This window comes from Teichococcus globiformis, from assembly GCF_042646265.1.
Taxonomy (GTDB): domain Bacteria; phylum Pseudomonadota; class Alphaproteobacteria; order Acetobacterales; family Acetobacteraceae; genus Pseudoroseomonas; species Pseudoroseomonas globiformis.
Genome location: NZ_JBHRTN010000007.1, coordinates 350,586 through 408,011 on the forward strand (window position 1 = coordinate 350,586; position 57,426 = coordinate 408,011).

Sequence of the window (57,426 nt, forward strand, 5' to 3'; positions counted from 1 at the left end):
AACGACCATTGCACTTGTCGACGGCATTGTCGACAATCTCGTTGACACCTTCCGTGCGTCCTGATCCATTGACACATATCAGAAGAGCATGAGGGAGCCGGTTCGATGCGGAAGAGCCTGAAGGAACTGCGCCTGGGGCGGCGAGCCTGGGCGGGCACTCTGCTGAGCCTGACCCCGATGGCAGCGGTATCCAAGCCCGCAAAAGCGTCCGACTACCCTAGCTCCACCATCACCGTTACTGTTCCCTTTGCACCCGCAGGCGCCACTGATCTGGCAGGAAGGCTGCTAGCCGAAAAAATGGGTCCAGCCCTTGGGCCCCGTGCTCGGCTTGTAGTGGAGAACAAGCCAGGTGCAGGCAGCGCACTCGGAGCTGAATATGTGCGCCGTGCGCGGCCAGACGGCTATACCTTGCTTGTTGGCTCTGCTTCGACCCTCGGCGTAGCGCCGGCGGCTCAACCTAAAATTGCACCATACGATCCGGCTGAGGATTTCACACCGGTTGCCGTGATCGGGACCAGCGCACTTGGCCTGGTTGTGCCAACCGCGTCCGGCATCAACACGGTGCAGGAATTGGTGGCTCGGCTCCGGAAGGGTGAAGGCCGTGACGGCTACGCCAGCTCAGGTGTCGGAGGCATAGGCCATCTCGCGGCCTCCCTGTTCAGCAAGCTTGCCGATGCACCGGCCACACACATCCCCTACAGGGGAGGTGGATCAGTCCCAGAGGCGTTGCTCAAGCAGGAGGTTCTGTTCACCATCGATCAGATCGCCTCGGTTGTTGGGCAAATCCGTGACGGAGCGTTGAAGCTTCTGGCGGTGACCACTACGAGCCGTGAACGCTCCTTTCCGGACGTGCCCACTCTGCAGGAAGCCGGCGTGGAGGGTTATGAGCTGTCCACCTGGACTGTCATGGTCGGTCCAAAGGGTATGCCAGAGGAGATCGCGCAAGCACTCAATCGTGCGGCCAACCTCGCGCTCGCCGACCCGGTGGTGAACCGACGCCTTACGGAAAGTGGCACCGATCCTCGCCAGGACAGCACACCGGAGTCCACCCGGGAATTTCTCCGGGAGGAATTCGCACGGTTCCGCCGTGTGGTCGAGACGACGGGTATGCGAATGGACTGAACCGCACCTGCCCAACGCGCCCATGGCCGAAGCCTTATGCAGCTCTCCGCATTCCTGTCCCCAGCCGCCGCAGCTGGGGGAGGAGTAACGCCCTATCGCGGAAGCAACCCACTGGGCCTGGCCGGCAGACGGCGGATCAACCCGCGGATTGCGACACTGGTACCATCTCGTTTTCCGCAACTTCGTCGGTCCGCCCTGTCACCAGCCAGCTGAAGCGGATCCCGGGCTGCCAGAAGCGAACCTCGTCGTGAAATCCGAGGCGGTGGCGGTCACTTCCCGGCCTTATGGATCCAGTCTGTTCAGCTTCGGTGCACGCCCCAGAAGTAGGCGGCGCCTTCAGGGAAGCCACTGAGATCGGCTCTTGCTGCCTGCAGTCGCCGGTACTCGCCCAGCGGGATGTAAGGAACGTCTTGCATCGCCTGGAGCTGGATCTCTCGACCGATCCGCTGTTGCTCCTCCACCATGTCGGCCATGAACCAGTCCTGGCGGAGTGCCTCCAGCCTCGGGCTGTCCGGCCAGCCGAACCAGGCACGTGCACCATTGGCCCTGAGGCCCAAATGCCCGGAAGGATCGAGCGAGTAGCTGAGACCAGTGCAGAAGGCGCTCCATCCTCCCCGTTCCAGGCCTTCACGATTGGCGCGGCGAGTGCTGACCGTGCCCCAGTCGCCTGTATGGCTTTCAACGTTCATGCCGCATTCCCGCATCACATGGGCGGACACTTCGGCCAGGGCACGCAGGGTTGGATAGTCTTCGGCCTGAAGCATGGCAACCGTTTCGCCCTTGTAGCCCGCGGCAGCGAGTGCCTGCCGGACCTTGCCGTAATCCCGTTTCCCGGCGAGCGGCTCCAGACCGGCCTTGCTGGCCATAGGGCTGTCCGAGGTGAAGACGCCGATCCCCGCGTTCCAGCCTCTGGGATCGGTGCCATAGGCGGCCTGCAGCATTTCCTCCTGGTTGATCGCGCCCAGGAGCGCCCGGCGGACCCCAGCATTGTTGAAGGGGGCATGCAGATGGTTGAAGCGTAGGATCACCTGGTAGAGGTCATCGCTGTAGGCGACTTTCACATCGCGCGAACGCTGCAGCATCGGGGCGATGTCGCTGCTGGTGCTTTCAACCCAGTCCACCTCGCCCGACATCAAGGCGCCGGCGGCGGTTGCCTGGTCGGGAATGATGAGCCACTCGACCCGATCGAAATGAGCCAGCTTGGGGCCTGCGGTTCGGCTGGGCGCACCATCCGGCGCAGGCACATAATCCGTGAAGCGGGCGTAGGCCGCGCGAGCGCCGGCCATGCGCTCATCGGCGAGAAACCGGTAAGGCCCCGAGCCAACCATGTCCGTGACCTGCGTGGTGGCGGCCGTTCTGGCAAGCCTCTCCGGCATGATCACTGGAACGTTGGAAGATGATTTGCCAAGGGCCATGGCAAGCCTTGGAAAGGGCTGCTTCAGGCGGAATTGAAGGGTTCTGTCATCGCGAGCGATAATTTCTTCCGACCGCGCGATAACCTCTTGGCCGAACATGTCCCGCGCGCCCCAGCGCAGGATGCTGGCGACGCAGTCCCGTGCCAGTACCTTCTCCCCATCATGGAAGCGGAGACCGTCACGCAGCTTGATGATCCAGGTCAGCCCGTCATCCTCGATAAGGTGGCCGGCTGCCATCTGGGGCCGCGGACGATAATCCTTGTCCCAGCCATAGAGCGTGTCGAAGACCATGAAGGCATGGTTGGCCGTCACTGAGGCCGTGGTGAAAACCGGGTCCAGCACGGCAAGGTCCGCCTGAGGCACGAAGCGCAGCACGCGCGAGCGGCCGCTCTGCGCAGAGACCAGACCGGGTGCTCCCAGCAGGGTGCTGCCCGTACCAAGCAGAGCGCGGCGGGACAGTCGGAGCGGAGTGAAAGGCATAGGCTTCCTCCATCGCTGATAAGGGCGAGCGGTGCTTCCGGCTTTCTCCTCTGCCGTCGACATGGCGCGGCCTGTCAGCTGCCGTCAAGCGTTGCCACGATCATGGAACCAGACGAGCAACGTCGCGGCTCAGCTCCAGTCGCGTACCGAATGGCTCGGACAGGCTGGCGAAACGGGTCAGGATGCTCTCTGCTTCCGCTCCTTGGGCCAGCTTCGGCCTGCCCCGACGATGAGCAGCCTGTCCAAGGCCGAGCGTCACGGGGCGGATCTGCATTTCCACGAGCCGGCCCTCGGCAAAGCGACAGAATGGCACAACCGTTTCCCAGAACCTTCGATCGGCGGGAAAGCCCTTGGTGTCGTCTGCTGTCCGGACCTTGTAGACCATGCCCGGCGTCAACTCAGGCTCGGCGCGGAACCGCTCGTAGGAGTCGGCCGGGATCCTCGGTACCAGTTCGTTCTGCCCGATGAAGTTGCCGAGGCTGTAGAAGATCGGCTTGCCGCGATAAAGCTCGAGACCACGCAGAAGGTGAGGGCCGTGGCCAACGATCAGGTCAGCCCCTTCATCGATCATCCGGCGGGCAAAGGCCGGAATGAACTCGGCCGGCACTTCCTTGTCATGGCCCTGCTCATGCGCATGCAGGCTGACCACCACCAGATCCGAGGACAAGCGCGCCTCCCGCACCCAGCGGGCCATGGCATCCATGTCTTTCTGGCGCGGCGTCAGACGCAGTGCCGCCTTCGACGCGGCGCGGAAGTTCATCTTGCCGAATGGTAGAACACCTTCGGTGGGAGGGTGGCCAAAGCCGAGCTTCAGGATTTGCTGCCGCTGCGCTTCCAAACCTAGGTCGACGGCGATCTGCCGTAGCGCTTCCAGCTGATCGGGGGTTACCTCGTGCATCGCATCGTAGTGTAGGGGGTTCAGCCCGGGGCGGCCCTGCATATCGGGCGTCTGTGAGCCTGCTTCGTTTCCCGCCTGGAAACTGGAGCTGCAGGACAGAAGCGCCACGGTGCCATGAGGATGAGTGAAGTATGCCGGTCGCCGGGCCGCTTCCAGGTTGGGCCCAATGCCCGCATAGCACAGGCCGCGCTCCTCCAATGCCTCGATCGTATGCAGCAATCCTGAGATCGAGTAGTCCAGGCAGTGATTGGTGGCGGCGGCAAAAAGATCGAAGCCTGCCTCCCGGAGTTCATCCAGCACCCAGGCCGGCGCGCCGAAATGCGAGCCGCCACATTCTTGGGAGGGATCTCCCCGGAAATCGTTGGCGAGAACCTCCAAATTCGTGAACGCCAGGTCGGCGGACCGGATTTGATCAAAGAGCGGCCGCAACTCCGGATCATCCGTGGAACGAAGACGGCGCTGCAAGATGCTGTCGCCGGTCAGCGCAAGGGTGATGCCCCTTGTCATGATTGATGCACCTGGCTGTCGCGGGCCAGAAAATGCTCCACCAGAGAAGCAAAGAAGCTTGCCCCAACCGGCAGCAACGCGTCGTTGAAATCATATTTTGGGTGGTGCAGACCGGGATCTGCAGCTCCACGGCCGGCGCCAAGAAAGAGATAGGCGCCCTGCTTGGCGTTCAGCATGAAGGCGAAGTCCTCGCCTCCCATTGTAGGCCTTTCGAGCTCCAGAACGTTGTCCGACCCGACAACGGTTGCAGCGGCGCGGATGGCCTCACGATTTGCAGCCCGATCGTTCAGCGTTGCAGGGTACATGCGCGTGAACCGCACCGCGGCCTGTGCTCCGAAGGCTGTGGCAATGCCGGTAGCCAGTTCCACCACCTTCTTCTCCAGCATGTCACCCACTTCGGCGCGGAACCAGCGGGCAGTTCCACGCAGGTGCACCGTTTCGGGTATGACGTTGAAGGCGTGGCCGCCCTCAATGCGGCCAATGGTGACGACGCCTGCCTCCACCGGTTCAACATTTCGCGCAACAATCGACTGCAGGGCGGTCACGAGGGTAGCCGCGATAACGACCGGATCGTTGCCCTGGTGCGGCATGGCACCATGTGCGCCCTGTCCCGTAATGGTGATGTCGAGGTCGGCCACGGCGGCCATCAGGGGACCGTCACGCCAGAAGAACTGCCCGGCTGGCAAGGCAGGCCAGTTATGGATGCCGAAAACACGGTCCATGGCGAACCGGTCGAACAGTCCCTCGTTGACCATGACCTCTGCGCCGCCGCCCATTTCCTCCGCGGGCTGGAAGATGACGTGGGCAGTGCCGGCAAAGTTCCTGGTTTCAGCGAGATATCGTGCTGCCCCAAGCAGCATCGTCGTATGGCCATCATGTCCGCACGCATGCATTTTGCCTGGAACCGTGGATGCATGCTCAAGGCCCGTCTCCTCCTGGATGGGCAACGCATCCATGTCTGCCCGCAGGCCAATGGATCGGCCTTGAGCACCACCTCTGATGACACCGACAACGCCTGTTCCGGCAACGCCCGTGATCACCTCGTCTACACCGAACTCGCGCAGCTTTTCGGTCACCAGATTGCTGGTTCTCACCTCCTCAAAGGCGAGCTCCGGATGGCGATGGAGATCGTGCCGCCAGGCGGTCATCTCGGCGTGAAAGGCGGCGATGCGGTTCAGTACGGGCATGTGATCTGGGAAGTCCTTGGCAGAATTGGCTCAACTGTGCGGGTGCCAGGGAGGCACGGCAAGAGCGTTGATGCCTGCTGAAGCGGCGCCATCTGATCGGCATGCTCCATCGCTGGATCGCCTCGCTCGTCGCTGTGTTCCTCCTGATCACTGGTGGGCTTCACTTCACCGGTGTCTGGCGACTGCCCACCCGGTGGGATCCGGCCGCGCCGCTTGATTTCCGCGCGGAGCCTAATCTGCTCACCGGCTGGAAGCTCGCCCGCATGGAGCGCCAGCCGGAGCTATGCTTTGCTGCCTTTGAGGCCTCGGAAAGCACCTTGGCACGTCTGCCTGACCGTCCGTCGGATGTCGGCTGTCCCCTGAAGGATGTTGTGCGGCTGGAGGGAAGCAGCCTTACCCTGCGGCCGGCCCGACCCGTGGCAACGTGTCCCTTGGCTGCGGCATGGATGTTGTTCGAGCGCCATGCGCTGCAGCCGGCCGCCAAAAAGCATTTTGGTGCTCCGGTCGTGGAGGTGCGCCATCTGGGCAGTTATGTTTGCCGAAACGTATATTGGCGCTCCAGTGGCCGCAGGTCCGAGCACGCCACCGCCAATGCGCTTGACATCGTAAGCTTTCGGATCAGCGGCGGGCGCGAGATCCAGCTTCAGCGAGACTGGGGCAAGGGTGTTGAAGGGGCGTTCCTCAATGACGTGCAGCAAGGCGCCTGTCGCTTCTTCCGAGCTGTGCTAGGGCCAGAATACAATGCGGCACATCATGACCATTTTCACATGGATCGCGGGCGCTGGAGCCGCTGCAGCTGAGTTGGCGCTTCTGCCTGGACCGAGCAAGGATGCGTCATTCTGCACCCTAGTGCTGACCATGATCTTCGTAGTCGGCAGTACCTCTAAGCCTGCACAATGGGCGTAATCGATGTGGAAGAGACTTGCCCAGGGACGATGGCCTACCCTGTCTCACATTCCACCTATCGCACTTTGGGGCATTCTGCTGGTTCTGACGGCAGCTGTCGTGCTGGTGCTGGACCATGTGGGGCTGCCCGCGCCTGTTCTGCTGGGCGCCATGGCTGCGGCCATCCTTTTGGCCGTTGCGGACGCACGTGGGCGCATTCCCCCAGGGTTGTTCGCGGCGGCTCAGGGTGTCGTGGGAGTCATGATCGCCCAGTCGCTGCGCATGGATGTCGCGACTGAGCTACTGTCGGATTGGCCGATCTTTCTGGCCGGAGTGATTTCCGTGATGGTGGCCAGCAGCCTGCTGGGTTGGTGGCTGGCGCGAAGACAGGTCCTGCCAGGAACCACGGCGATCTGGGGGTCATCGCCCGGCGCGGCCTCCGCCATGATGCTGATGGCTGAAGCACAAGGCGCCGATATCCGGCTCGTCGCCGTCATGCTGTATTTGCGCGTCGTCATGGTGGCAGCCATTGCCTCCTTGGTGGCCAGCTACGTGGCGGATGGCGCTGGTGTCGCGGCCAGCATCGCGCCTCCATGGTACGATGTCTGGTTCCCGGCCACTGCGTGGTCAGATCTTTTCCTGACGATCGCTGCCGCCTTGGGTCTTTCCACAATGGCCGTAAGGCTTGGCATTCCGGCAGGTCCCGTACTCGCCCCCATGGTGGTGGCTGCCGTGCTACAGGAAATGGGATGGCTCAGGATCGAGTTGCCGCCAGTTCTTCTGGCTGCAAGCTATGCCGTGATCGGATGGAGCATCGGGCTCCGCTTCACGCGTCCCATTCTTGCGCATGCCGCCCGTGCCCTTCCAAGCCTCGTCGCCTCCACGTTGATGCTCATCGCGATCTGTGGCGCTATCGCAATGCTTCTGCACTTCACTGTCGGCATCGACCTGCTCACCGCCTATTTGGCGACGAGCCCGGGCGGGGTGGATTCGGTCGCCATTATTGCAGCATCCAGCGAAGTGGATCTGGCCTTCATCATGGCTATGCAGATGGCCCGTTTCCTTCTTGTGCTGGTCGCGGGGCCCGCCATCGCTCGCTTCTTTGCTCGGAAGCTACGGCTGGCGGATGCCGGCAGATAAGGGCGTGGTGAGATACGGTATCACAATACCACACGTTTCTTGCTTGACCTTGCGAGGTGCGCCGGTCATAAGCGGCCCTCAATTCGAACGTCAGATTCAGGATCAGAACGTGCTGCAGACGCAGACCCGCTCGCTGAAGCCGGCGGAGGTCAAGAAGGGTTGGGTGCTGATCGATGCGGAGGGCCTCGTGCTCGGCCGCCTCGCCGTCATCATCGCCAACCGCCTCCGTGGCAAGAACAAGCCGCAGTTCACGCCCCATGTGGATTGTGGAGACCATGTTGTCATCATCAACGCCGACAAGGTGCAGTTGACCGGCAACAAGGCGGACCAGTCCGTCTTCTACTGGCATACCGGCTATCCGGGCGGCATCAAGGGCCGCACGGTCAAGGAGCGGCTTGAGGGCCGGTTCCCTGAGCGGGTTGTCGAGAAGGCCGTGGAGCGCATGATCACTCGTGGTCCGCTCGGTCGTCGTCAGATGAAGAATCTGCACGTTTATGCCGGTCCGACCCACCCGCATGCGGGCGCGCAGCCGGAGACGCTGGACGTCGCCGCTCTGAACCGCAAGAACAAGGTGGCCTGAGCATCATGAGTGAACAGACGACCGCCACGTCCCTGGCGGACCTGAAGACGCTGGTCGCCGGCACCCCGGCTGGGGTCGAGATCGCGGCCCCTCGCGAGCCGAAGAAGGATCAGTTCGGCCGCTCCTATGCCACTGGCCGCCGCAAGGATGCAGTGGCCCGCGTATGGGTCAAGCCGGGCAGTGGCACTGTTGAAATCAACGGCAAGCCCGCTTCGAAGTACTTTGCGCGTCCTGTGCTGCGCATGCTGATCGCTCAGCCTTTCCTGGTGGCCGATCGTTATCAGCAGTTCGACGTGTACTGCACGGTGTCCGGTGGCGGCTTGTCCGGTCAGGCCGGCGCGGTACGGCACGGCATCAGCCGCGCGTTGACCAACTTTGAGCCGAACTTGCGCCCGATCCTGAAGAAGGCCGGCTTCCTGACCCGCGATCCGCGCGTGGTGGAGCGGAAGAAGTACGGCAAGGCCAAGGCTCGACGTTCCTTCCAGTTCAGCAAGCGCTGACGCTGGGCGGGCCAGCGCTTGCGCTGGTCCGAATGCCGGATCGACTGATGGAAAGGGCGGACCCGCGAAGGGTCCGCCCTTTCTGCATTTATGCTACGACTCGACCCCTGATCAGGAGAGGCAGATGGCCAAGGGCAAGGTTCCGACGATTTTCATCGATGGCGAAGCCGGTACCACCGGGCTCGGCATTCGCCAGCGTCTTGAAGCTATGCCGGAGGTTGCACTCCGCTCCATCGATCCAGCACACCGCAAGGAGCCAGAGGCCAAGCGGGCTTTGATGGCTGAGGTTGATCTGGTGGTTCTTTGCCTGCCCGACGCGGCTTCCAAGGAAAGCGCCGCTATGGCGGCAAGCTTGGGAGCCGATGCGCCAAAGCTTCTCGATGCCTCGACGGCGCACCGCGTCGATCCGGCCTGGGTCTATGGCGTGCCGGAGCTTGCACCGGAACAGGGCCAAGCTATTGCCGGCGCGCCTCGGGTAGCAAATCCTGGCTGCTATCCGACAGGAGGTATCCTGCTTCTCCGCCCCTTGGTGGAAGCCGGTCTGCTTCCGGCCGACTACCCCATTACCGTCAATGCTGTGTCTGGTTATTCGGGTGGCGGCAAATCGATGATCGAGGCTTACGAAGGGGACGGTCATCCAGCCTATGAGCTCTACGGCTTGGGCCTTGAGCACAAACATGTGCCTGAGCTTCAGACCTACTCCAAGCTGTCTCGTCGGCCCATCTTTGTTCCCAGCGTCGGTAATTTCCGGCAGGGCATGCTGGTGTCGGTGCCTCTTCATCTCGATCTTCTTCACGGCAGCCCGACGCCGTTCAGTCTCGAGCAGGCCCTCAGCACGTATTACGCCAATTCGGACTGGGTGAAGGTCGTACCGGCAGGCGTTGATGGCAAACTTGAGCCGGAAGCACTAAATGGCACCAACGTTCTGGAACTGCGGGTTTTTGGCAATGCGTCGCGTGGCCAGGCTGTGCTGGTGGCGCGACTGGACAACTTGGGCAAGGGTGCCTCAGGCGCGGCTGTTCAGAACATCGGCCTGATGCTTGGTTTGCAGGATGCAGCCAGAGCTGCAGCATGATCGTCTCGCCTGTCCCCGGCAGGGCAGGCGATACTTCTGATGCAATGGAATGAAGGACGGTCACACCACCATGAGCAACATGCTGCCGTTTGAAGGACGGCTCCCGGCCGTAGACCCGACCGCCTTTGTGGCTCCAACAGCTACAGTTATTGGCGATGTGGAGTTGGGACCCGATTCTAGCATCTGGTATCATTGCGTCCTACGTGGCGACACCAACTTCATCCGGGTCGGCGCCCGCAGCAACGTGCAGGACGGTACCATCGTTCATGTGGCGAGAGGGACGCTTCCTGCCTTGATCGGCAACGATGTCACGGTGGGACATGCCTGCATCATTCATGCCTGCACGCTTCATGACCGTGCCTTTGTCGGCATGGGGGCCACAGTGCTGGATGGCGCCGTCATCGAGGAGGGAGGCATGCTGGGAGCAGGCAGCCTCCTGCCACCGGGCAAAAGGATCGGCCGCAACGAGTTGTGGGTCGGTTCTCCTGCCCGTCTGGTTCGGATCCTGAGCCCGGAGGAGCTAGCGCAGTGGCAGCAGACAACCGCTCACTATGTGGAGTTGGGCAAGAGGCACCGTACGTCCCTGGCTGGGCACGATACCGCTTCGCCGTAGCAGGAATGGTGGTACTGCTGGGCTCTGGTTGTGCCGTTGCACCGCCAGCCCGGCTTCCACCGTCGGCTATGACCTTGTCCGCCGACCCCCTGGAAGCTGCGATCCGCGGAGCGGCCGACTTCTTCGAAACCAGTTACCAGGGTGACCCAGCGTGGGCGGCCAGGGCAGTCGCGCAGCTAGAGTACTTGGCGGTCGAGATTCCGGCCGGCCGCAGCAGCCGGGATCTTGGCGCCATGGTCGGACCGGCGCTGCTGTCCGCCCGTCATGTCCTTCGCAGCACGCTCGGAATTCCTCAGCAAGACCCTCCACAGGCCGTTATCGACCGGATGGAAGCGATCGCCCTCAACCGGGCGAGTAATCCGGATCTGGCTCAGAGGCTCATGGCGCTGCCCAGGCTGCCGCAGGTGAACAGCGCCACACAGATGACGCTGCGCGATTGGGAGTTTGGCCCGCCGCAGGAACTGATCGACGTTGCGGAGGTCAGGCGCTCCTAGCGCTTTGCCGTGTCGCCACGCCATGCGGCATTCTGCCTGAAGAGGATTAAGGAAATCTGGATGCGCCGATTCGCCTGCTGCGCTGTTCTTTTGCTTGTGGGTGCCGCCCTGCCGAGCTGTGCGGAGCTCCGGGCTCCATCTTCACAAATGCAGGTGCCCATGGCTTTGATGCCGAAGGGAGGGGATCCGTTCCGCGGCATCGCCAGAGCGGCGGCGGCTGAGTTTGCGGATCAGGGTGCAGGCCTGCAGAACCGGCCGGCGGCCATGGCCCGTGCGGCGGCACGGCTCGAGTTCCTGATGCAGTCGATTACCCAGGATCCGCGCTACGCGGCTCTGCCAGCCAGCAATGCCTTGGCTATGGGTGGGGCAGTACGCGAGGTGCGGCAAGCTCTCGGCATAGCGCCTTCGGCCTTGCCGGAGCAGGTCATCGGCTTTCTGACCGATGCCGCCAACGCAATGGAGGCGGGGAGGGAACCCGCGTGGCCGATGGCGATCTTTCCTGGCGGTCCTGTTCTCACGCGGCAGCGCCTTGCCGCGCCAGGACCTCTGGCGGAAGCCGCCATCGCGACGGGCCGGCTGGATGAGGCCATTGCCGCGTTGGATGCGGCATCGGCATGGGGTGGAGTCGCTTCCACCCCGGCGCCGGGCGGCTGATCCGCACGGAAGCGCCTGGTCCCGGTCCAAGCGAACCACTGACTGCCGCGCGGGACAGGCCGCCGGTGCTGGAATGGAGCAAGACAAATGGAGCGACGTAGCTTTCTCGGTCTGGGTGGAGCAGTGCTTGCCGCGGGAGGCCTGAAGCGTCCTGCCCTGGCACAACGAAATTCACCTCAGGTATTGCGCTTCATTCCGCAGGCCGATGTCTCCATTCTTGATCCTCTCAACACGACCGCCTACCCGACCCGCAACCATGCCCATCTGTGTTGGGACACGCTGTATGGCCTTGATCTCGATGGCCAGGCGCATCCGCAGCTTGCCGAGCGGCATGACCTGACCGATGACGGTCGTCGCTGGACCTTCACCTTGCGAGACGGGCCAACCTTTCATGATGGCGAGAAGGTGCGGGCCAAGGATGCGGTAGCGTCAATACGGCGCTGGATGCTGCGGGATTCGCACGGGCAAAGCCTTTTCTCACGGCTCGACGAGATGCGCGTGGTGGATGACCGACGCTTCGAGATGCGCCTGAAGCAACCGTTCGGGCCGATGCTGCAGGCGCTGGCCAAGGCCTCATCCTACCCCTGTTTTGTCTTCCCCGAACGCTTTGCGCAGCAGGATCCCGGCAGGGCCCTGACCGAGGTTGTCGGCTCTGGCCCCTATCGCTTTGTTGCCTCCGAGCGTGTTTCCGGAAGCCAGCTGGTCTATCAGCGTTTTGTGGATTATCAGCCGACGCCGGTCGGCCCTGTGAGCCTCACTGCCGGTCCGAAGCTGGCTCAATTCGAGCGGCTGGAATGGCGCATCATTCCTGATCCTGCGACTGCCGCGGGTGCCCTGCAATCCGGCGAAGTGGATTGGTGGGAGCAGGTCGCGCCAGATCTGCGGCCGCTACTGAAAGGAAGTCGCGGCCTCACTGTGGAGCAATTGGATACAGGTGGAACACTGGCGATGCTTCGGCCTAACCACCTGCACCCGCCTTTCAACAACCCTGAGATCCGGCGTGCCATCCTGCCTGCACTGCGGCAGATCGACTTCATGACCGCTATCATGGGAGACAATCGCGACCTGTGGCGCGAAGATGTTGGCTGCTTTCCCGAGGATAGCCCTCTGGCATCGGATGCTGGGCTTGCGGCCCTTACTGGCCCCAGGGACCTCGACGCGGCAAGACAGGCCTTGAAGGCTGCTGGCTACGCCGGCGAGCCGGTCGTCATGCTGCATCCCACTGATGTGGTGAACAACAACAACCTCACCGCTGTTGCAACCGACCTCTTGCAGCGCATCGGCTTCAAGGTTGAAAGCGCCACCTCTGATTGGGGAACGTTGCTCGCACGGCGCAGCAATCGGAACCCTCCGACACAGGGCGGATGGAATATGCTTGTGGCGCTATTTGGCGGCATGGACCTCGCCAATCCGGGTGGCCATCCCCTGTTGCGTGGGAACGGGGAAGCCGCCTGGTTTGGCTGGCCGTCTGCGCCGCGTCTTGAGCAACTGCGTAACCAATGGTTCGACGCGGCGAACCTTAATGCCCAGAAACTTATCGGACGACAGATCCAGGAGCAGTTCTTCGTTGATGTGCCTTATTACCCGCTGGGCCAGTACTTGATCGATAGCGCATGGCGCACGGATCTCTCGGGTTTCCGTAAAGGCATGGCATTGCCGCTAAACGTGAGGCGCGGCTGAGGATCAGCAAGGCTCCGGATCGAACACGTGGCTCGGGACGACGAACTCGTCCTGGGCCGCCACGGTCAGGATCTCGCGGGATCCCGCTTCGCAGGTGCGCCGCAGGATCCCGTAGATCGAGGAAGCAGCCCGGGAAAGGGCCGTGGCCGTGGAAAGGCTGCGAAGCCGATGGAACAGGAAAAGTGCGGCGATCGCGTCGCCGGCTCCGTTAACCGACAAAGGAAGCCGCGGTGTCCGGATGCGAAAATAGCCGTCCGGCCCCGCAGCAAGCATCTCGATGCAATCGCCTGGCGTCTCGCCCAGTTCCAGCGAAGTCACAAGAACGACGCGCGGTCCGTCTGCGGCCATCGCCGCTCGCAATGTTTCGACCGCCGTTTTTGCATCATCCAAGGTCTGGATCTTACGACCAGTCATCCACTCCAGTTCGAACTGATTTGGGGTCAGGATGTCGGACAAAGGAACAGCCTGATCCCGGATGAATTCTGGAATACCGGCTCGCACGAAGATGCCCCGGCCCTTGTCGCCGATGACTGGATCGCAGCAATAGATCGCCTGCGCATTGGCTGCCTTGACCCTTGTCGTGGCCGACAGAATGGCGTCGCCGATTGTTGCGTCACCCATGTAGCCGGACAGAACAGCGTCGCAGCGATCCAGAACGCCCCGATCGGCAACCCCTTGCACCAAGTCATGAACGAGATCCGCGCCGAAGACCTGCCCCCGCCAGGAGCCGTAGCCTGTATGATTGGAGAACTGGACGGTGTTGATGGCCCAAACTTCGGCACCGAGCCGTTGCAGCGGAAACACGGCCGAAGAGTTCCCTACATGGCCGTATGCGACCCAGGACTGGATGGAGAGAATGTTCATCGCGACCCCTCAACACTTATGGGTGACATTAGGCTGGGGCGTAGCTTGTCGCCAATCCTGCGAAGCCGACGATTCATGAGGGATTTGGGGGACAAAGCGATGGAGTAGTGGCGCTTCACGCATGCGCCGCACGCGCTGGATGAAAAAGCTGATATCGTATAGTGGATCGCGGGCAGCCCGAAGGATCAACCCCATGAGCAGAAGAAACTCGGCTCCGTATTCAACTAAGCAGGGAAGCTCTCTTTTGCCTCACTCAGACGCCTCCCGGCCAGAGCGTCAGCATTATCTGGATTATCTCCGCGCGTTACTGATGTTTATGGGGATCCCGTATCATGTGGCCCTTGCTTATTCGACCCAGCAGGCCTGGATCGTACAGAGTGAGGAGCGTTCGGCTCTTCTCAGTTGGGCAGCGCAGTTCAGCCATACCTTCCGGATGCCGGTCTTCTTTCTGATTGCGGGGCTCTTTGCGCTGATGCTGTGCCAGCGCAATCCTGGTGAGTGGTGGCGTAGCCGCCTTGTGCGACTCGGTGTGCCTTTGATCGCCGCGGCACTCCTGATCAATCCGCTCACCATGCTAAGTTCAGCTTTGTGGCAGGCGCAGCCGGGAGAGGTCATTCAGACCTGGATTGGTATGTTGCAGACGCCCGGCGAGCCGTGGGTGTCGCATCTCTGGTTTCTGATCGACCTGCTAATCTACTGCACGGTCTTGGTTGTTCTTTGGAGCATGAGGGATCTGGCCCCGGCGCGATACGTTGCCGTGCGGGGCGCCGAGTTCCTCGACCGGCATGTTTGGGCGCCGCCAGCCCTCCTGATCCTGTCCGGCTTTGTGTCCCTGGCGTCCGTCGTCGTGCTGAAACTTCTGGACCTCAACTCGGCGGTGCATGGAATGTTGGTTCTGTCTCGCACAGCGGCCTACCTTCCTGTGTTCCTGTGCGGTGCGGCGCTGATTCTACGGCCCGACTGGCTTACTCGCTTCACCAGGGTACACAAGGGCATGTGGGTGGTCGGCTTGACCCTGGCCGTTGTTCAGGCTGCGATCCAGTGGAGGGACGAGGACATCTACCGCATCGGTACCTATTTCCTGATGCCGATCGTCGGAATCCTTTTCGCTCATATCCTGATGTCTGCCATGCGGATGCTCTGCAACACGGCCAGCCCCATGGTTCAGACGGCCGTCGCCTCCTCCTTCACGGTCTACCTCGTGCACGAAGTCTTCGTGGTCTACGGCGTGCTGATGTTTCTGGACACCGGGGTTCCGGTTCTGATGCAATTCGTCATCCTGACGGTGGTGACCATTCTGCTTTCGATGGCGTTCCACCAGTGGCTGGTGCGGCCCAGCGCCGTGATGCGCCTGCTGTTCAATGGCATTCCAATTCGGCGCAAGAGCCGCGCCGTGGAACATGCCGGGGCAGCTCCGGCAACGCCGGGCCGGTAAAGCGCCATTGCCGGGTTCCGGCTTTGTATTGCGTGCTGTGAAGACCGCCTGTAGAAGCGGCCTTCACCGCGCGGCCGGTCGGCATCGGCTGCCAGAGCTTGAAAGCGACTGTTGATGAAGCCCGATATCCATCCCGACTACCACGAGATCACCATCATCATGACCGATGGTTCTACCTTCAAGACCCGTTCGACGATGGGCAAGGAGGGCGACACCCTCCGGCTGGATATCGACCCGAAGTCTCACCCGGCTTGGACCGGTGTTCAGCGCATCATCGACACCGGTGGACAGATCGCCAAGTTCAACAAGCGGTTTGCCGGCATTGGGGCCCGTAAGAAGGGCTGAGCCAAAGATTTTTTTTGCGCTGGAAGCGCCGCCCCTTGAAGAAGGAGGCGGCGTTTTTCATATCAGACGCGCAGGCATTGCCCGGTTTGGCGGGGATGACTGTGTGGTCTGGGACAAGGGTTGCCCGATTGGGGACCGGATATATGCCCAGGCCGCCGGAAGCAGAACCTTGCTTGAAGAAGAAGGCTCTTGATCATGAACGCTTTTGAGAGTGCGCCGCTGTTCCGTTCAGCGATTGGGTTCGACCGTCTCGCACGGTTGATGGACACCGCTCGTGCGGCGTCCGAGGGACCTTCGTATCCTCCGTACAACATCGAGCATACAGCTGACGATAGTTATGTCCTGACGGTAGCAGTTGCCGGCTTCGGCCCGGATGAGCTGGAGATTACCAGTCAGGAGAATGTTCTCCTTGTCCGTGGCAAGGCGAAGGAGGACGCGCAGGCACGTCACTACCTTTACCGTGGCATCGCCGGGCGCGCCTTTGAGCGACGCTTCGTCCTGGCCGACCATATCCATGTGGAAGGCGCAGAGCTCGCGAATGGCCTTTTGCATGTGGCGTTGAAGCGCCAGGTGCCGGAAGCCTTGAAGCCGCGCCGCATCGACATCGGGATCGGTGGGTCTTCCCGCCTAGCAATCGATGGCGAAAAGGCGGACCAGTTGGCTGCGTAAATGATCTGCTAGAGGTCTGGGGCCTAACACCCCAGGCCTCTTTCTTTTCGCGGGCTGGCCATGTGCCACGTGTTCAATCATCTCCCTACATGGTTCTTGGATCTTTCTGGGGAAAACTTTGCTTGCATCGGCGCGCAAGCTCCCCCATAGGCAGGATCGATCATTGATCGTGGCCTGGCGCTGATCCACCGATCCGGGCAGGCGGAGCTGAGATGGCGACAGGGGAGTGTTCCCCCGGGCGGCCATGCTGTGGATCATAACGTCATGGCGTTGGCTGGTAGCAGCGATGGGCGCCATTTCCAGCAACAGTATGATGGCGCCTGCGCCCGATTGGATAGACCTTACCGTGCCCCAGTTTACCGAGTTTGGCCTTGCTGAGCCGCTCCTCAAGGCTCTGGCCGAGGAAGGCTATCAGACGCCTACGCCGATCCAGGAACAAGCCATCCCCCTGATCATGCAGGGAAGGGACCTGCTGGGAATTGCGCAGACCGGCACCGGCAAGACCGCAGCTTTTGCACTACCCATGCTGCACCATCTGGCCAGCCGCCCTGCGCAGGCGCCGCGTGGCGGATGCCGGGCTTTGATCCTCTCGCCGACCCGTGAACTTGCAACGCAGATCGCGGATAACGTTCGATCGTATGGTCGCCACCTTGGCTTGAGCTCGACCGTCATTCTAGGGGGTGTGGGGGCCAGGCCACAGGTTCAGGCGTTGGCTCGTGGCGTGGATGTCCTGGTCGCAACGCCCGGACGTCTGCTGGACCATGTGCAAACGGGTGCTGCGCGACTGCAGGCTGTTGAGTTTCTGGTGCTTGATGAGGCGGACCAGATGCTCGACCGCGGCTTTTGGCCGGCTGTTCGGAAGCTGGCGGCCATGATGTCGTGGAAGCGTCAGACCTTGCTGTTCAGCGCCACCATGCCGACCGACATTGTCAAGATCGCCAAGCAAGTCCTCAAGGATCCGGCGCAGGTGTCGGTCACTCCCGTATCCTCGACCGTGGAACTGATCCAGCAGCGCCTCATCCATGTCGATGCGGGTGCTAAGCGGTCGCTTTTGGCGGAATTGCTTCGTAAGCCGGAGATCGGGCGGGCACTCGTTTTCGCCCGTACCCGCCATGGCGCAGATCGGATTGCCAAAAATCTCAATGCCGATGGGATTTCCGCGCATGCTATCCACGGCGATCGTAGCCAGGTGCAGCGGGAGCGCGCCCTATCAGAGTTCCGTAGCGGTCGAGCGCCTATCCTGGTGGCGACCGATATCGCCAGCCGTGGCATCGATGTTGACGGGGTGACCCACGTCTTCCAGTTCGACATGCCCGATGCGCCGGAAGCCTATGTTCATCGCATTGGTCGAACGGGTCGGGCAGGGGCTAGCGGAGAGGCTGTGGCCTTTTGTGCGCCGGACGAGATGCCGAAGCTGAAGGCGGTGGAAAAGCTGATTGCAAAGCGACTGCCTGCGGAGCATCGGACAAGCGGGTTCGCACGGACGCAACCTGGTCACTCATCTCAGCAACAACGTGTGTCGAATGACGCAGGGCCTGCTCCGCGTCACCAGCCGGGGCGGCGCCTCGCAGCCGGGTCGGGGCGTAGGGTCGTAAATCAGAGCAAGAAGGGTACGGCGACTGCCAGGCAGTAACTGGCGGCCCCCTACGCTGCTCATTACTTACCCTTCAGCATGCTGACATGCTGCTCTGGCACTAATCTGACGCCATCACCTTGACATAGCTTCCCGGGGCATCTTCCAGAGCCCCGGCGTGGGGAACACGCGCGGCCACCATCGTGGAATCCTGTGCACTGATCCATCTCTGCCAATCTGGCCACCAGGACCCCGCCAGCTCTGTGGAAGCATCGAACCACTCGGCCGGTGTCGGTGGATTATTTTCCGCGACCCAGTGACTGTACTTTCCTGATGAAGGAGGATTGGTGACTCCTGCAATGTGACCAGAGGCAGCCAAGACGAAACGAACCGGGCCGCCCAACAGCTGTGTGGCCCGATAGGTGCTTTTCCACGGAGCGATATGATCCTCGCGGGTGGACAAGACATAGCTTGGTACCTTGATCTTCCCGAGATCAAGAACCGTGCCTGCCAGGGTGATGCCGCCCGGTTTGATCAGGTCGTTCTGCTGGTACATCCTTCTGAGGTAGAAGCTGTGCATCGCCGCAGGCATGCGTGTGCTGTCGTCATTCCAGAACAGCAGGTCGAATGGAAACGGCTCCTGGCCGAGGAGATAGTTCTGGACCACAAATGACCAGATCAGGTCATTTGCTCTGAGCATGTTGAACGTCGTGGCCATCTCCCGTCCTTCGAGATAGCCACGCTTCTGCATGCGATTTTCGATCGCCTGGAGTTGTTCCTCGTCAATAAAGACCGAGAGCTCGCCGGCTTCCGCGAAGTCGAGCATGGTGGTGAAGAAGGTGGCGGCCCGAATCCTCTCGTCCTGCCGAGCAGCCATGTGGGCCAGGGTGCAGGCGAGTAGGGTGCCGCCCAGGCAATAGCCTACAGCATTGATGTCTGTCTCGCCTGTAGCGTCTCTGATGGCGTCTAGGGCAGCATAGGGACCTTCGGTCATGTAGTTTTCGAAAGTCTTGGTGGCCAGATGTTCGTCAGGGTTCACCCAGGAAATCACGAAAACCGTGTGTCCCTGCTCCACTGCCCACCGGATGAAGCTGTTCTTTGGACGCAGATCAAGAATGTAGAACTTGTTGATCCAGGGCGGAACGATCAGCAAGGGCCGTCGAAGCACCCGCTCCGTCGCCGGAGCGTACTGGATCAGCTGCATCAGGTCGTTCTGGAAGACGACCTTGCCAGGTGTGACGGCAATGGTTTCGCCGATCCGGAATTTGCTTTCATCGGTCATCCGGATCCGAAGCTGGCCCTTGCCACGCTCCAGGTCCGACAGAAGGTTCTGCAGACCGCGGAGCAGGTTCTCGCCTCCTGTTTCAGCAGTCTTTCGCAGCACTTCCGGGTTGGTCATCAAGAAGTTGGACGGGCTAAGAGCATCCACGAACTGGCGGGTGTAGAAATCGACCTTCAGGGCCGTCTTCGGGTCAAGGTCATCTGCAGCATGAGCGATGTTTGTGAAGTATCGGGCCGAAAGCAGATAGGATTGCCTGATGAAGTCGAAGACCTCGTTTTCACGCCAGGCATCGTCCTTGAAGCGACGATCCTTTCCATCCTCGGCGATCACTGGATCTACCGCATCGCCGAACATACGGCGTGCCGTGTTCTGCCAGAGAGTCAGGTAATCTTGCCAGAAGCCGAGCTGCGCCTCCACCAGCCGTGCCGGGTTGGCAATGAGGCGTGTCGTCATCTCCATGAAAGCATTCCCGATCTGCATCGGGTCGGCGCCTGGCGCGGCGCCCGGGGCAGTATCACCCTGGGCCTGTCGCTTCAGGAAATCTGCGACGATACGCTGGCTGCGTTCCGCTACATCGGCCATGGTGCGTGAAACCATGGCCGGGTCGGCCATACGGAAAGTTCCCGGATCGGAGGGGGTATTTTCCTCGGGCATGCATTCCTCCGCGCCGGTGAGGCCGGCATTTTCCTGTGCCTGAACCGTCAGCATTGAGACCCGGCCTTCCGCTAACCCCCTGCTTCAGGCTAATGGCCTGGAAGCGACGGTTAAGGATCAGGCGACCATGGCGCAATGCGTCGGTCATAGCAGTACCAAGGGTAGTGCCCGGCGCATGGCCGTTCAAGGCATCGTCAGGGTCGCTACGGCAGGTCTGGTGCTGTTTCTGACAGGGTGCGTCGGCTCGCCGGCGGAAGGCCCTGGGACCTTCTTCCGAAATGTCTTCGGCCAGCCTCTGGACGGACGTCCTCTGCCGCCTGGTGCAGCGGAGGCTTATCCGAACCTTGCTTCCGTTCCGCCTCAGCCGCCTCTGGGAAGCGTCTCCGCCCGTGAAGAACTGAGCCGGGCGTTGGCCGCCTCCCGCGACCTTTCACACCAACCGGTAACCTCCGGACGGGCTATTCCTGCTCGGCCGGCCGGAGCGGCAGGCAGCGATCAAATCCCCGCCCAGGCACCAGCGCCTCCGCGTCTGGCGGCGGCACCCGCCATCCGCTCCCTTCCGCCCGCTCCTGACCCGAATGCACCAGGCATACCGGAGGATCCTGGCCTGGCACCCGCTCCGCCGCCCCCTGAACTGCTGGCTCCGATGGCGCCGGCGCCCTGATGGATGCCCTGATGCCTGGGTCGGTGACCGCCGGCCTCCGCCCGATCTAAGCTAAGCGCTCAAGCCCAACGGACCACAATGAGATGACTGAGGATTTCCACCGTATCCGCCGTCTGCCGCCCTATGTCTTTGCTGAAGTCAATCAGGCGAAGGCTGCTGCAAGGGCAGCTGCCGAAGATGTTGTGGACCTTGGAATGGGGAACCCGGACAGCCCGACGCCCCCCCACATTGTGGCCAAGCTGATCGAGGCGGTGCAGAATCCGGATACCCATGGGTATTCGGCCTCCAAGGGCATCCCAGGGCTGCGTCGCGCACTTGCCGGCTATTATTCGCGCCGCTTCGATGTCGATTTAGATCCGGACACCGAGATTGTAGCGACCCTCGGCTCGAAAGAGGGGCTGGCAAACCTGGCTGCCGCAATCTCCTCGCCCGGCGACACCATTCTGGTACCAAACCCATCCTATCCGATCCATCAGTTCGGGTTCATCATCGCCGGGGCGTCGGTACGCTCCGTTCCGCACACGCCGGATGAAGCCATGCTCCAGGCTCTTGATCGGGCGGTGCGGCACTCCGTGCCGAAGCCGACCGCGCTGATCGTCAATTACCCGTCGAACCCGACCGGCCTGATGGCCGATCTGGATTTCTACCGGGAATTGGTGGCGTTCGCGAAGCGCCACAGTATCTTCATCCTATCCGACCTCGCCTATGCCGAGCTGTATTACGGCGAGCGCAAGCCGCCCTCTATCCTGCAAGTTCCTGGAGCCAGGGAAGTGGCGGTCGAGTTCACCTCCATGTCCAAGACCTACAACATGGCTGGCTGGCGGATGGGATTTGCCGCCGGCAATAAGCGCCTGATCTCTGCCCTGACGCGCGTGAAATCTTATCTGGATTACGGTGCTTTCACGCCCATCCAGGTTGCGTCCGCCGCTGCGTTGAACGGGCCACAAGATTGCATCGAGGACATGCGCCGGCTTTATCGGGAGCGGCGGGACGTGCTGGTCAAAGGCCTGCATCAGGCCGGGTGGGCCGTACCCGTTCCGGAAGCGGGGATGTTTGTCTGGGCCGAAATTCCGGAGCGGTTCCGTGACCTCGGGAGCGTGGAGTTCAGCAAGCTTCTGCTCGCTCGGGCCAAGGTGGCGGTCGCGCCTGGGCTTGGCTTTGGCGAGCATGGCGACGGGCATGTCCGTATCGCCATGGTCGAGAACACGCAGCGCATCCGACAGGCCCTGCGTGGTATACGGCATTTTCTTCAGGTCGATAATGGCGGTCCGGCCACGGCGTCGGCATCCGTGGAGTCGGTGAAATCATGAGCACCCCCCTGAAAATTGGCGTTGCCGGCCTTGGCACCGTGGGTGCTGGCGTCCTTGCCCTGCTCGAGCGGAATGCGGGGATCATCGCCACGCGGGCAGGCCGGCCGATCACAGTTTGTGCCGTGTCGGCACGGGATCGCAGCCGGGATCGCGGCCTCTCCCTTGAGGGCTTGCGCTGGTATGATGACGCTTCGCAGATGGCCACCGATGACCAAATCGACGTGGTGGTGGAACTTATTGGCGGTAGCGCTGGTCCAGCGAAGGAATTGGTGACCGCCGCTCTGGGCCAGGGCAAGGCTGTTGTCACGGCCAACAAGGCCATGCTGGCTCTTCACGGCACCGAGCTGGCAAGATGTGCGGAGCGGAATGCTGCCACGCTGGCTTATGAGGCGGCCGTGGCCGGAGGTATTCCGGCCATCAAAGCGTTGCGGGAAGGCCTGGCGGGTAATCAGCTGTCCAGGGTCACCGGCATCCTGAATGGGACCTGCAACTACATCCTGACCTGCATGCGGGAACAGAAGCGGGAATTCGCCGATGTGCTCGCCGAGGCACAAGCCCTGGGCTACGCGGAGGCGGACCCGACCTTTGACATCGATGGGGTGGATGCGGCCCACAAGATGGCCATCCTCGCGGCTTTGGCCTTCGGACAGCCTGTTGCATTCGATGCCGTCCACGTAGAGGGCATTCGTGACATCACAGCCACCGACATCCTTCTGGCGGAAGAACTGGGCTACCGAATCAAGCTGCTCGGCATCGCGGAACAGGACGATGCCGGCGTCACCGCACGCGTTCATCCCTGCATGGTTCCCGTCAGTCACCCTATCGCCGTGGTGGAGGGGGTGGACAATGCTGTTGTGGCCGAAGGCGACTTTGTTGGCCGTGTAGTGCTGGAAGGACGCGGAGCCGGAGCCGGACCAACGGCAAGTGCCGTTGTTGCAGACCTGATCGACATTGCCCGTGGACGTCATACACCGGTCTGGGGAACTGCGGTATCGGAGTTGACGCCGCGCCAGGTCCTTCCGATGGACCGCCACAGGGGTGCCTATTACCTCCGCCTGATGGTGCTCGATCGTCCGGGCGTCATCGCCGATGTCACGGGTGTGCTGAGGGACCATGATATCAGTCTTGAATCCATGATCCAGCGCGGTCGATCGGCCGTCGGAGCCGTGCCTGTGGTGCTGACCACGCATGAATGCCGCGAAGATGCGATGCGGGACGCCTTAACACGGATCGGCGGTCTGGATGCGGTGCTGGAGCGCCCTGCCATGATCCGTATCGAATCACGCTGACCAAGTTCCAGAATTTTCCGTACAGGAGGCCGCCATGCGCCGTGACACCACTCCCGTTGACCGTAACCTTGCGCTTGAACTGGTGCGTGTGACGGAGGCTGCTGCGCTGGCCGCCAGCCGCTGGATCGGGCGAGGCGACAAGAATGCCGCTGACGGTGCCGCCGTCGATGCCATGCGCAAGGCGTTCGACACCATCGACATCGAGGGCACAGTGGTCATCGGTGAGGGCGAGATGGACGAAGCGCCGATGCTCTATATTGGTGAGAAGATCGGCCTGGGCGGTCCGAAGGTGGACATCGCCGTGGACCCGCTTGAGGGCACGACGATCTGCGCCACCGGTGGACCGAACAGCATCGCAACCCTCGCCGTAGCCGAGCATGGCGGCTTTCTGCATGCACCCGATATCTACATGGATAAGATTGCGGTTGGTCCCGGTTTGCCTGCAGGTGTTGTCGATCTGGATGCCACCCCGGAGCAGAATTTGCGGGAGCTGGCCAAGGCGAAGAAGGCCGAGATCAACGATCTGGTCGTTTGCATTCTCAACCGCGACCGGCACAAGGACATTATCCGCTCCTGCCGCGAGGCTGGCGCACGCATCATGCTGATCCCCGATGGTGATGTTTCCGGCCTGATCGCCGTGTCGCAGCCTGATACGGGTGTGGATCTGTATCTCGGATCCGGTGGCGCGCCAGAGGGCGTGCTCGCAGCGGCTGCCCTTCGCTGCATCGGTGGCCAGATGCAGGGGCGCCTTCTTTACGAGGACGAGGCGCAGGTCAAACGCGCCCATGAGATGGGCATCACGGAGCCGAACAAGAAATTTTCCGTGGAGGAAATGGCCCGAGGAGAGGTGATGTTCGCGGCGACCGGTGTGACGGGCGGTCCGCTGCTGCGCGGGGTGCGGCGTGGACCGACATCCGCCTACACGCACTCCATCATCATGCGCAGCAAGACCGGAACGGTGCGCTATGTGGAGGCTCATCACAACATCACGTTGAAGCCCAGCGCCTTTGTCGATTGACGCAGTTGCCAGCGAGGACACGCCAGCACTGGATGTCGCGTCCTCGGTAACAGGCCGGCGCTGGTGCTGGCGACAAAGCGACCTGCGCGCCGGCCTGGCCATCGCGCAGCGTCTCGACGTCCCTGAACTTCTCGGCCAGCTCCTCGCATCCAGGGGAGTGGCTGCCGAGCAGGCGCCGCTCTTTCTTGAGCCTACCTTGCGTGCCTCCTTGCCTGATCCTTCCAGCCTATTGGACATGGATCTGGCTGCCGACCGACTGGCGAAGGCCATTCGGAACCAGGAGGCTGTAGCCGTCTTCGGTGATTATGATGTCGATGGGGCCTGTGCCGGAGCCCTGCTGACCAGGTTCCTTGCGGACCTCGGGTGCAGTGTTCAGCCTTATGTCCCAGATCGCTTGAAGGAAGGCTACGGCCCGAATCACGACGCCATCGCTGCCCTTTGTGCCTCAGGTGCGACATTGATCGTGTGTGTTGACTGCGGGATCGCGGCGCATGAGGCCCTCGAGGCGGCGCGGGGACGCGCCGACGTGGTGATCCTCGATCACCACAAAGCCGAAGGGCCGCCCCCGAGCGTCGTCGCTGCCGTCAATCCCAACCGGCTCGACTGTCCCTCCGGGTTGCGCCACCTTTGCGCCGCCGCAGTCAGCTTCATGGCTGCCGTTGCGACGTCCAGGGTTCTTCGTTCCAGCGGATTTTTCTCAGATCGCCCAGAGCCGAGGCTGCTGGATCTCTTGGATCTGGTGGCCTTGGCGACTGTTTGTGACGTCATGCCTCTAACAGGGCTGAACCGCGCCTTCGTGACCCAAGGGCTGAAGGTTATGGCTCGTGGACAGCGACCAGGTGTTGCCGCGTTGTTGGAGGTGGCTCAGGCCAGGGATTTGCCGTCTACCTACACCCTCGGCTTTCTGCTGGGGCCGCGGATCAACGCCGCGGGAAGGGTCGGGGAGCCCACCCTTGGCCTTCGCCTGTTGATCAGCGACGACCCCGTCGAGGCACGAGCTCTGGCCGAGAAGCTGGATGCCGTGAATCGCCATCGGCAGGATGTTGAGAGTTCCGTTCTGGTTGATGCCTTCGCCCAGGCAGAGGAGCAGGCGGCGGCCGGACACCCCGTTCTTCTTATTTGCGGGGAGGGCTGGCATCCAGGCGTTGTTGGCATCGTAGCCGGGCGAGTGAAGGAAAAGTTCAACCGGCCAACCTGCGTAGCTGGTGTGGGCGAGGGGCTGGCGAAGGGCTCGGGCCGCTCCGTTGCGGGGGTTGATCTTGGCGCAGCCATCATCGCTGGCCGCCAGTGCGGGCTCCTGAAGACAGGGGGAGGACACGCCATGGCAGCTGGCTTTTCCTTCCTTGTCGAGCACCGAGAAGCCGTTCATGCTTTTCTTAACGAGAGGCTCCGTCATGCAGGCAGCCTCCCAGGCAGCGTAGCTTTGACAATCGACGGCGCCATGCTGGTTCCCGCTGCCACAGCGGAGCTGGTCGCGCAGATCGAGCGATTGGCGCCCTTTGGATCAGGCAATGACGAGCCTGTTTTCGTTTTTCCCAGGGTCCGCATCGGCCGTGCTGATCGCCTAGGCCGGGAAGGCAATACCATCCGTGCCTTCATCGAAGGGGAGGCAGGCGGAAGATTGAAGGCCATCTGCTTCCGGGCCAAGGAAGGGCCGCTGGCAGACCTTCTGATGAACAGCCGGGGGGCGCCTATTCACTTGGCCGGAATGTTGCGGGTCGAGAGTTGGAATGGGCAGAAGAGCGTCGGCCTCCATGTGCAGGATGCCGCGTTGGCTTAGGCCTAACTTAATTTGCCGGCAGGGCTGGACGATCTTTTATAGCTGGGCTAAGTAGCCGCCCGCTCCCGCATACTCATGAGTGGGCGCTGAGAGTTGGCATTGGTCCCCATCGTCTAGAGGCCTAGGACACCAGCCTTTCACGTTGGTAACACGGGTTCGAATCCCGTTGGGGACGCCATTCACCTGCCGATCCCGCTACCACAATCGTTTGGCGCGCCTTATGTGATGAGGCGGCTTAGAAGCTGCCTGCGATGTGCTGCCTACTGGCGGAGCTACGGTCTTACCGCCGTCCCGGAGGGTGGAGAGCCTATCTCTGCTGACCCGATGTTGCGGCCAATCGTCGCGATCCGAATTGGTCGCGAAGGCCCCTATCGGGAAAGGCTTTAGGATACCCCCCTGCTGGCGTCGGTATCACGGCGGTCTCGCCAAGCCGCTCCTGCCGATCCGTTGTGTAAAGTCGTAAATCTGCTTCGATCAAGAGAGGTGACCACGGTGGTGTGGGTCAGTCTCCGAACAGCGGCGCCCTGAGGCCAGATCGAGCAATGGGCTCGTATGCAGTCCGCAGTCGATCCTTGCAGCTGCTTGTACCACCATCCCCCAGCACGGTTTCGTTTTAGCTAAGGAATGAACAACTCAAGATTGAAACACTTATGACGCAGCCCGGGCTTCTGCCCTGTTGAGGCCAATTACGAGCCTGAAACCCCAGATCACGCGCAAGAACATAAAATCTTATTTTTTGTTCCGGCAAGACTCTCTTGTGTTTAGCAGCTGAATTCGCAATTACGCGATCAAGCCACACGTTTTCGTCATATTGCCTTGCACCATGGGCTCGACTTCGCGTGAAGACGTAGCTAGGCCTTGTGCGTTCCGAGCGCCTGGCGGGCGGCCACTTCGCCAGCAAACCTCGCGCAACTCGTGCGACGCCTCCGCAACTTTGCTGTGCACCACAGCAAAGAAGGAAAAGCTCGTACCCGACGCACAGGAAGCACAAAATGGCTCTTCTCGGGGTCTATGTTGACAACAGCGCACAACACGTCACCCAGTTCGAAAATTGGCTGGGCCGCAAAGTAGACGGCATTCACGGCGTCGTCGGCAGCGCCAACTGGTCCGATTTCGTCAGCAGCTCAAAGTGGGCTGTGGATACTCTTTGGGCACCCACCGGCCGGGATGTGTTCTGGTCGGTTCCGCTGATCGTCAAAGGCGCGAATCTCAATTCCGCAGCCAACGGCGACTACAATCAGCATTACAAGCAGGTCGCTGAGAACCTGCTGCGCTACGACAACGGCAACGATCCGATCTACGTCCGTACCGGCTGGGAGTTCAACGGCTCCTGGTTCCAGTGGTCCGCCATTGGCAAGGAACAGACTTTCATCGACGCCTTTCGCGAGTTCGTCGATACCTTCCGCTCCGTCTCCGACCGCTTCAAGTTCGAGTGGAACGTGAACGAAGCCTATGGCGGGATGGACCCGGCCAAGGCCTATCCCGGCGACCACTATGTCGACATCGTCGGCATGGATTTCTACTTCAATCCGGAATGGCAGAACTGGGATTCCGCCAAGGCCTTCGAGCATGTCCGTGATCAGAAGTACGGGCTGCAGTGGCTGGAGGATTTCGCCAAGGCGCATGGCAAGCCCACCGCCTATTCCGAGTGGGGCGCCAAGGGCAACGATGCAGCCGGCTTCATCAAGGCCGCTCAGGACTGGTTTGAGAGCCACAACGTGGTGTACCAGTCGTACTGGGACTCGAACGCCCAGTATCCGGGTCGCCTGTCTGACGGCAGCGATGGCAACACGGGCGCCGCCTTCAAATCCGCATTCAGCGGTAGCTCGTCGAACGACGTCGACTGGGGCAACAGCGGCAGCAACGGCTCTGGAAACGAGGCTGGCAGCGGATCCTCCCCAGGCTCCGGGAGCCCGATCGACGCCCCGGAGGCTGCCCCGCCCGCCGATGCAGCGGATCCGACGCAAGCCGCATCGGGCGCAAAGCCTTCCGGCGCCTGGACGAGCCAGAGCTGGGGTTCTGCTGGCTTCGATGACTGGTCGGGTACGGATGGCAATGACTGGTATCAGTCACAGGGCGGCGGCGACATCATGCGCGGCGGAGCCGGTGACGACACCTATTCGATCTTCTCCTCGAATGATCGAGTGATCGAGCATGCGAATGGTGGGATCGACACGGTGTGGACCTGGATCCACGAGTACACCCTGCCCGAACATGTTGAGAACCTGACCTTCCACGGCTGGGGGCACTCCCGCGGTACCGGGAATGGCAGCGACAACATCCTCACCGGAAACGAAGGCAACAACGTCCTGAACGGCATGGGCGGTAATGATATCCTGACGGGCAACGGGGGCGCCGATACCTTTGTCATCGGCAAGAGCAGGGGCCACGACACTATCACCGACTTCACCCGCTCCGAGGGTGATAAGCTTCTGCTGACCGGCTTCGGGAACGGCGCTTCGCTGAGCAATGACGGCGATGTCTGGTCTGTTCGTGCGGCTGATGGGTCCATCACGGAGATCACCATCTCCGGGGTCACATCCTTGCACAGCAGCGACTACAACTGGGGCTAATCAGGTTGAAGGGTTCAGATCGGCACGATGGCTGACCTGACCTTGATCTGACGTCCGAGTTGAAACGCTTCAGGACAAAAAAATTGTCCTGAAGCACTTAATGGGTGTTCCCTTTGCACCTAGATTTCCCGCATCGTCCCGCGGCACGGCGCGGGCCGTAAGGGGGAGTGTGCGTGGCCGAATTTTGGGCGGATTGGGGTGGGCTGGCCTATCTGGCGGCCGCCGCCTGGGCCTTCTTTGAAGGCGAGACCTTCGTGATCCTGGCGGCTGCCGCAGGGCGTGCAACCGGCGCCATTGATCCCTGGCTACTGGGCTTCTCCGTCTGGATTGGCTCATTTCTGGGCGACCAGTTATGGTTCACTCTGGGACGGCGATACGGCGTCGGCGCCGTGAAGCGCATCCCGGGTGCCGAAAAGCGCCTGGCGTCAGCAATGCGCTTCCTTGAACGCTACGGAACCTTGTTTGTTCTCAGCTTCCGCTTTGTTTACGGCGTGCGCAACGTCGCATCGGCGGCCTGCGGCATAGCAGGGATGCCGCATCCTCGCTTTGCCTTCTTGAACTTCATTGCTGCCGGTCTTTGGGCTGCTTCCTTTGTGTCTGCCGGATGGTTTGTTGTCGGCTGGCTAGGTGAAACAGGAACAAAATATGCTCTCGCCGGCATTGGTGTGACGGTGATCGTGTATCTTGTTGTGAAACTGATACAACATCGCCGCCGCGCGAAGCGGATGCCAGTTCCCGGCGGAACTGCTCGTCCTCCTGTTGCCCGAACGACAGTGTTGCCCAAAACCACCGCCGCAATCCGGATCACAGAAACCGAGGCGACCGTAGAGGTCACCGACTCCGATGCTGGAAGTGGTGAAGTGGGGAAAGAGGAACCGCCCAAGCCGGCCGACCGCCTGCAGGTATGATCCGGCCTGCTGGCGACTGGCCGCTCCGAGTTTGCTTTCCGCGGCAACGGCATTGATGATGAAGATCGCGGCGTACAGAGGCTGGACGAGCCTTGTTTCCGTTCTGTGGCTGATGGCCTGCTCCTCGTCCTCTCAGCTACCGATCCGTGACGAAGAAGTAGCCGCCTTGCCGGCGCACCGCGCTCGTTTGGTCGGAAATGCAATCCAGGAATGGCAAAGTTGGGGTCGGATTACCCTGCATGGCTGGCCCAACTTGCGGGAATCGGAACCTGATCCCGCGATGTTCGACAAGATCCTCGCCTACTGGACATCTGTGCCGGGAGAGGGCCCGGCCATCATTCGAAGGCACCAAGCCCTGCGCGATGCACTAGCCGAGTCTCAGGACGTCGCGGGGGCCGCGTCGGCGTCTGCTTCCATCTCCCTTTGGGCATGGCCAGCTTGGTCGGCGGCCTTCATCAGCCATCAGATGGCTGCATCAGGCGTTCCAAGCTTTGTTTTTCCTCCATCGGCCTCGCATGCCGCGTACGTAGATGTCCTGTTGGCGGAAGTTCAGCAAACCGGCACCGCAGCTGCCTTCGCTGCTCATCATCCGGCCGATTACGTACCGCGGCCGGGTGATCTGCTTTGCTCCGACCGATCATTGTATCCCCTCCTGCACTGGCAGGACCGCATCGCAGACGCCGGACAGTTCAGGCCGATGCATTGCGACATCGTTGTGGCGGCTAGAGGAGGAACGGTTCATGTGATCGGAGGCAACGTCCTGGATGTGGTGGCGCTACGGATTTTTCCCGCCGATGACGCGGGAAGGGTGCTGCCTGCGCCTTGGGATAAGCCTCCCTTCTTCTTGGTCCTCGAGAACCGCCTCGATGAAGTCCCTTAGGCAATTGCAACCGCTTGACACGCGTTTGGGGTTCGTGCGGTAGGTAAAGGGTGCCGGCAGATGAGGTCAGATCGGTTTGGGTGCAGGATGCTCATTGAGCCACTTCGCAGCGCCCACGGCAGCGGCGCGGCCAGTCGCAAAGCAGGCCTGGAGAAGATAACCTCCCGTTGGGGCCTCCCAGTCCAGCATCTCACCGGCGGCGAAGACACCTGGCCGACGCCGTAGCATGAAGCCGTCATCAATCTCCTGGAAGGAAATCCCGCCGGCAGTCGAAATTGCGTGCTCAAGGTCCTGGAACCCCCTCAGCTTGAGTGGACATGCCTTGACGAGGTCCGGCAGAGTGCGCTCGCCACCGCATCCATGCAGAGCTTCCTGAATCAAACCGATGGAGACGGGAGGAAGGGAAAGAGTACGCCGCAAATGGTTGCTCAGGGACTGCCCCCGGCGGGGAGCTCCAACACGCTTTGTCACTTCGGCCGCCGGAATGTCCGGCCGTAGATCAAGCTGGACCTCGGTGAAGCCCATTTGCTCGATTTCGCCGCGCATAAGAGCCGCCGCCGCATAGATGACCCCGCCTTCCAGACCGTCTTGCGTGATCACCGCTTCGCCGCGCCAACTCCTGTCGCGGTGTTGAAGCGCGATGCGCTTCAGCGGGGTTCCTGCAAAGCGATCCCGGAAGATCGAGGACCAGGAAACCTTGAAGCCCATGTTGCTGGGCCGTAGCGGCGCAACACGTATGTCTTGCAGATGGGATGTCCACTGACCATCACTGCCCAGCCGCGGCCATGATCCACCGCCTAGAGCGAGAATGGTCGCACTCGGAGCGACGACCTTAGGACCCTCTGGTGTCTGGAAGAGCAAGTCACCGTCTTCCGAGAAGCCGCACCACCTATGGCGCAATCGCAAATCGACTTGTGTATCCGCAAGTCGCCGCAGCCACGCCCGCAGCAACGGGGAGGCCTTGAAGGCCCTTGGAAAGACCCGCCCGGAGCTGCCGACGAAAACGGGCTCTCCTAGTTCCTCGCACCATCGCAGAAGAGCCTCCGGTGGAAATGCTTGGATCGCCGGCGTCAGCGCTTCCTGTGCTTGACCGTAGCGCTGCAGGAAGGTGGGCAAGGGTTCCGAATGTGTCAGATTCAGACCACCCCTGCCGGCCATGAGGAACTTGCGCCCCGCGCTTGGCATGCCATCGAACACAGTGACAGGGATGCCTTTGAGAGCCAGCGTTTCCGCCGCCATCAAGCCGGCAGGGCCGGCACCCAGAACTGCCACCCGGCGAGTCCCTGCTGCGAAAGAACGCTCTTGATGCTGCATAGCGCTGAGTTAGCTGAGACCTACCGGCTTTGCACGATATGTGCGAGGCAAAGAAGGGCAGCCAGAACCGCCCTAGTGTGCTCCTTTCCGATCCTGCCTATGGGCGCCCTCGCCATGCCGGTCGCGTCCAAACCGACGATGTGTGGCTTCCCTCATCCGTTGAAACACGACGTAGAGCATCGGGATCAGGAAGATGCCGATGGTTGAAGCCGCGATCATTCCGGCGAAGACAGGCGTTGACACGGCACGCCGCGCCAACATAGCGGCGCCGGAAGCCCAGACCAATGGAACCAGCCCGAGGATGAAGGCGATGGACGTCATCATCACGGCTCGGAAACGCAGCTTTGCACCCTGCGTGGCGGCCTCCACGATCGACAGGCCAGCCTCGCGCTGTTCCTTGGCAAACTCCACAATAAGAATGCCATTCTTTGCCGCCAGCGCGATCAGAACAACAATGCCGATCTGCGCATAGAGGTCCATCGGCAGCCCGGCAATCCAGATGGCGCCGACTCCTCCAAGGATGCCGACCGTGACGGAAAGCATGACCGGGATCGGGATAACCCAGCTTTCATACAGAGCAACCAGGAACAGAAAGGCAAACAGCACCGCCAGTCCGAGGATGGCCCCGGCCTGTCCGCTGGCTTGCCGTTCCTGATAGGCCGTGCCGGTCCACTCGAAAGTGTATCCCGCCGGAAGATTCTCGCGGCTGATCTCCTCCATGGCTTCCATGGCGCCGCCGGAAGAGACACCTGCACCAGGATTGCCGTTGACGGTGATGGATCGGTAGTTGTTGTAACGCGTGATGAACTGCGGCCCGGTCACCGTCCGCACGGTTGCAATCGCGCGTAGGGGAACCATGATGCCTCGGCTGTTCCGGATCTGGATCTTCCAGAGGGCCGAACTGTCGCGGCGGTCAACCGCTTCGGCCTGCACCAGAACCTGCCAGGTACGACCATAAAGGTTGAAGTTGTTGACGAAGGCACTTCCGAGCGTCGCCTGCAAGGTCGTGAAAACGTCCGACATCGACAACCCGAGGGCCTGAGCCTTGTCGCGATCGATGTCCAGGAACAGAGAGGGGGAACTCGCCGTAAAGGTCGAGAAGACCTGAGCCAGGCGAGGATCCTGGTTGGCGGCAGCGATCAGCCCGCCCATAACACCGCCGATGGCAGCTGGCTCGGCGCCTTCAAGGCTTTCGAGCTGATATTCAAAGCCGCCGCCGGTCGACAATCCAATGATCGGCGGCAGGTTGATCGGGATGATCTGAGCGCCGCGGATCTGCTGACTCTCCTGGAAGATCTGCCCGATCAAGGCCTGAACCGAGTCTTGGGCCTCCGTGCGCTCGCTGAATTCCTTCAGCTGTACGAACATTGTGGCCGCGCTGGGGCTGGAGCCATTGTCCAGCAGAGAGAAGCCGATGATGGCGACGGCGTCCCGAACCTGCGGAAGTTCCTTGAGCCGGTTCTCCATGTTCGCGACCACCTGACTGGTGCGGGAAAGCGAGGCACCGTCCGGCAGCTGGAAGGCAACAATGAAGGCGCCTTGGTCTTCCTGCGGCAAGAAGCCCGAAGGAACACGGCTTCCGATGGTCGCTGCGCCAGCACCGAAAACGGCAACCAGCAGAACTGCCAGAAAAGCAAAGCGCAGAAGACGCGAGACCACCGCCGCATAGCCGTCGCGAACATTGTCGATGCGCCGCATCAGCCAGGCCATGATGCCGCGCTTCGGCCCATTGTGGCGCAAAAACATGGCGCACAACGCGGGCGACAGACTGAGAGCATTGATGGCGGAGATGACCATCGCCACGGATATCGTGACGGCAAACTGGCTGAACAGAACGCCCGACAGGCCCGGGATGAAGCCGACCGGCACAAAGACCGAGAGCAGAACCAAGGTGATGGCGATGATCGGCGCGGTAATCTGCGCCATGGCCTTCTTGGTGGCTTCTGCCGGAGTCAGATCCGGCTCCTCCTCCATCACACGCTCAACATTCTCCACCACGACAATCGCGTCGTCGACGACGATGCCGATGGCGAGCACCATCGCCAGCAGAGATACCGTATTGGCGGAGTATCCAAGCACCAGGAGCACGGCGAATGTGGTGATCAGGCTGACCGGTACGGCGATGATCGGGATAAAGGTGGCCCGGATGTTGCCCAGGAACAGGAAGACCACCAGAGCGACCAGCACGAAGGCCTCAATCAGCGTTTTGATGACTTCGTTGATGGTATCGGACACAAAGATGGTTGTGTCGAAAACGGGGCGAACGGTCATGCCTTCGGGCATGCGGGCCCGCACTCTATCGAGAGTTGCTTCAACGGCGGCGGCCGCATTCACCGCATTGGCACCTGGCGCAAGGTAGACACCGATGCCGACGCCGTCCTGACCGTTCAGCCGAGTGGAAACATCTTGGTTCTGAGCTCCCATCTCAACTCTTGCCACGTCCCGCACACGCAGAACGGAGCCGTCCGGATTGGCGCGGATCACGATGTTGCCGAATTGCTCTGGCGTGGCGAGGCGACCCTGAGTTTGAAGGTTCAACTGGACCTGCTGGTCGTCCGGGATCGGGGGCGCGCCGATCCGCCCGATGGGAGCCTGCAAGTTCTGCGCGCGGATGGCCGCAATGATGTCGGAAGGGGCAAGGTTCAGGCTGACCAGACGCTGCGTGTCAAACCAGATCCGCATCGCGTAGTTTTGACGGCTGAACAGCGTGGCCGATCCGACGCCAGTCGTTCGTGCCAGTTCGTCGATGAGGTTGAGCGTCGCGTAGTTCGTCAGGAACAGCGGGTCGTAATCCTGCCCGTCAGCGTAGATGAAGAGAACCTGAAGAATGGAGGAGGATTGCTTTCGGACCTGGATACCCTGCGCCTGAACTTCCTCAGGCATCAAAGCCATGGCCGCCTGCACACGGTTGTTGACGTTCACCGTGTTGATGTCGGCGTCACTGCCCAGCGTGAAGCTGACGTTGAGCTGGTAGCTGCCATCACTGCCGCTGGAGGACCGCATGTAAATGGAGTTTTCCACTCCCACCACCTGCGCCTCCAGGGGCTGCGCGACGGCTGCCTCGACCACCGCTGCCGAGGCCCCGGGGTAGGTAGCCTGAACTTGAACCTGAGGAGGTACGATATCGGGGAATTGTGACACCGGGATGCGGGTCATCGCCAGCAGACCAGCAATGGTCATGACGATCGCGATTACGATCGCCAGCCGCGGGCGATCGACGAAAACGGCGGACAACATGGATCAGCCCCCCTGAATCGGCGCTGGGGAGACGGGGCTGCCGGGACGCACTCGCTGTAACCCATCCACGATGACCTGCTCGCCTTCACGCAAGCCTTCCTGCACCACCGCAAGCTCAGGCGTCGATTGCGTGCCCATGCGGATGGCACGGCGCTCGGCCTTGTTCTCTGCTCCGATCGTGTACACGAAGTCACCGCGCTGGTCGCTCATCACGGCGGCGCGCGGAACGGTCAACATCGCCTGCGGCTCCACCGCCTCGACCACGACGCCGACCAGTTGCCCTGCGGTCAGGCCCCGCAAACCTCCCTGCGCCACTGGGTTGGGCATCGTGGCACGCAACGTGATGCTGTCGGTATCCTGACCCACATCGATATCCACGAAGTTGAGCTTACCAGCCTCGCCATACAGGGAGCCGTCGGGCAGCCTGACCCGCACCGTCACCGCGTCCAGGCCACCTCGAGGGGCGTAACGGGCACGTAGCTCCAGCATGGTGCGAACTGGCACCGTGAAGATGGTGTACATGGGGTCCTGGCTGACAACCGAGACCAGCGTCCCGGACGACGGGGAGACGACGTTCCCTTCGGTGACTGCTGCCCGGCCGATCCGCCCGTCGATGGGGGAGTGAATTTCCGTATAGTCGAGATTGATCTGTGCCTGCCGTTGCTGCGCCTGGGCAGCCAGAAGCTGTGCCTGCGCGCTGCGCTGCGCTGCCACGGCATTGTCGACGTTGGATCGTTGTCCGGCCACCGTGTTGAGCAGCGCCTGAGCGCGGCTCAGCGTGATGTTGGCGTTCTGCAGTTGCGCATCAGCCTCGGCGACCGAGGCACGCGACTGAGCGAACTGCGCTTCAAACGGGCCGCGCTCCAAACGGAACAGCAGGTCACCCTGCTTGACCTCACGTCCTTCAACAAATTCTCGGCTTTCCAGAAATGCTGTAACACGAGGAACAATGTCGACCCGGTTTACGGCCTCGATACGGCCGACAAACTCGTTGGTTTCCGTGATCGGCCGGTTGGTCGCCGCCACCGTTCCCACCGCGGGGGGTGGCCCACCGGGGGCTTGGGCGAGGGCCGGAATGCTGAGACCAGCCAGCAGGCCCGCGGTGATCGCGCGCCGAAACAGGAGCGGCATGATTCCTCCAGATCGGCAGGCAAGGTTGCGCCGGCTGCCCACGGCTTGCATAGATACCTGCTCGTATGTTTATAAATGGCATCTTAAAACTGCAAGGTCGCAGATGCCGCGGCGCACCAAACAGGAAGCGGACGAAACACGGGAGGCGCTTCTGGACGCGGCTGAGCAGGTTTTCCTTGCCAGGGGCGTGACCCGTGCCTCCCTTGATGAGGTTGCGCGTGCTGCCGGGTGCACGCGGGGCGCAGTGCATTGGCATTTCCGCGACAAGCTGGGTCTCTTTCTGGCGTTGGATGAGCGGCTGATCCTGATCCAAGATGAAATGAAGCAGCGTCTGCGGCAGCATGGTGACCTTGCGCCTTTGAAAGCCGTTTCGATCGCCATCACGTCTGCCCTGGAAGACCTAGAAAATAACCCGAGCCAGTGCCGACTGCTTACCATTATGCTGCACCGCTGCGAATACGTTGCCGAAATGGAGCCGGCCCTGGAAAGGAGACGCACCGCCAATGCAAAATTCCGCGCGGATCTGAGACATTGCTTCCAACTGGCGGCCGATCGATCCGAACTGGCCTCCGGCTGGTCCCCTGATCGCGCCGCCCTGCTGCTGCACGTTCTTCTATCAGGCTTTATTCAGGAATGGCTTCGCGGTAACTCCGGCTTCAGCCTGTCTGGTGAGGTGAGCGACGCCGTCCGGGATTTCCTCGCCTGCACGACGGCTTAGCGTTCCTCGTGAGGAGAATCTCTGTTCATGATCCTTCTGAAGCGGCTGGCCCTGCCATGGCTTGTGGTGGTTTCGCTCGCCTCCTGCTCCGGGCCGGATCAGGACCTGGATCTCTCGGGGGCGCATGGGACAACAATTCAATCCATCAGGGGGGAGGCGCCCGCCGCTGCGCCGCTTCGTCCCGAAACCGGTAATATCTGGGACCAGGGCCTGACGCCCTCGGCTTCCCGTCCATGATCGCTCTGCCCGGTCCTGTGAGCGGTACCGGCGCAACAAGAAGGGGTCGTGCTCCCATGAGCCGATTGGCGTACAAGGCTTTGTTGCTCGGCGGGCTGACAATGGCTCCGCTGTTGCTGGCCGGCGGATTCGCAAAGGGTCAGACCCTGCAGGAGGCATTGGCACAGGCCTATGCCAACAACCCAGGCCTGCAGGCGGCACGTGCCCAGCTGCGGGTCGTTGATGAGAACGTCCCTCAGGCCCTGGCCGGATGGCGTCCCTCGGTGGTGCTGGGAGCGAGCGGCGGCTACATTGACGGCACAGCCCGTTCCCGGGGGCAGTATGCTGATGTCGGCCGGCAGATCGGCAGTCTGCAAGCGACGGTGACGCAGCCGCTCTACACGGGCGGGCGTACCGTGGCCCAGACCAGGCGCGCCGAGAATCAGGTTCTGGCGCAGCGTGCGCGGCTTCTGGCGGCTGAACAGCAAGTGCTCTCGGATGTCGTCTCGGCCTATGTGGCGGTGATCCGTGATCAGGAAACGCTGCGGCTGAACGTCAACAACGTGCAGGTTCTGCAGCGCCAGCTTGACGCAACCAATGAACGGTTCCGAGTTGGCGAGATTACCCGTACGGACGTGGCCCAGGCAGAAAGCCGGCTCGCCGGAGCGCGGTCTGCACGCGCCAACGCGGAAGGTACACTGCAAACCAGCCGCGCAACGTTTCAGCGGGTTGTCGGAGTCCCGCCGGAACGGCTGATCGCACCGCAGCCCCTGAGTGCCGCTGCCACTAGCGCCGCGCAGGCAGCCGAAATTGCCATGCGAAACAACCCGCAGGTGGTGGCGGCCTTGTTTGATGAGGCTTCGGCGCGGGACGCTGTGGATGTGCAGATGGCCGCCCTGCTGCCAACGGTGAGCGTGCAGGCACAGGCTTTCCGCTCAGACAACAGCCAGCAACCCAATAGCCGCATCACTGGTGAGCAGATCACGGCCAACCTTTCGGTGCCTTTGTACCAGGGCGGCGGCGAGCATGCTGCCGTGCGGCAGGCGCGGCAGGATGCGGTTCGGCTCCGGCAGCTTGTGGATGACCAGCGCCGCCAAGCGATGCAGCAGTCCACCCAGGCCTGGGAGCAGCTGCAATCCACCCGGGCGCAGGTTGATAGCGTCCGATCGCAGATCCGGGCAGCCGAGATCGCATTGGACGGAGTGCAGCGTGAGGCGGTTGTTGGCAGCCGAACCACTCTCGATGTGCTGAATGCCGAGCAGGAACTCCTGAACGCCCGGGTCAGCTTGGTTCAGGCTTTATCGAACGTGATCACGGCAAGCTATGGCTTGGCCGGATCGGTTGGACGCTTGACGGCGCGCGACCTGGCCCTGCCGGTCACGCAGTATGATATGGAGGCTTACTACAACACCGTCCGAGGCAAGCTGTTTGGTACCGGCGACGTGTCTGAGCGGAGATAGGCATGTCGCAGAAACGGTCACCTGATGATCCTCAGGACCCGAGCATGGACGATATTCTCGCATCCATCCGACAGCGCCTGAAGGAGGAGGAGGAGCATATCCCTGAAGATCCCATCGACCTGACGGAAGACATGCTGGTCGGGCAGCCTGTTCTGCCATCCCCCAAGCCGGTGGCTGCCGGGGATGGGCTCCAAGGCCCCTATCTTCTAGGCCCGGCCGCCACCGCCGCCGCGGCGGCGGCGCTCGGCGAACTTGCGCGATCGGTGGCGGACAACCGGAGCGCGGGCGTGACGCGCGGCGGAACGACCATCGAGGATATGGTGCGGGAAGAGTTGCGGCCGCTCCTGAAATCATGGCTGGACCAGCACCTGCCTTCCCTGGTTGAGAAGCTGGTCCGGACAGAGATCGAGCGGCTCATGGGACGTACGCCGCGTGACGAAGGGTCATGATGGAGCCAGTATCTTAAGCTCTTGACGCCGGCGCGACGCCCGCCCAAGCGTGCCAGCTATGCTCGACAAGACCCTCACGCCCGCCTCCTTCGAACAGCGCCTCTATGAGGGTTGGGAGGCTTCGGGTGGCTTCAGCGCGGATCCGGCCAGCCAGGCGCATCCGTTCACCATTATGATCCCGCCGCCCAACGTCACCGGCAGCCTCCACATCGGGCATGCCCTGACCTTCACGATCCAGGATACGCTGATCCGGTGGCGGCGGATGCAGGGGCGGGACGCACTCTGGCAGCCGGGAACCGATCATGCCGGCATTGCCACGCAGATGGTGGTCGAGCGCCTTCTCGGCACACAGGGGGTGGAGCGGCGCGCCATCGGCCGGGAAGCGTTCCTGCAGCATGTTTGGGAATGGAAGGCGCAATCGGGCGGCAACATCACACGCCAGTTGCGGCGGCTCGGCGCCAGCCTGGATTGGCCGCGCGAACGCTTCACCATGGATGAAGGCCTGTCGCGGGCAGTGCGGGAAGTGTTCGTGACCTTGTACGAGCAAGGCTTGATCTACCGCGACAAACGCCTGGTGAACTGGGATCCCAAGTTCCAGACGGCCATCTCCGATCTGGAGGTGGAAAGCCGTGACGTGAAGGGCAGCCTTTGGCATCTGCGCTATCCTGTGGCGGGGCAGGAAGGGCGCTTCCTCGTCGTGGCCACTACCCGTCCGGAAACGATGCTGGGTGACACGGCTGTGGCCGTGCACCCCGAGGATGACAGATTCCGCGACCTCGTCGGTCAGTTTGTCATTGTGCCTTTGACCGGACGCCGGATCCCGGTCGTGGCCGATGAGTACTCTGATCCGGCGAAGGGTTCCGGCGCCGTCAAAATTACGCCGGCACATGATTTCAATGATTTCGCGGTCGGACAGCGCCATGGCACTGCAATGCCGTCCATTCTTGATGCAACAGGAGCCATCTGCCTCGACGAGATTGCAACAGAACTCCGCGACGTTCCGGGCATCTCGGATCAGGCGTTCACCCGCGCTCTGGATGGCCAGGACCGGTTTGCTGCGCGCAAGGCAATCGTGCAGGAACTGGAACGCCTCGATCTCCTTGAGAAGACCGAGGTGCATAACCACGCCGTGCCCCATGGCGATCGTTCCGGCGTGCCGATCGAGCCGCGGCTGACTCTGCAGTGGTACTGCGATGCAGCAACCCTTGCCAAGCCGGCCATTGAAGCTGTTGAAACCGGCAAGACCCGGTTCGTGCCACGACATTTCGAGAACGTCTTTTTTTCCTGGATGCGCGATATCCAGCCCTGGTGCATCAGCCGTCAGCTCTGGTGGGGGCATCAGATCCCGGCTTGGCATAGCCCGGATGGCAAGATCTTCGTGGCGCGGAGTGAGGAGGAAGCCGTTTCGCAGGCGCGGGCACATTTTGGCCAGGATGTCGAGCTGACACGGGACGAAGATGTTCTCGACACTTGGTTTAGCTCTGCGCTTTGGCCCTTCAGCACACTGGGTTGGCCGGACAAGACTCCCGAACTGAAGAGGTATTACCCCGGCGACGTTCTGGTGACGGGCTGGGACATCATCTTTTTCTGGGTCGCCCGCATGATGATGATGGGTCATCACTTCATGGGCGATGCGCCGTTCCATACGGTCTACATTCATGGATTGGTCCGGGACGAGAAGGGCCAGAAGATGTCCAAGTCCAAGGGCAACGTGATCGATCCACTGGAACTTGTGGACAGCTATGGCGCCGATGCCTTGCGCTTCACCATTGCTTCCCTCGCCACGCCTGGACGCGACGTCAAGCTCGGCCGAAAGCGGGTGGAGGATCATCGCTCCTTCGGCACGAAGCTGTGGAACGCCGCGCGGTTCTGCGAGATGAACGGGATCGGCCCAGATACAACCTTTGTGCCCGGATCTGTCACGACCCCCTTGGCACGGTGGATCCTGGACACGGCCGACAAGGCTGTAGCGGAGGCAACGGCTGCGCTGGAAGCTTATCGCATCGACGAGTACGCAGCAGCCTGTTACCGGTTTGTGTGGAACAGCTTCTGCGATTGGTTCCTTGAGTTTGCCAAGCCGGCGCTCAGTGGCCCGGAGGGGCCGGAAAAGGCGGAGGTGAAGGGTGCCGCTCAGCATGTTCTCGGAACGATCCTGCGCATGCTCCACCCGGTGATGCCCTACCTGACTGAGGAGTTGTGGGACCGCTTCGGCTACGGCCAGGACTTCAGCCTGATTCAGGCCAGCTGGCCGGTCCGGGTTGTGGTACCCGGCGCTGAGGAAGCGCGGAGCGAGCTTGAGTGGCTGATCAGCCTGATTTCCTCGGTGCGAACGGTTCGGTCGGAAATGAACGTGCCGCCTTCCATCACCGTGCCGCTCTTGTTCCAAGGCGCCTCGGCAGAAAGCCTGGCGCGCACGGATCGCTGGCGCAGCACTATCCAGCGTATGGCACGAGCCACCGAGATCCGCGGGCTTGGTGCAGGCGAGGCTCCAGCCGGCGTGGCTCAGCTGGTTCAGGGAGAAGCCACGGTGCTTCTTCCTTTGGCGGACGTGATCGACCTCGCCGTCGAGGGAGAGCGTTTACGCAAAGAACACGGCAAGGCGCAGGCTGATGCGGCCAAAGTTGAGGCGAAATTAGCCAATGCCGACTTCGTTGCACGGGCCAAGCCCGAGGTCGTCGAGGAGAATCGCGAAAGGCTGGCTGCTGCCCAGGCCGAGATGTCGCGCCTTGAAGCAGCCTTGAACCGCATCGGTCAGTAAGGTTCTGCGGCATCAAGGCACCGCGGTGCCTGGATTGCTGAAACCAGCGGCAGGATGCAAAAAGGGGTCCGGGAAACACAAGGAAGGGGTGCAGCATGGCCGAACATGAGTGGGACAAATCCAGGCTGCCAAGCCGGCATGTCACTCTGGGCCCGGAGCGTGCGCCCCATCGCTCCTACTACTATGCCATGGGTATGACGGAGGAGGAGATTGCCCGGCCGCTCGTTGGCGTCGCCACTTGCTGGAACGAGGCGGCGCCATGCAACATCGCTCTGGGACGGCAGGCACAAAGCGTCAAGCAGGGGGTCAAACAGGGTTTCGGAACCCCGCGAGAATTCACAACCATTACGGTGACCGATGGCATTGCCATGGGCCATCAAGGCATGAAGTCCTCCCTTGCCAGCCGGGATGCCATTGCCGATACGGTGGAACTCACAATGCGCGGCCACTGCTATGATGCCATGGTCACGCTTGCAGGCTGCGATAAATCCTTGCCTGGAATGATGATGGCCATGCTGCGCCTGAACGTTCCCAGTGTCTTCATGTATGGTGGCTCCATTCTGCCCGGCCACTTCAAGGGCCGTGACGTCACAGTCGTGGATGTCTTCGAAGCCGTGGGCCAGCACGCCGCCGGCAACATGTCGGACGAGGATCTGCATGCGCTCGAGTGCGTGGCATGCCCATCCGCAGGCGCGTGCGGAGGCCAGTTCACCGCCAACACCATGGCGACAGTGTCCGAGGCCATCGGGCTTGCCTTGCCAGGTTCCGCCGGCGCTCCGGCACCCTATGAAGATCGCGACAAATGGGCTGTGGAATCCGGCAAGGCGGTGATGGCGCTGCTACGGAAGAACATCCGCCCGCGCGACATCGTCACGAAGGAGTCGCTCTACAATGCGGCTCTGATCGTCGGCGCGACCGGGGGCTCCACCAACGCTGCCCTGCATCTGCCAGCCATGGCGCACGAGGCCGGTATTCAGTTCACCCTGCAGGACGTTGCCGAGATCATGCGGAAGGCGCCATATATCGGCGACCTGAAGCCCGGGGGAAAATACGTCGCCTTCGACGTCTACAAAATCGGCGGCATCCCAGTCATCGTGAAGGCGCTCCTGGATGCCGGGCTGCTCCATGGCGATTGCATGACCGTCACAGGCGGCACTTTGGCGGAAAACCACCGCGAGGTGATCTTTCCTAAGGACCAGGACGTAATTCGACCCGTTTCTGATCCTATTTCTCCCACCGGTGGCGTGGTGGGCCTCAAAGGCAATCTTGCTCCCGACGGCGCCATCGTGAAAGTCGCGGGCATGAAGGAGCTGCGTTTCGAGGGCAGGGCGCTGTGCTTCGATTGTGAGGAGGACGCCTTCAAGGCCGTGGAGCAGCGCGCCTACAAGGAAGGCGACGTGATCGTCATCCGCTACGAAGGTCCCAAAGGCGGGCCCGGCATGCGGGAGATGTTGTCGACCACGGCTGCGATCTACGGACAGGGCATGGGCGAGAAGGTAGCCCTTTTGACCGATGGGCGTTTTTCAGGGGCCACCCGGGGTTTCTGCGTGGGCCATATCGGGCCGGAAGCCGCATTGGGCGGACCGATTGGCCTGCTGCAGAATGGCGATCGGATCATCATCGATGCCGAGGCGGGCGTGCTGAAAGTTGATCTTTCGGAGGAAGAACTGGAGCGGCGGCGTGCGGCCTGGCGCCCGAGGCCCACAGACTACAACGCCGGTGCGCTGTGGAAATACGCTCAACTCGTCGGGCCGGCCCACCTCGGAGCGGTGACCCATCCCGGCACTGTTGCGGAAACGCACTGCTACGCCGACCTGTGACGAACGGCCTGCCTGTTACTGAAGCTCGATGATCAGCGGCGTGTGGTCGGAGGGCTGTTCCTGGCTCCTGGGGGTGATATCGACCTCAACCCGGATCAGCCTTTCGGCCAACTCGGGGGACAGCAGGGCATGGTCAATGCGCAGTCCCCGATTGCCTTCGAAAGATGGCCCATAGTCCCAGTAGGTGTAGATCCGCTCCACGGGATGCAGGGCGCGCACAGCGTCGGTCAGTCCGAGGTTCAAGAGTGACTGGAAGGCACGTCGGGTTTCCGGCCGGACCAGAGCATCCGTTGCAGGCAGGGCACCCGGCGCCAGATCACGGTCACAGGGGCAGACGTTGAAGTCGCCCAGAACCGCCAGTGGCGTGAAGTGATCGAGCATGGTCGACGTCCGGGCGCGCAGGCGCTCCATCCAGCGCAGCTTATAGGCGTAGCCTTCGGCCCCGCCGGAATTGCCGTTAGGAAGGTATATGCCGGCACAACGAAGGCCATCGGCCTCGATTTCGATGTAGCGGGCCTGCTGATCCTCGGCTTCGCCTTCCAACTCGCTTGCAACCAAGTCGAAGGGCACCCGGCCGAGCACAGCGACGCCGTTGCGGCCACCATGTTGGCCCATGGCCTGAGCCGTGTAGCCCAGATCCAGGAACTCAGCCGCCGGGAACTCCTCAGTCTTGCATTTAAGCTCCTGGAGGAACAGCAGGTCAGGCTGTTTGGTCTGCAAGAAGCGGCGAAGATGCGGAACGCGCCTCCGGACGGAGTTGACGTTGAAGGTAGCCAGTCGCACGGCCGACCGTTCTCAGGCCATCGCGAAGGAGGTGCCGCATCCGCAGCCCGAAGCTGCCTGCGGGTTTTTGACCGTGAAATGCGCGCCGATCAACTCGTCGGACCAGTCAAGCTGGCCACCTTCCAGCAGCTCGAGGCTTGTGGGATCCACCGCGACCCAGGTGCCACGATCTTCGATCACAAGGTCATCCGCCGCCGGCTTGTCTTCAAGAGCGAAGGAGTATTGAAAGCCTGAACATCCCCCGGCCAGAACGGCAAGGCGCAGTCCGGCTCCATCACGCTGCTCGCGAGCCGCAATTTCAGCAATTTGCGCAAAGGCCCGCGCCGTGACCTGAAAATGGGAGGTGTTGGATGGAAGCTCGGGCATAACGGTCTAACTCCTTCATGGCTAACATAAGCGGGCATCATTGTCTTTCCAACCATGCTGCCCGGCACCTGATGGCCGCGGTTGACCGTCGCCGTTGCGGCTCGCCGACCCGGCTGGTAAGCCGCAGCGCATGATCGAGCTTGCTCCCTTCGCCGTAAGGCCGGAGACGTCGCGAGGCAGGCTTCACCCGGAGCCGGCGGGCGGCGCGCGGTCGCCATTCCAGCGGGATCGGGACAGGATCATCCACAGCACAGCGTTTCGGCGCCTGCAGTATAAGACCCAGGTCTTCATCTACCATGAAGGCGATGCCTTCCGGACGAGGCTGACCCACAGCATCGAGGTGGCGCAGATTGCTCGTTCCATTGCCCGCAGGCTGAGGGTTGATGAGGACTTGGCCGAGGCGCTGGCGCTTGCTCACGATCTCGGTCACCCGCCCTTTGGTCATGCGGGTGAAGATGCGCTGAACGGGCTCATGCGCCCCTATGGCGGGTTCGACCATAATGCTCAAAGTCTCAAGGCCGTCACCTCGCTGGAGCTTCGCTATGCGGAGTTCGAGGGATTGAACCTGACTTGGGAAACTCTTGAGGGGCTGGCGAAGCATAATGGCCCGCTGGCACGCCCATCGCCGTTTATTACCGCCTATGATGGTCAGCATCCTCTGGACCTGCAGAGCCACGCTTCTGTGGAGGCGCAGATCGCTGCACTCTCGGACGATATCGCCTACAACAACCATGACCTGGATGACGGTCTGCGTGCCCGGCTCTTCACCCTGGATGAGGTGTCCACCCTGCCCCTGGTAGGGGACGCGGTGGCCGAGGCGCGTCGCCGCTATCCAGAGGCGCCGGCACCACGGCTCGCCAGCGAAGCAATCCGCAGGGTCATCAACGCAATGGTTGAAGATGTGGTGGCGGAAGCGCAACGCCGCTTGGTCCGACTGGATCCGCAGAACGCCGATGCCGTCCGTCAGGCCGGCCGGCCGATGATTGCGTTCAGCGCTGCCATGCAGGCGGCAAACCAAGATGTCCGGCGGTTCCTCTTCGACCGGATGTACCGCCACTGGCGCGTAAACCGGACCATGCAGAAAAGCCGGCGCGTGGTGCAGGTGCTGTTCAGCCTGCTGCATGGCGGGCCCGATATGTTGCCGCCCGAATGGCAGGAACGGGCAGGGACGACTGGCAGCGCTGCCTGTGCGGCGGCCGTCTGTGACTACATCGCCGGAATGACGGACCGCTTTGCTCTCGACGAACACCGCCGCCTTACCGACCCCCTTCTGCCGGGCTGAATGCTGATGGAACCGAAAGACCTCGTCCCGCAAGACATCTTCGCCGCCCTGCGTGCCGAGGTGTTGACGTGCTTAAGCCGTTCGCTGCCAGATCTTGCGCCGGCCGCGCTTGAGAGGGTCAGCGTCGAGCCGCCGCGCGATCCGGCGCATGGCGATATGTCGACGAACGCCGCCATGGTGGTGGCCAAAGGCGCAGGACAGCCGCCGGTACGGATCGCCGCGGCCCTCGCGACCGAATTGTCCAAGCTTCCCATGGTCGCTGAGGCCAAAGTGGCTGGTCCCGGCTTCGTGAACCTTCGTCTGGCGGAAGACTACCTGCTGGGCCAGCTACCGCAAATCCTGCGCAGCGCCGAGAGATATGGGGACGGACCGTCCCGGCAGGGGCGCAAGGTGAACTTGGAGTACGTATCGGCGAACCCCACCGGCCCTATGCATGTGGGTCATTGCCGTGGTGCCGTCGTCGGCGACGCCTTGGCCAACTTGCTTATCAAGGCTGGCCACGCCGTCACAAAGGAATACTACATCAATGATGCGGGTGCCCAGGTGCAGGCGCTGGCCTACGCTACATACTGGCGATACCTGCAGGCCCTGGGCACCACGGTCAGTGAGGATGATTTTGCCGCTTCCGTGCCCGGTGGTCTGCAGTACCGAGGCGAGTATCTGATTCCGGTGGGACAGGCGCTGGCTGAGGTTTATGGCGACGCGCTTGCACCTGGTGCTGTTCCGGCCGAGGCCGGAATCTGGCTCGCCACAGTACGCTCTTTTGCGGTGGCGCAGATGATGCAGGCGATCCAGGAGGATCTCGCCGCCCTGGGTGTCCGGCACGATGTCTTCATCAGCGAAGCTACTCTGGTTGGCGAGGGTGCCGCCGACCGGGCGATCGCGCAGTTGTCGGCAAAAGGCCTGGTTTATGAGGGGGTGCTGGAGCCCCCTAAAGGCAAGGTGCCGGAGGATTGGGAGCCGCGTCCGCAAACGCTTTTTGCCTCTTCCCGCTTCGGAGATGACGTGGACCGTCCGCTCAGGAAGAGCGATGGCAGCAACACGTACTTCGCCAACGACATCGGCAACCATGCGGACAAGATCACACGAGGCTTTCATGATCTCGTGCAGGTCTGGGGCGCCGACCATGGGGGATACGTTCCGCGCATGAAGGCGGCTGTGGAGGCCTTGTCCGATGATGGAGCGGTTAGCCTCACGGTTGTGCTGACGCAGATCGTCAAGGTCATGAAGGGTGGTGAACCCGTACGAATGTCCAAACGTGCCGGGACATACATCACTCTGCGGGATTTGATCGACGAAGTTGGCCGCGATGCGGTCCGCTTCACTATGCTGACGCGCAAATCCGATGCCCAGATGGATTTCGATTTGGACAAGGTTGTCGAGCAGTCACGCGACAACCCTGTATTCTACGTGCAGTACGCTCATGCACGGTGTCGATCCGTCTTGCGTCAGGCAGGAAGCCCAGAGCACGATAATCTCGCCTCGGTTGGGCTCGATTCGCTTCAGGACCCGGCAGAAATGGCGTTGATCCGGCGCCTGACCCTTTGGCCACGGGTTGTAGAGGGCGCTGCTGCAGCGCGAGAACCGCACCGAATTGCCTTTTATCTCCAAGACTTGGCGAGCGACTTTCATATTTTGTGGAACCGCGGCCGAGATGATGCCACACTCCGTTTCATCCAGGCCGAACAGCCGGACGCAACGCGCGCGAGACTGGCCCTGGTTGCCGCAGCCGCCATCGTGATCCGGTCGGGCCTGGCGGTCATGGGTGTTGATCCAGTCGAGGAAATGCGGTGAGGGAAGGTCAAATCCCATCCTACCGGGTTCGGGAAATGGCAGCGGAAGACGGCGCGCCGAGGCGTTTGCTGTTGATGGCTGCCGGCCTGATTGGAACGCTTGCTGTCGGCGGCTTTGTGGGCTGGGCCGTCACGCACTATGCCGACAACACTATTCCTGTGGTGGCCGCTGACGCACGTCCCATCAAGGTGCGGCCGGAATCCCGTGGGGGAATGCAAGTCGCTAATCAGGATGAGATCATTTTCGAGCGTCGGACTGTGATCGGCACTCAGGAGGCTTCGGGACGGCTGGGGCCTGCGGCGGAAGCGCCGAACCTGGACGCGTTGCGGGCGGCCACCACCCCGCCGCCCAGCATTGTCCAGCCTCAGCACGTCGAAAGGGTTCCCGTGGCCCCGCAAGAAGTTCCCTACCAGGCACCGGTTCAACAGGCCCCTGTACAGGCGGCGCCAATTGCGCCGCATTCCCCGGCGGCGGCGGTGCCGGAGGCTCCGCTCGCACCGGCGACACCCCAGCAGGCTGCCAGGCCGGCGGTCCCTTCGCCGGTTGTCCCTTCGCCTGTGCAGCCGGCCACGATGCGCACCGCAGGCATGGTGGTTGTTCAGCTCGGCGCACTGGATTCTGAGTCCGGAGCGCGTTCCGAATGGGAGCGACTGGGCCGTCGAATCCCGGAGCTGGGTAGCCGCACCCCGCAGGTGATCCGGTTCGAGCGGGAAGGGCGGCCCACCATGTGGCGCCTCCGTACAGGGGGCTTCACGACTCGCGAAGATGCGGGCGAGTTCTGCGACGTCGTTAAAAGCCGGGGCGGCGCATGCGCCGTCATCGGTGGTTGATCAGAGGCTCGTAGCCAGCCATGCAACGTGCCGCCATTATCGGCCTCAGCGGTCCAGACCTTACCCTGGAAGAAGCGAGGCTGCTGCGGAGCCAGCGCCCGCTGGGCGTGATCCTGTTCGCCAGGAATGTGCAGAGCCCTGATCAGCTACGCCGCCTGACTTCCAGCATTCGGGAGGAGCTGGGCGCTGAAGCCCATATTCTTGTGGACCAGGAAGGCGGACGTGTCGCCCGTTTGCGTCCGCCTCATTTTCCGGAGTTCCCTGCTGCGGCGACCTTCGAAGCACTCGCTCCGGAGGTGGCGGAGGCTAACGCAACGCTGCTGGCCGCCGAATGCGTCGCGGTTGGCTTCGATGTGATCTGTGCACCCGTTCTCGATCTGCGCGTCAAAGGCGCCCACGACATTGTGGGCGACCGTGCCTTCAGCGAGGATCCGGGCCGGGTTGCCGCACTTGGAGGGGCCTGGATTGCCGGTATGCAGGCGGCTGGAGCCGTGCCTGTTATCAAGCATATCCCTGGCCATGGTCGTGCCTTGGCCGACAGCCACTACGAGCTTCCCTACATAGAGCTCGGCCATTCGGATCTTCAAAGCGATCTGGTGCCGTTTGCCGCAGTGGCAGGCATGGGTGCCTGGGCCATGACGGCCCATATCCTTTACAGCAGCTGGGATCGCCAGAGGCCAGCGACCCTGTCGCCTTTCATCATCGAGGAGATCATCCGGAAGGAAGTCGGCTTTGATGGAGTGCTGCTGTCTGACGATCTGGCAATGAGGGCCTTGAAGGGCACCCCAGGGGATCTAGCAGCTGCGGTGCTGGCGGCTGGCTGTGATGTTGCATTGCACTGCACTGGCGTCTTGGAAGAAAGTCGTGCTGTGCTGCTGCACGCGGCTGCAGTGAGCGATCAAACCTGGCAGCGCTTGGCGGATGCACGCGCCGCTGTGCGATCGCGGCAGGGGCAGCAGCAACCTGATCTTACGGCGTTGTTGGCTCTGCGGGACGCCGCGATGCGCAGCCAAGCGTGATCGACTGGCTGCCGGAACTGGCCGTCGCTATCCTTGCAACGGTTCTGGCCATCACCTTGCACGAAGCCGCGCACGGATATGCCTCGCTCGCGCTGGGGGATGATACTGCGGCACGCGCGGGACGGCTGAGCCTGAATCCACTGCGGCATGTGGACAGGGTCGGGACCATTATCCTGCCTGGTTTGTTGCTGGCGTTTCAGCTTCTCACCCTGGGCCGAGTAGAGTTCATGTTCGGCTGGGCCAAGCCAGTTCCAGTCGACCTGCGGAGACTGCGCAACCCGCGCTACGGCATGGTTCTGGTTGCGGCAGCTGGCCCCGCCATGAACATGTTCCTCGCATGGTGCGCGGCGATGCTGGCCCATCCGTTGGACGCGTTGGCCGACACTCTCCCTGCGGATCTTACAGAGCTCGGTGTCCGCTTCATCGTGCTTTCCATACTGGCTAATTTGTTGCTCGGGTTGTTCAACTTAATGCCTGTGCCACCGCTCGATGGCGGGCGGATCATGGTTGGGCTTCTGCCTCGCCGGCCAGCTATGGCGTTGGCTCGGCTGGAGCCGGCCGGTCTGGTGCTGGTCCTCCTCGCTCTGTTCCTGCTGCCGCGGTTGATCCCTTCCGTTGATCCCATGGCCTGGCTGATCCAGGCGGTGAGTGGACCTGGCTTCCGGCTGATCCTGCAGCTCGCGGGGCACGGATGATGAGTGGCTCAGATAGCCTTCATCTCAGTCTCGAGGGCTTCGAAGGTCCTCTTGACCTGCTGTTGGAGTTGGCGAGAGCTCAGAAGGTCGACATCGCCCGCATTTCCATTTTGGCGCTGGTGGATCAGTATCTCAGTGTTATCGAAGGGGCACGGCGGATCAGGCTTGAACTGGCTGCCGATTGGCTCGTCATGGCAGCATGGCTGGCCTGGCTGAAATCTCGCCTCCTCCTGCCCGAGGATCCGGAACAGGAGGAGGATGCCGAGGCGCTGGCCGAGCAATTGGCAGCTCGGCTCGTCGAACTGGACCGGATGCGCGCAGCCTCTCAATGGCTCCAGCGACAGCCGCAACTCGGCTACGACATCTGGGCACGCGGGGAGCCGGAGCGGCTCGTGCACAAGGATTCCAGCCGGCTTGCCGCTGATCTGCCCGGTCTCCTGCGCCATTATGTAGAGGCGCTCCGGCGTTCCTCGGCCAAACGACCCTACCGACCGAAGCCGCGTCGCCTCTGGACCGTGCAAGAGGCGCTGGACCGGCTCGCGCGCCTCGTTGGTGCACTTCCAGAATGGGGAGAGCTGCAGCGCTTCCTACCGGAATCGCTGATCGATCCCGTTGAGAAACGTGCAGCTCTCGCGGCGACCCTGATCGCCGGGCTGGAGTTGGCGCGGGGTGGCCGCCTCGAATTGCATCAGGAAATGGCTTTCGGCCCGATCCTCCTGCGAAGGTCGCAGGATCTGGTGCCCGGATCTTCCCAAGTTGAGAGCCATGATGCCGCCGCCTGATTCCCCCCAGCACCAGGGGGGCAAAGACGACTTCTCCAGCATGCCTCAGGATCCCGCTGGTCTGGCAGGGTTGGAACATGCGCTACGTGTGGCAGAGGCCCTGGTCTTTGCTTCCGATCGACCTGTGGAAGCAGAGCGTCTTCAGGCGCTTCTACCGGAAGGCTTACGCGCGGATGCCGTGCTGACCCTGCTGGCAGCGCGCTACGCTGGGCGCGGTGTGGAATTGACCGAGATCGCTGGCGGCTACGCCTTCAGAACGGCCAGCGATCTTGCACCGCTGCTCACGAAAGTTGTGGAAGTGCCGCGTAAGCTGCCGCGAGTTGCGATGGAGGCACTGGCCATCATTGCCTACCATCAGCCCGTCACCCGCTCGGAGATTGAGGAAATCCGTGGAGCCAGCCTTTCCCAGGCGGCGCTCGAAAGCTTGTTGGAACATGGCTTGGTAGCGCCTAGAGGCCGCAAGGAGGTGCCCGGTCGACCGACGCTTTGGGCGACAACCCCACGCTTCCTGGAGCAGTTCGGCCTGCGCGTCCTGAGCGACTTGCCGCGCCGCGAAGAGTTGCTGGCCGGCGAGGCTCAACCGCTGGCGCGGGAGTGAGCAGGATCCCATAGGCGATTGCATCAGGTCATTCGTTTTCCTGTCCGGGCATTCCTAGAATGAGGGGACTGGGCAACGGGATATGCCTGGGCCGGATTGGCGTGGTCCGCCGTTCCTGCTAACGGAAACGGCCCCGCCCGGGGGATGATGGGAAGCACATGTTCGATTTCGCATGGTCCGAATTGGCCCTGATTGCTGTGGTGGCGATCGTGGTGATCGGTCCGAAGGATCTGCCGGACGCCATCCGGAAGGTTGCCAAAGGCATCCAGAAGTTGCGTCGCATGGCCTCCGAGTTTCAATCGCACGCCGACGAACTCGTGCGGGAGGCGAAGCTCGAGGATGTGCGGGACCAGATCCGCGACATCCGCAACTTCGATCTGCGAAGCACCATCGAGCGAAATCTGGATGCCGATGGCGATATCCGCCGGACTTTCAGCGAGGATCCTCTGAAGGAAGGTTGGAAGCCGGACACTTCGCCCAAGCCACAGGTGCCCGGCGATGATGCCAGTGCGCCGAGCAACGTCGCGAAGGATGAGGCGCCTGCTTTTGTGCCGCCGGATGTTGCCAAGCCATCTGGCGACCAGCTTTCGGATGCCCATGGAGCAGGCGGTGATGCCGCCAAGCCCCTAACCTCGAACCCCTGAGTACCATCCGTGGCCAAAGAGCAGGAAGATACGATCGACGACAAGCCGATGCCCCTGATCGAGCATCTGCTGGAGCTCCGCACGAGGCTCCTGTGGTCGATCGGAGCGTTCATCGTGGCTTTTGGGCTTTGCTACTACTTCTCGGCACAGATCTACGGCTTCCTGGCTCGTCCCTTGGCAGACATCCTGCAGGAGCAGAGCGGCGGCGAGCGGCGCATGATCTTCACGGCGCTCTACGAGGCATTCTTCACCTACCTGAAGGTAGCCTTTTTCGGCGCCACCTTCCTGAGCTTCCCCATGTGGGCGACGCAGCTCTGGCTGTTCATTGCACCTGGCTTGTACCGGAGTGAAAAACGGGCGCTCCTGCCGTTCCTGCTGGCATCTCCTGTTCTGTTCATTCTGGGAGCAGCGCTCGCCTACTATTTCATCTTCCCACTGGCCTGGAAGTTCTTCATTTCTTTTGAGACTCCACCTGGAGGGGGCGTCCTTCCGGTGCAGCTCGAGGCGAAGGTCAGCGAGTACCTGAGCCTCGTCATGCACATGATCCTGGCGTTCGGCGTTGCGTTTCAGTTGCCGGTTGCGCTCACGCTGATGGCAAAGGTGGGCATTGTGACGGTTGACGGGCTGAAGAAAGCCCGGCGTTACGCGATCGTCGGAATGTTCGTGGTCGCTGCCATCATCACTCCACCGGATGTCATCAGCCAAGTCGGCTTGGCTATCCCGTTGATCGTGCTCTACGAGCTGTCGATCCTGGCGGCCGGATGGGTGACCCCCAAGCGCGACGAAGACGATAAGGGTTGATCTTCCAGCATGCATGACGTTCGCACCGTTCGTGCCGATCCGGCGGCCTTTGATGCTGCCATGGCGCGCCGAGGCCTGCCTCCCGTGGCGAAGGAGATCCTGAGTCACGACAATGCCCGCCGGGCTGCGCAGACTTCGGCACAGGATGTGCAGGCTCGCCGCAACCAGATCTCGAAGGAGATCGGTCAGGTCAAGCGGCAGGGCGGCGCCAGCGGTGAGCTGGAGGCCGAGGCGGTGGCCCTGCGGACACGAATGGAGAAGCTGGAGCACGAGGCCAGTGCCGCGGAAAGGGCCCAGAACGTTCTTCTTGAAGCCTTGCCGAACGTCCTGCAGGCGGAAGTTCCAGACGGGCGGGATGAAGCCGACAACGTGGTGCTGCACCAGCAAGGCGAGCCCCGCGACCTGGGATTTCCGGAGAAGCAGCATTTCGAGCTGGGCGAGTCTTGGGGGTTGATGGACTTCGGAGCCGCGGCCAAGCTCGCTGGAGCACGTTTCACCGTTCTGAAGGGGCAGTTGGCCAGATTGGAACGCGCATTGGCGCAGTACATGCTGTCCCTTCATGTGGACGAGCATGGCTTTACCGAAACATCCATCCCACTGCTGGTCAACGATGCGACGATGTACGGCACCGGTCAGTTGCCGAAATTCGAGGAAGATCTGTTCCGCACCACCGACGGCCGGTGGCTAATTCCAACTGCGGAGGTTCCTCTGACCAACATGGCTGCGGGTGAGATCCTGCCCGAAGACCGGTTGCCATGGAGAATGGCGTCACTGTCTCCATGCTTTCGGTCAGAAGCGGGCAGTGCGGGTCGAGATACGCGCGGCATGTTGCGGCAGCACCAGTTCAACAAGGTTGAAATGGTGGTCGTCACTACGCCGGAAACGTCCGAGCAGGAGCATCAGCAGATGACGGCCTGCGCGGAGCGCGTGCTGACCGAGCTCGGGCTGGTCTGGAGGCGTGTTCTGCTGTGCGCCGGCGATACCGGCTTCGCATCCACCAAGACCTATGACCTTGAGGTATGGCTTCCCGGCCAAAAGGCTTGGCGCGAGATCTCATCCTGTTCCAACTGTGGTGACTTCCAGGCACGGCGGATGGGTGCTCGTTTCAGGCCTGTCGGCGGGAAAGGTACGTCCTTCCTGCATACGCTCAACGGCTCGGGAGTGGCAGTCGGGCGGGCTTTGATCGCCGTTCTGGAGACCCATCAGCAACAGGACGGCTCGGTTCTGGTACCGCAGGTGCTGGCTCCATGGATGGGTAGCATCACCTGCATCGGGGCTCCGAGCTAAGAAGGATGCCTGGGGCACCGCGAGCTAGGTTGCGCTACGGTGCTGTTGCCCATATTTTGCGGGCAGTCGGGGCGTAGCGCAGCCTGGTAGCGCATCTGCTTTGGGAGCAGAGGGCCGGAGGTTCGAATCCTCTCGCCCCGATATTCCGCCAAGGCGCCGAGCGCCGGAACTCGCCAGTGAGGGCCCCTCATGAGCCGCCATCGCGCCATTGCCCGCATCTCGATGCCACCCCGTTCCGCCATGCAGTCGGGCAAGGCTAAGAGTGGTCGGTGGATCCTGACGTTTACGCCGTCGGAGGCGAAGACCATCGATCCGTTGACCGGATGGTCGGGCTCGGGCGACATGCAGTCTCAGCTGCGCTTGAGCTTTTCTAGCCAAGAAGCTGCCGAGGCGTATGCTCGCGCAAACGGTATCCGTTATGAAGTGGAGCCCGCACCCGCAGGATCGGTCATCAAGCCGAAGTCGTACGCCGATAATTTTCGCTATGGGCGTAGCGAGAATTGGACCCACTGATTGTTGTTCCCAAGGCGCCCTTAGCTCAACTGGACAGAGCAACCGGCTTCTACCCGGTTGGTTGGGGGTTCGAGTCCCTCAGGGCGCGCCATCTCAGGCTTAGGGAGTAAAGTCCGCGTCGACCAGTTCCCGCCCTGTACAGGCTGTTGGTGCGGCGTGCATGTTCAACTCTGCTATGACCGGCAGGTGATCCGAGGCTTGCCAAGCGCTGGTATCGCGCCAGCTCGAACCCAGCAGGCTGGCCGGCCGGCAGAAAATTTCGTCAAGTCTCAGAACAGGGCAGCGTGACGGAAAGGTGCGGTGAGCGGTCCGTGCCGGAAAGACCTGGGACAAGGCCTTCCAGACCGGACCGCGCCAAGTCCATTCGTTCAGATCTCCCAGCAGCGTCACAGGGCCTTCTGTGTTGCGCGCCAGGTTCTTCAGCTTCGCGGCCTGCATGCGTCTCTCGTGGTGCTTCAGGCCAAGATGGGCCGCGATGACGTTGAGACCTCCGTGAGGCGTTCTGACACGGGCGAAGATTGCTGTTCTAGGCTCGCGGCCCTTCATTGAAAGATCATGCAGAGCGTAATCTTCGAACGGCCAGCGACTGAGCAGCATGTGCCCATAAGCACCATCGGCACCAATGATCGTTTCTGCCACGGCGGTGCCACCGCCGATCTGCGACTGGAGCAGAGTGAATGGGGAGGGCGCAGCACCGAGCGCACGACCATCCACCTCTTGTACTGCCAGAATGTCTGGGCGGTGCCGCCGGATAAAGCCCAGAATACGATCCAGGTCGCGGCGTCCATCCATGCCGATGCCTGCATGGATGTTCCAGGTCATCACGCGGATGATCAATTCTGCGCCTCCGCTGTCCCAGCATTCCGCCGGCGCAGCCATCCCACCAGGAGCTGTAGCCCGTATGACAGGCCCATCCAGGCAGCGAGCACCAGCAGCAACGCCATGAGTTCCGACGGCGACGGGTCCGAGATCATGCGCAGCAAGCGATCGCCGAGAGCCGTCATCAGTAGAAGTCCCGGGAGCAGGCCTAAGGCTGTTCCAAGCATATAGTCGAGAAGGGGGATCCGGACGGCTCCCGCAACTAGGTTCACGAAGGTAAAGGGCGCGACCGGCATCAGCCGCACCATCGTAACCGCCATGACACCATTGGCAGAGATGGTCCTGCTGATCCGGTTGATTCTTGGTCCGATAAGCCGTCGGAGCACCACTGGCCCGATCCGCCGCCCGACTAAGTAGGTCAGAAAGGCGCTGACCATGGCACCAACAGCGGCGTATGCCACACCCGGCCAGAGGCCAAATGCAGCGGCAGTTGCAACAATCAACACGTTCAAGGGGAAGGCCAGGAACCCTAGGACCATGAATAGCCCCAGCGCCATAGCCGGTCCCCAGGCCCCTTTTGCCGATTGGAGGGAATTGCTGACAACCTCGGGATTCATGAACGCCGAAAGCGGTGTGTACTGCCACACAAGGGCAAACAGCACGATAGGTAGAAGAAGAAGGCCAATTCTGGTCAGCAGTGGCATCGCGCTGTGGACTCCATGGCCCGGGTTGAAATCTGCGAGCAGCATGGTGGCGCCGAGCGGTCGGGGCGGATCTGCGACCACTTCGATCTGTGTGAGCGCCTCGCCCTGCTCTAAGGCTCCATCCTGGATAGGCAGCAGCCGCCGCCGGCCTTTCCCTAGCCCATCCAACGACTTGATCAGGGAACTTCGCTCGATCGAGGAAGCGATCTGATCGACGGTGCAGCCCAGATGTTCAGCCAGAAGACGGTTTCGGATATTTCGAATGCCATGCCGCGTTGCTTCATCTGTGGCCTCAATCACCAGGTCGCATTCGCTATCGGTTCCCATCGATCGACGGCAAAGATTGGCTGAACCGACACGCAGAATTCGATCATCGACGACCATGAGCTTGGCGTGAACCATGACATCCGCCTTGGCCTCCGCCCTTCCACCGACTTGAGGGAAAACAAGGCGAACGCGGTCGTTGACACCATGATCCTTGAGGATTTGCATGAAGCGGATGCGTCCCGCCAGCATGCTACGGTGTTCCAACCAAGTATGATGGGTACGAGGCCCTACGATAATGACTTGCAATGCAGGGCGCTTGAGAAGACGGCGAGCCAGAGAGCTTGCTAAGCCAGAGTGGGTTAGGAATTGATTTTCAATGTAAATTTCCCTCTCGGCAGCCCCTATCATATCCTCGAAGAGGCGCTCGACTTCGCGGATAACGGGGGCATCGCCTGCCGAAGCAGCGGTTCGGGCTATTCCGATCGAAACATTGTGGAAGTCCGGCTCAACACAGCTGGGCCATAGGCTTTCTCCCACAGAAGGTTTGTGCAGGGAGAGTTCCTCACAGGCGCTGCGCTGCCACCGCATTGAAAAGACTTCGCCCAGAGCATTGGCAGCTTCACCTTCCACCATCATTTGGATGTCGTGAAATGGCGGATAAGCCT

The 57,426-nt window shown here is 61.9% G+C and carries 50 protein-coding genes and 3 tRNA genes (1 of these 53 cut by a window edge); 41 read left to right on the top strand and 12 right to left on the bottom strand.

The features are described from left to right. Positions 1–177 precede the first annotated feature (177 nt). Complete coding sequence (locus ACFOD4_RS06885; protein ID WP_379595274.1) at positions 178–1,122, top strand: Bug family tripartite tricarboxylate transporter substrate binding protein; 945 nt, start codon at positions 178–180, stop codon at positions 1,120–1,122. Positions 1,123–1,421: 299 nt separating this feature from the next. Here ACFOD4_RS06885 and ACFOD4_RS06890 read toward each other — a convergent pair whose 3' ends face one another. From ACFOD4_RS06890 to ACFOD4_RS06900, 3 genes are all read right to left on the bottom strand, one after another. Beyond that, positions 1,422–3,017 (bottom strand): ABC transporter substrate-binding protein, encoded by a 1,596-nt coding sequence (locus tag ACFOD4_RS06890; protein ID WP_379595192.1) that lies wholly within the window; start codon positions 3,015–3,017, stop codon positions 1,422–1,424. A gap of 100 nt (positions 3,018–3,117) precedes the next feature. Then, positions 3,118–4,422, bottom strand: coding sequence for a CapA family protein (locus tag ACFOD4_RS06895; RefSeq protein ID WP_379595193.1), 1,305 nt, complete (start codon positions 4,420–4,422; stop codon positions 3,118–3,120). Next, positions 4,419–5,609: a M20 aminoacylase family protein gene (locus tag ACFOD4_RS06900; protein ID WP_379595194.1), complete on the bottom strand. Its 1,191-nt coding sequence runs from the start codon at positions 5,607–5,609 to the stop codon at positions 4,419–4,421. The genes ACFOD4_RS06895 and ACFOD4_RS06900 overlap by 4 nt, the downstream gene beginning before the upstream one ends. A 263-nt stretch (positions 5,610–5,872) precedes the next feature. On the opposite strand from ACFOD4_RS06900, the gene ACFOD4_RS06905 reads away from it, so the two are divergent. The 9 genes from ACFOD4_RS06905 to ACFOD4_RS06945 all read left to right on the top strand — a co-directional run bounded on the left by ACFOD4_RS06905 (position 5,873) and on the right by ACFOD4_RS06945 (position 13,230). After that, entirely contained in the window at positions 5,873–6,409 is a 537-nt protein-coding gene (locus ACFOD4_RS06905; protein ID WP_379595195.1) for an extensin family protein, read from the top strand. Positions 6,410–6,518: 109 nt separating this feature from the next. Beyond that, on the top strand, positions 6,519–7,634 hold the full coding sequence (locus ACFOD4_RS06910) for an AbrB family transcriptional regulator (RefSeq protein WP_379595196.1): 1,116 nt from the start codon (positions 6,519–6,521) through the stop codon (positions 7,632–7,634). Positions 7,635–7,743: 109 nt separating this feature from the next. Further along, entirely contained in the window at positions 7,744–8,214 is a 471-nt protein-coding gene (gene rplM / locus ACFOD4_RS06915; protein ID WP_379595197.1) for a 50S ribosomal protein L13, read from the top strand. A gap of 5 nt (positions 8,215–8,219) precedes the next feature. Then, positions 8,220–8,714 (top strand): 30S ribosomal protein S9, encoded by a 495-nt coding sequence (gene rpsI, locus ACFOD4_RS06920; RefSeq protein ID WP_379595198.1) that lies wholly within the window; start codon positions 8,220–8,222, stop codon positions 8,712–8,714. 124 nt (positions 8,715–8,838) lie between these two features. Further along, a complete protein-coding gene (gene argC / locus ACFOD4_RS06925) occupies positions 8,839–9,789 on the top strand; it encodes an N-acetyl-gamma-glutamyl-phosphate reductase (protein ID WP_379595199.1) in 951 nt (316 codons plus the stop codon). Positions 9,790–9,859: 70 nt separating this feature from the next. Continuing rightward, a complete protein-coding gene (locus tag ACFOD4_RS06930) occupies positions 9,860–10,402 on the top strand; it encodes a gamma carbonic anhydrase family protein (RefSeq protein WP_379595200.1) in 543 nt (180 codons plus the stop codon). 68 nt (positions 10,403–10,470) lie between these two features. Further along, entirely contained in the window at positions 10,471–10,896 is a 426-nt protein-coding gene (locus ACFOD4_RS06935; protein ID WP_379595201.1) for a hypothetical protein, read from the top strand. 168 nt (positions 10,897–11,064) lie between these two features. Beyond that, positions 11,065–11,550, top strand: coding sequence for a hypothetical protein (locus tag ACFOD4_RS06940; protein ID WP_379595202.1), 486 nt, complete (start codon positions 11,065–11,067; stop codon positions 11,548–11,550). An 87-nt stretch (positions 11,551–11,637) separates the two neighbouring features. Continuing rightward, positions 11,638–13,230 (top strand): ABC transporter substrate-binding protein, encoded by a 1,593-nt coding sequence (locus ACFOD4_RS06945; RefSeq protein WP_379595203.1) that lies wholly within the window; start codon positions 11,638–11,640, stop codon positions 13,228–13,230. A 3-nt stretch (positions 13,231–13,233) separates the two neighbouring features. Here ACFOD4_RS06945 and pdxY read toward each other — a convergent pair whose 3' ends face one another. Next, the gene (gene pdxY / locus ACFOD4_RS06950; RefSeq protein ID WP_379595204.1) at positions 13,234–14,094 is read right to left on the bottom strand and encodes a pyridoxal kinase PdxY; all 861 of its coding nucleotides are present in this window, start codon (positions 14,092–14,094) and stop codon (positions 13,234–13,236) included. 193 nt (positions 14,095–14,287) lie between these two features. On the opposite strand from pdxY, the gene ACFOD4_RS06955 reads away from it, so the two are divergent. From ACFOD4_RS06955 to ACFOD4_RS06970, 4 genes are all read left to right on the top strand, one after another. Beyond that, complete coding sequence (locus ACFOD4_RS06955; RefSeq protein ID WP_379595205.1) at positions 14,288–15,529, top strand: acyltransferase family protein; 1,242 nt, start codon at positions 14,288–14,290, stop codon at positions 15,527–15,529. A gap of 114 nt (positions 15,530–15,643) precedes the next feature. Further along, positions 15,644–15,874 carry a 50S ribosomal protein L31 gene (rpmE, locus tag ACFOD4_RS06960; protein WP_379595206.1) on the top strand — a complete coding sequence of 77 codons (231 nt, stop codon included), beginning with the start codon at positions 15,644–15,646 and terminating at the stop codon, positions 15,872–15,874. Positions 15,875–16,069: 195 nt separating this feature from the next. Beyond that, positions 16,070–16,543 (top strand): Hsp20 family protein, encoded by a 474-nt coding sequence (locus ACFOD4_RS06965; protein ID WP_379595275.1) that lies wholly within the window; start codon positions 16,070–16,072, stop codon positions 16,541–16,543. Positions 16,544–16,829: 286 nt separating this feature from the next. Next, positions 16,830–18,176: a DEAD/DEAH box helicase gene (locus ACFOD4_RS06970; protein ID WP_379595207.1), complete on the top strand. Its 1,347-nt coding sequence runs from the start codon at positions 16,830–16,832 to the stop codon at positions 18,174–18,176. Positions 18,177–18,237: 61 nt separating this feature from the next. Here ACFOD4_RS06970 and ACFOD4_RS06975 read toward each other — a convergent pair whose 3' ends face one another. Next, positions 18,238–20,052: a PHA/PHB synthase family protein gene (locus ACFOD4_RS06975; protein WP_379595276.1), complete on the bottom strand. Its 1,815-nt coding sequence runs from the start codon at positions 20,050–20,052 to the stop codon at positions 18,238–18,240. Between the two features lie 747 nt (positions 20,053–20,799). Between ACFOD4_RS06975 and ACFOD4_RS06980 the strand changes: the two genes are divergently transcribed. The 8 genes from ACFOD4_RS06980 (at position 20,800) to ACFOD4_RS07015 (ending at position 30,474) form a co-directional block, all read left to right on the top strand. Further along, positions 20,800–22,026: an LL-diaminopimelate aminotransferase gene (locus ACFOD4_RS06980; RefSeq protein ID WP_379595208.1), complete on the top strand. Its 1,227-nt coding sequence runs from the start codon at positions 20,800–20,802 to the stop codon at positions 22,024–22,026. Next, positions 22,023–23,315: a homoserine dehydrogenase gene (locus ACFOD4_RS06985; protein WP_379595209.1), complete on the top strand. Its 1,293-nt coding sequence runs from the start codon at positions 22,023–22,025 to the stop codon at positions 23,313–23,315. Before ACFOD4_RS06980 ends, ACFOD4_RS06985 begins: the two co-directional genes overlap by 4 nt. 34 nt (positions 23,316–23,349) lie before the next feature. After that, positions 23,350–24,333 (top strand): class II fructose-bisphosphatase, encoded by a 984-nt coding sequence (gene glpX / locus ACFOD4_RS06990; protein ID WP_379595210.1) that lies wholly within the window; start codon positions 23,350–23,352, stop codon positions 24,331–24,333. Next, a complete protein-coding gene (recJ, locus tag ACFOD4_RS06995) occupies positions 24,329–26,113 on the top strand; it encodes a single-stranded-DNA-specific exonuclease RecJ (protein WP_379595277.1) in 1,785 nt (594 codons plus the stop codon). The genes glpX and recJ overlap by 5 nt, the downstream gene beginning before the upstream one ends. Positions 26,114–26,215: 102 nt before the next feature. Continuing rightward, a tRNA-Glu gene (locus tag ACFOD4_RS07000) sits at positions 26,216–26,291 on the top strand. A gap of 814 nt (positions 26,292–27,105) precedes the next feature. After that, on the top strand, positions 27,106–28,686 hold the full coding sequence (locus ACFOD4_RS07005; RefSeq protein ID WP_379595211.1) for a glycosyl hydrolase: 1,581 nt from the start codon (positions 27,106–27,108) through the stop codon (positions 28,684–28,686). Positions 28,687–28,859: 173 nt separating this feature from the next. Beyond that, positions 28,860–29,594 carry a DedA family protein gene (locus tag ACFOD4_RS07010; protein WP_379595212.1) on the top strand — a complete coding sequence of 245 codons (735 nt, stop codon included), beginning with the start codon at positions 28,860–28,862 and terminating at the stop codon, positions 29,592–29,594. Between the two features lie 55 nt (positions 29,595–29,649). Next, positions 29,650–30,474, top strand: a complete 825-nt coding sequence (locus ACFOD4_RS07015; protein WP_379595213.1) for a DUF2272 domain-containing protein — start codon at positions 29,650–29,652, stop codon at positions 30,472–30,474. A 66-nt stretch (positions 30,475–30,540) separates the two neighbouring features. Here ACFOD4_RS07015 and ACFOD4_RS07020 read toward each other — a convergent pair whose 3' ends face one another. From ACFOD4_RS07020 to ACFOD4_RS07030, 3 genes are all read right to left on the bottom strand, one after another. After that, complete coding sequence (locus ACFOD4_RS07020) at positions 30,541–31,788, bottom strand: TIGR03862 family flavoprotein (RefSeq protein WP_379595214.1); 1,248 nt, start codon at positions 31,786–31,788, stop codon at positions 30,541–30,543. A gap of 72 nt (positions 31,789–31,860) precedes the next feature. Beyond that, positions 31,861–35,025, bottom strand: coding sequence for an efflux RND transporter permease subunit (locus tag ACFOD4_RS07025; RefSeq protein WP_379595215.1), 3,165 nt, complete (start codon positions 35,023–35,025; stop codon positions 31,861–31,863). 3 nt (positions 35,026–35,028) lie between these two features. After that, the gene (locus ACFOD4_RS07030) at positions 35,029–36,156 is read right to left on the bottom strand and encodes an efflux RND transporter periplasmic adaptor subunit (protein WP_379595216.1); all 1,128 of its coding nucleotides are present in this window, start codon (positions 36,154–36,156) and stop codon (positions 35,029–35,031) included. Between the two features lie 103 nt (positions 36,157–36,259). Here ACFOD4_RS07030 and ACFOD4_RS07035 point away from each other — a divergent pair, with 103 nt between their 5' ends. The 6 genes from ACFOD4_RS07035 (at position 36,260) to ilvD (ending at position 43,577) form a co-directional block, all read left to right on the top strand. Further along, on the top strand, positions 36,260–36,874 hold the full coding sequence (locus tag ACFOD4_RS07035) for a TetR family transcriptional regulator (RefSeq protein WP_379595217.1): 615 nt from the start codon (positions 36,260–36,262) through the stop codon (positions 36,872–36,874). 27 nt (positions 36,875–36,901) lie between these two features. Then, a complete protein-coding gene (locus ACFOD4_RS07040) occupies positions 36,902–37,111 on the top strand; it encodes a hypothetical protein (RefSeq protein ID WP_379595218.1) in 210 nt (69 codons plus the stop codon). Between the two features lie 56 nt (positions 37,112–37,167). Continuing rightward, the gene (locus ACFOD4_RS07045) at positions 37,168–38,550 is read left to right on the top strand and encodes a TolC family outer membrane protein (RefSeq protein ID WP_379595219.1); all 1,383 of its coding nucleotides are present in this window, start codon (positions 37,168–37,170) and stop codon (positions 38,548–38,550) included. Between the two features lie 44 nt (positions 38,551–38,594). Then, the gene (locus ACFOD4_RS07050; RefSeq protein WP_379595220.1) at positions 38,595–38,999 is read left to right on the top strand and encodes a DUF2497 domain-containing protein; all 405 of its coding nucleotides are present in this window, start codon (positions 38,595–38,597) and stop codon (positions 38,997–38,999) included. Positions 39,000–39,057: 58 nt separating this feature from the next. Beyond that, the gene (locus ACFOD4_RS07055) at positions 39,058–41,757 is read left to right on the top strand and encodes a valine--tRNA ligase (protein WP_379595221.1); all 2,700 of its coding nucleotides are present in this window, start codon (positions 39,058–39,060) and stop codon (positions 41,755–41,757) included. 95 nt (positions 41,758–41,852) lie between these two features. After that, positions 41,853–43,577, top strand: a complete 1,725-nt coding sequence (ilvD, locus tag ACFOD4_RS07060; RefSeq protein WP_379595222.1) for a dihydroxy-acid dehydratase — start codon at positions 41,853–41,855, stop codon at positions 43,575–43,577. Positions 43,578–43,592: 15 nt separating this feature from the next. Here the strand turns inward: ilvD and xth are convergent, their stop codons facing one another. Together xth and ACFOD4_RS07070 are read right to left on the bottom strand one after the other, a co-directional pair. Further along, positions 43,593–44,360 carry an exodeoxyribonuclease III gene (xth, locus tag ACFOD4_RS07065; protein ID WP_379595223.1) on the bottom strand — a complete coding sequence of 256 codons (768 nt, stop codon included), beginning with the start codon at positions 44,358–44,360 and terminating at the stop codon, positions 43,593–43,595. Positions 44,361–44,372: 12 nt separating this feature from the next. After that, positions 44,373–44,726, bottom strand: a complete 354-nt coding sequence (locus ACFOD4_RS07070; protein WP_379595224.1) for a HesB/IscA family protein — start codon at positions 44,724–44,726, stop codon at positions 44,373–44,375. A 130-nt stretch (positions 44,727–44,856) separates the two neighbouring features. Here ACFOD4_RS07070 and ACFOD4_RS07075 point away from each other — a divergent pair, with 130 nt between their 5' ends. From ACFOD4_RS07075 to ACFOD4_RS07135, 13 genes are all read left to right on the top strand, one after another. Then, entirely contained in the window at positions 44,857–46,008 is a 1,152-nt protein-coding gene (locus ACFOD4_RS07075; RefSeq protein ID WP_379595225.1) for a deoxyguanosinetriphosphate triphosphohydrolase, read from the top strand. A 6-nt stretch (positions 46,009–46,014) separates the two neighbouring features. Next, positions 46,015–47,802, top strand: coding sequence for an arginine--tRNA ligase (argS, locus tag ACFOD4_RS07080; RefSeq protein ID WP_379595226.1), 1,788 nt, complete (start codon positions 46,015–46,017; stop codon positions 47,800–47,802). A gap of 74 nt (positions 47,803–47,876) precedes the next feature. Then, on the top strand, positions 47,877–48,632 hold the full coding sequence (locus ACFOD4_RS07085) for an SPOR domain-containing protein (RefSeq protein WP_379595227.1): 756 nt from the start codon (positions 47,877–47,879) through the stop codon (positions 48,630–48,632). 20 nt (positions 48,633–48,652) lie between these two features. Next, a complete protein-coding gene (gene nagZ / locus ACFOD4_RS07090; RefSeq protein ID WP_379595228.1) occupies positions 48,653–49,651 on the top strand; it encodes a beta-N-acetylhexosaminidase in 999 nt (332 codons plus the stop codon). Continuing rightward, on the top strand, positions 49,648–50,346 hold the full coding sequence (locus ACFOD4_RS07095; protein ID WP_379595229.1) for a site-2 protease family protein: 699 nt from the start codon (positions 49,648–49,650) through the stop codon (positions 50,344–50,346). Before nagZ ends, ACFOD4_RS07095 begins: the two co-directional genes overlap by 4 nt. Then, a complete protein-coding gene (locus tag ACFOD4_RS07100) occupies positions 50,346–51,128 on the top strand; it encodes a segregation and condensation protein A (protein ID WP_379595230.1) in 783 nt (260 codons plus the stop codon). Before ACFOD4_RS07095 ends, ACFOD4_RS07100 begins: the two co-directional genes overlap by 1 nt. A 40-nt stretch (positions 51,129–51,168) precedes the next feature. Further along, positions 51,169–51,726 (top strand): SMC-Scp complex subunit ScpB, encoded by a 558-nt coding sequence (scpB, locus tag ACFOD4_RS07105; RefSeq protein WP_379595231.1) that lies wholly within the window; start codon positions 51,169–51,171, stop codon positions 51,724–51,726. A gap of 158 nt (positions 51,727–51,884) precedes the next feature. Next, on the top strand, positions 51,885–52,370 hold the full coding sequence (gene tatB, locus ACFOD4_RS07110) for a Sec-independent protein translocase protein TatB (RefSeq protein ID WP_379595232.1): 486 nt from the start codon (positions 51,885–51,887) through the stop codon (positions 52,368–52,370). A 48-nt stretch (positions 52,371–52,418) separates the two neighbouring features. Continuing rightward, positions 52,419–53,171, top strand: coding sequence for a twin-arginine translocase subunit TatC (tatC, locus tag ACFOD4_RS07115; protein ID WP_379595278.1), 753 nt, complete (start codon positions 52,419–52,421; stop codon positions 53,169–53,171). A 9-nt stretch (positions 53,172–53,180) separates the two neighbouring features. After that, positions 53,181–54,458 (top strand): serine--tRNA ligase, encoded by a 1,278-nt coding sequence (serS, locus tag ACFOD4_RS07120; RefSeq protein WP_379595233.1) that lies wholly within the window; start codon positions 53,181–53,183, stop codon positions 54,456–54,458. Between the two features lie 67 nt (positions 54,459–54,525). Beyond that, positions 54,526–54,599, top strand: a tRNA-Pro gene (locus tag ACFOD4_RS07125). Between the two features lie 48 nt (positions 54,600–54,647). Continuing rightward, positions 54,648–54,971 (top strand): ETC complex I subunit, encoded by a 324-nt coding sequence (locus ACFOD4_RS07130; RefSeq protein ID WP_379595234.1) that lies wholly within the window; start codon positions 54,648–54,650, stop codon positions 54,969–54,971. Between the two features lie 14 nt (positions 54,972–54,985). Then, a tRNA-Arg gene (locus tag ACFOD4_RS07135) sits at positions 54,986–55,062 on the top strand. Between the two features lie 8 nt (positions 55,063–55,070). Here the strand turns inward: ACFOD4_RS07135 and ACFOD4_RS07140 are convergent. Together ACFOD4_RS07140 and ACFOD4_RS07145 are read right to left on the bottom strand one after the other, a co-directional pair. After that, entirely contained in the window at positions 55,071–55,808 is a 738-nt protein-coding gene (locus ACFOD4_RS07140) for an endonuclease/exonuclease/phosphatase family protein (RefSeq protein ID WP_379595235.1), read from the bottom strand. Then, on the bottom strand, positions 55,805–57,426 hold the 3' portion of the coding sequence (locus ACFOD4_RS07145; protein WP_379595236.1) for a VTT domain-containing protein. 571 nt of this gene lie beyond the right edge of the window; only the last 1,622 of its 2,193 coding nucleotides appear in the window; the start codon falls outside the window, past its right edge; the stop codon is at positions 55,805–55,807. The genes ACFOD4_RS07140 and ACFOD4_RS07145 overlap by 4 nt, the downstream gene beginning before the upstream one ends.

Bases quoted from the DNA above. Each gene is read 5' to 3' on its own strand.
- ACFOD4_RS06885 (WP_379595274.1), top strand. From the start codon at position 178: ATGGCAGCGGTATCCAAGCCCGCAAAAGCGTCCGACTACCCTAGCTCC.
- ACFOD4_RS06890 (WP_379595192.1), bottom strand. From the start codon at position 3,017: ATGCCTTTCACTCCGCTCCGACTGTCCCGCCGCGCTCTGCTTGGTACG.
- ACFOD4_RS06895 (WP_379595193.1), bottom strand. From the start codon at position 4,422: ATGACAAGGGGCATCACCCTTGCGCTGACCGGCGACAGCATCTTGCAG.
- ACFOD4_RS06900 (WP_379595194.1), bottom strand. From the start codon at position 5,609: ATGCCCGTACTGAACCGCATCGCCGCCTTTCACGCCGAGATGACCGCC.
- ACFOD4_RS06905 (WP_379595195.1), top strand. From the start codon at position 5,873: ATGGAGCGCCAGCCGGAGCTATGCTTTGCTGCCTTTGAGGCCTCGGAA.
- ACFOD4_RS06910 (WP_379595196.1), top strand. From the start codon at position 6,519: ATGTGGAAGAGACTTGCCCAGGGACGATGGCCTACCCTGTCTCACATT.
- rpsI (WP_379595198.1), top strand. From the start codon at position 8,220: ATGAGTGAACAGACGACCGCCACGTCCCTGGCGGACCTGAAGACGCTG.
- argC (WP_379595199.1), top strand. From the start codon at position 8,839: ATGGCCAAGGGCAAGGTTCCGACGATTTTCATCGATGGCGAAGCCGGT.
- ACFOD4_RS06930 (WP_379595200.1), top strand. From the start codon at position 9,860: ATGAGCAACATGCTGCCGTTTGAAGGACGGCTCCCGGCCGTAGACCCG.
- ACFOD4_RS06935 (WP_379595201.1), top strand. From the start codon at position 10,471: ATGACCTTGTCCGCCGACCCCCTGGAAGCTGCGATCCGCGGAGCGGCC.
- ACFOD4_RS06940 (WP_379595202.1), top strand. From the start codon at position 11,065: ATGCCGAAGGGAGGGGATCCGTTCCGCGGCATCGCCAGAGCGGCGGCG.
- ACFOD4_RS06945 (WP_379595203.1), top strand. From the start codon at position 11,638: ATGGAGCGACGTAGCTTTCTCGGTCTGGGTGGAGCAGTGCTTGCCGCG.
- pdxY (WP_379595204.1), bottom strand. From the start codon at position 14,094: ATGAACATTCTCTCCATCCAGTCCTGGGTCGCATACGGCCATGTAGGG.
- ACFOD4_RS06955 (WP_379595205.1), top strand. From the start codon at position 14,288: ATGAGCAGAAGAAACTCGGCTCCGTATTCAACTAAGCAGGGAAGCTCT.
- rpmE (WP_379595206.1), top strand. From the start codon at position 15,644: ATGAAGCCCGATATCCATCCCGACTACCACGAGATCACCATCATCATG.
- ACFOD4_RS06965 (WP_379595275.1), top strand. From the start codon at position 16,070: ATGAACGCTTTTGAGAGTGCGCCGCTGTTCCGTTCAGCGATTGGGTTC.
- ACFOD4_RS06970 (WP_379595207.1), top strand. From the start codon at position 16,830: ATGGGCGCCATTTCCAGCAACAGTATGATGGCGCCTGCGCCCGATTGG.
- ACFOD4_RS06975 (WP_379595276.1), bottom strand. From the start codon at position 20,052: ATGCCCGAGGAAAATACCCCCTCCGATCCGGGAACTTTCCGTATGGCC.
- ACFOD4_RS06980 (WP_379595208.1), top strand. From the start codon at position 20,800: ATGACTGAGGATTTCCACCGTATCCGCCGTCTGCCGCCCTATGTCTTT.
- ACFOD4_RS06985 (WP_379595209.1), top strand. From the start codon at position 22,023: ATGAGCACCCCCCTGAAAATTGGCGTTGCCGGCCTTGGCACCGTGGGT.
- glpX (WP_379595210.1), top strand. From the start codon at position 23,350: ATGCGCCGTGACACCACTCCCGTTGACCGTAACCTTGCGCTTGAACTG.
- ACFOD4_RS07005 (WP_379595211.1), top strand. From the start codon at position 27,106: ATGGCTCTTCTCGGGGTCTATGTTGACAACAGCGCACAACACGTCACC.
- ACFOD4_RS07015 (WP_379595213.1), top strand. From the start codon at position 29,650: ATGATGAAGATCGCGGCGTACAGAGGCTGGACGAGCCTTGTTTCCGTT.
- ACFOD4_RS07020 (WP_379595214.1), bottom strand. From the start codon at position 31,788: ATGCAGCATCAAGAGCGTTCTTTCGCAGCAGGGACTCGCCGGGTGGCA.
- ACFOD4_RS07025 (WP_379595215.1), bottom strand. From the start codon at position 35,025: ATGTTGTCCGCCGTTTTCGTCGATCGCCCGCGGCTGGCGATCGTAATC.
- ACFOD4_RS07030 (WP_379595216.1), bottom strand. From the start codon at position 36,156: ATGCCGCTCCTGTTTCGGCGCGCGATCACCGCGGGCCTGCTGGCTGGT.
- ACFOD4_RS07035 (WP_379595217.1), top strand. From the start codon at position 36,260: ATGCCGCGGCGCACCAAACAGGAAGCGGACGAAACACGGGAGGCGCTT.
- ACFOD4_RS07040 (WP_379595218.1), top strand. From the start codon at position 36,902: ATGATCCTTCTGAAGCGGCTGGCCCTGCCATGGCTTGTGGTGGTTTCG.
- ACFOD4_RS07045 (WP_379595219.1), top strand. From the start codon at position 37,168: ATGAGCCGATTGGCGTACAAGGCTTTGTTGCTCGGCGGGCTGACAATG.
- ACFOD4_RS07050 (WP_379595220.1), top strand. From the start codon at position 38,595: ATGGACGATATTCTCGCATCCATCCGACAGCGCCTGAAGGAGGAGGAG.
- ACFOD4_RS07055 (WP_379595221.1), top strand. From the start codon at position 39,058: ATGCTCGACAAGACCCTCACGCCCGCCTCCTTCGAACAGCGCCTCTAT.
- ilvD (WP_379595222.1), top strand. From the start codon at position 41,853: ATGGCCGAACATGAGTGGGACAAATCCAGGCTGCCAAGCCGGCATGTC.
- ACFOD4_RS07070 (WP_379595224.1), bottom strand. From the start codon at position 44,726: ATGCCCGAGCTTCCATCCAACACCTCCCATTTTCAGGTCACGGCGCGG.
- ACFOD4_RS07075 (WP_379595225.1), top strand. From the start codon at position 44,857: ATGATCGAGCTTGCTCCCTTCGCCGTAAGGCCGGAGACGTCGCGAGGC.
- argS (WP_379595226.1), top strand. From the start codon at position 46,015: ATGGAACCGAAAGACCTCGTCCCGCAAGACATCTTCGCCGCCCTGCGT.
- ACFOD4_RS07085 (WP_379595227.1), top strand. From the start codon at position 47,877: ATGGCTGCCGGCCTGATTGGAACGCTTGCTGTCGGCGGCTTTGTGGGC.
- nagZ (WP_379595228.1), top strand. From the start codon at position 48,653: ATGCAACGTGCCGCCATTATCGGCCTCAGCGGTCCAGACCTTACCCTG.
- ACFOD4_RS07100 (WP_379595230.1), top strand. From the start codon at position 50,346: ATGAGTGGCTCAGATAGCCTTCATCTCAGTCTCGAGGGCTTCGAAGGT.
- scpB (WP_379595231.1), top strand. From the start codon at position 51,169: ATGCCTCAGGATCCCGCTGGTCTGGCAGGGTTGGAACATGCGCTACGT.
- tatB (WP_379595232.1), top strand. From the start codon at position 51,885: ATGTTCGATTTCGCATGGTCCGAATTGGCCCTGATTGCTGTGGTGGCG.
- tatC (WP_379595278.1), top strand. From the start codon at position 52,419: ATGCCCCTGATCGAGCATCTGCTGGAGCTCCGCACGAGGCTCCTGTGG.
- serS (WP_379595233.1), top strand. From the start codon at position 53,181: ATGCATGACGTTCGCACCGTTCGTGCCGATCCGGCGGCCTTTGATGCT.
- ACFOD4_RS07130 (WP_379595234.1), top strand. From the start codon at position 54,648: ATGAGCCGCCATCGCGCCATTGCCCGCATCTCGATGCCACCCCGTTCC.